General features: G+C 60.6%; 51 protein-coding genes (1 of these 51 only partly in view). 14 read left to right on the top strand and 37 right to left on the bottom strand.

The genetic code is table 11. The features are described 5' to 3' along the window. Together CWS72_RS19030 and CWS72_RS19025 are read right to left on the bottom strand one after the other, a co-directional pair. Nucleotides 1-281, bottom strand: partial view of a CopG family transcriptional regulator gene (locus tag CWS72_RS19030; protein ID WP_101252223.1) — the 5' portion only. 145 nt of this gene lie to the left of the window's left edge; the window shows 281 of its 426 coding nt (coding positions 1-281); the start codon lies at nt 279-281; its stop codon lies beyond the left edge, outside the window. 7 nt (nt 282-288) lie between these two features. Further along, nucleotides 289-2,277: a conjugal transfer protein TraG gene (locus CWS72_RS19025; protein ID WP_101252269.1), complete on the bottom strand. Its 1,989-nt coding sequence runs from the start codon at nt 2,275-2,277 to the stop codon at nt 289-291. A 198-nt stretch (nt 2,278-2,475) separates the two neighbouring features. Between CWS72_RS19025 and CWS72_RS19020 the strand changes: the two genes are divergently transcribed. Next, the gene (locus tag CWS72_RS19020; protein WP_101252222.1) at nt 2,476-2,727 is read left to right on the top strand and encodes a type II toxin-antitoxin system Phd/YefM family antitoxin; all 252 of its coding nucleotides are present in this window, start codon (nt 2,476-2,478) and stop codon (nt 2,725-2,727) included. A gap of 3 nt (nt 2,728-2,730) precedes the next feature. Then, entirely contained in the window at nt 2,731-3,162 is a 432-nt protein-coding gene (locus tag CWS72_RS19015; RefSeq protein WP_101252221.1) for a hypothetical protein, read from the top strand. Between the two features lie 112 nt (nt 3,163-3,274). Here CWS72_RS19015 and CWS72_RS19010 read toward each other — a convergent pair whose 3' ends face one another. The 17 genes from CWS72_RS19010 to CWS72_RS18925 all read right to left on the bottom strand — a co-directional run bounded on the left by CWS72_RS19010 (nt 3,275) and on the right by CWS72_RS18925 (nt 15,081). After that, on the bottom strand, nt 3,275-3,763 hold the full coding sequence (locus CWS72_RS19010) for a Ros/MucR family transcriptional regulator (RefSeq protein WP_101252220.1): 489 nt from the start codon (nt 3,761-3,763) through the stop codon (nt 3,275-3,277). After that, on the bottom strand, nt 3,756-4,031 hold the full coding sequence (locus CWS72_RS19005) for an HU family DNA-binding protein (RefSeq protein WP_101252219.1): 276 nt from the start codon (nt 4,029-4,031) through the stop codon (nt 3,756-3,758). The genes CWS72_RS19010 and CWS72_RS19005 overlap by 8 nt, the downstream gene beginning before the upstream one ends. 456 nt (nt 4,032-4,487) lie before the next feature. Further along, nucleotides 4,488-5,093: a hypothetical protein gene (locus CWS72_RS19000; RefSeq protein ID WP_101252218.1), complete on the bottom strand. Its 606-nt coding sequence runs from the start codon at nt 5,091-5,093 to the stop codon at nt 4,488-4,490. Continuing rightward, the gene (locus tag CWS72_RS18995; RefSeq protein WP_101252217.1) at nt 5,093-5,503 is read right to left on the bottom strand and encodes a hypothetical protein; all 411 of its coding nucleotides are present in this window, start codon (nt 5,501-5,503) and stop codon (nt 5,093-5,095) included. Before CWS72_RS18995 ends, CWS72_RS19000 begins: the two co-directional genes overlap by 1 nt. 342 nt (nt 5,504-5,845) lie before the next feature. Further along, nucleotides 5,846-6,940, bottom strand: coding sequence for a hypothetical protein (locus tag CWS72_RS18985; protein WP_146002810.1), 1,095 nt, complete (start codon nt 6,938-6,940; stop codon nt 5,846-5,848). A gap of 261 nt (nt 6,941-7,201) precedes the next feature. Further along, the gene (locus CWS72_RS18980; protein ID WP_101252214.1) at nt 7,202-8,941 is read right to left on the bottom strand and encodes a relaxase/mobilization nuclease domain-containing protein; all 1,740 of its coding nucleotides are present in this window, start codon (nt 8,939-8,941) and stop codon (nt 7,202-7,204) included. Between the two features lie 243 nt (nt 8,942-9,184). Then, entirely contained in the window at nt 9,185-10,051 is an 867-nt protein-coding gene (locus CWS72_RS18975; protein WP_101252213.1) for a lytic transglycosylase domain-containing protein, read from the bottom strand. Between the two features lie 4 nt (nt 10,052-10,055). Beyond that, a complete protein-coding gene (locus tag CWS72_RS18970) occupies nt 10,056-10,394 on the bottom strand; it encodes a DUF736 domain-containing protein (protein WP_101252212.1) in 339 nt (112 codons plus the stop codon). A gap of 34 nt (nt 10,395-10,428) precedes the next feature. Then, nucleotides 10,429-10,959 carry a S26 family signal peptidase gene (locus CWS72_RS18965; protein ID WP_101252211.1) on the bottom strand — a complete coding sequence of 177 codons (531 nt, stop codon included), beginning with the start codon at nt 10,957-10,959 and terminating at the stop codon, nt 10,429-10,431. After that, nucleotides 10,956-11,465, bottom strand: a complete 510-nt coding sequence (locus tag CWS72_RS18960) for a DUF2840 domain-containing protein (RefSeq protein WP_101252210.1) — start codon at nt 11,463-11,465, stop codon at nt 10,956-10,958. The genes CWS72_RS18965 and CWS72_RS18960 overlap by 4 nt, the downstream gene beginning before the upstream one ends. Next, nucleotides 11,462-11,707: a hypothetical protein gene (locus tag CWS72_RS18955; RefSeq protein WP_101252209.1), complete on the bottom strand. Its 246-nt coding sequence runs from the start codon at nt 11,705-11,707 to the stop codon at nt 11,462-11,464. The genes CWS72_RS18960 and CWS72_RS18955 overlap by 4 nt, the downstream gene beginning before the upstream one ends. Beyond that, on the bottom strand, nt 11,704-12,342 hold the full coding sequence (gene parA, locus CWS72_RS18950; protein ID WP_101252208.1) for a ParA family partition ATPase: 639 nt from the start codon (nt 12,340-12,342) through the stop codon (nt 11,704-11,706). Before parA ends, CWS72_RS18955 begins: the two co-directional genes overlap by 4 nt. Continuing rightward, nucleotides 12,339-13,409 carry a replication initiator protein A gene (locus CWS72_RS18945; protein WP_101252207.1) on the bottom strand — a complete coding sequence of 357 codons (1,071 nt, stop codon included), beginning with the start codon at nt 13,407-13,409 and terminating at the stop codon, nt 12,339-12,341. The genes parA and CWS72_RS18945 overlap by 4 nt, the downstream gene beginning before the upstream one ends. A 9-nt stretch (nt 13,410-13,418) precedes the next feature. Beyond that, a complete protein-coding gene (locus CWS72_RS18940; protein WP_101252206.1) occupies nt 13,419-13,658 on the bottom strand; it encodes a helix-turn-helix transcriptional regulator in 240 nt (79 codons plus the stop codon). 187 nt (nt 13,659-13,845) lie between these two features. After that, the gene (locus CWS72_RS18935) at nt 13,846-14,511 is read right to left on the bottom strand and encodes a DUF2285 domain-containing protein (RefSeq protein ID WP_101252205.1); all 666 of its coding nucleotides are present in this window, start codon (nt 14,509-14,511) and stop codon (nt 13,846-13,848) included. After that, nucleotides 14,453-14,590, bottom strand: coding sequence for a transcriptional regulator domain-containing protein (locus tag CWS72_RS28460; RefSeq protein ID WP_420824078.1), 138 nt, complete (start codon nt 14,588-14,590; stop codon nt 14,453-14,455). Before CWS72_RS28460 ends, CWS72_RS18935 begins: the two co-directional genes overlap by 59 nt. A 227-nt stretch (nt 14,591-14,817) precedes the next feature. Then, nucleotides 14,818-15,081 (bottom strand): DNA -binding domain-containing protein, encoded by a 264-nt coding sequence (locus CWS72_RS18925; protein ID WP_101252203.1) that lies wholly within the window; start codon nt 15,079-15,081, stop codon nt 14,818-14,820. A 222-nt stretch (nt 15,082-15,303) separates the two neighbouring features. Here CWS72_RS18925 and CWS72_RS18920 point away from each other — a divergent pair, with 222 nt between their 5' ends. Further along, a complete protein-coding gene (locus CWS72_RS18920; protein ID WP_241911808.1) occupies nt 15,304-15,543 on the top strand; it encodes a helix-turn-helix domain-containing protein in 240 nt (79 codons plus the stop codon). 475 nt (nt 15,544-16,018) lie between these two features. On the opposite strand, the gene CWS72_RS18915 is transcribed toward CWS72_RS18920, so the two are convergent. The 14 genes from CWS72_RS18915 to CWS72_RS18855 all read right to left on the bottom strand — a co-directional run bounded on the left by CWS72_RS18915 (nt 16,019) and on the right by CWS72_RS18855 (nt 31,286). Next, nucleotides 16,019-17,053: an HNH endonuclease gene (locus CWS72_RS18915; RefSeq protein ID WP_241911807.1), complete on the bottom strand. Its 1,035-nt coding sequence runs from the start codon at nt 17,051-17,053 to the stop codon at nt 16,019-16,021. A gap of 140 nt (nt 17,054-17,193) precedes the next feature. Next, nucleotides 17,194-18,603: a HEPN domain-containing protein gene (locus tag CWS72_RS18910; protein WP_101252201.1), complete on the bottom strand. Its 1,410-nt coding sequence runs from the start codon at nt 18,601-18,603 to the stop codon at nt 17,194-17,196. A gap of 178 nt (nt 18,604-18,781) precedes the next feature. Further along, nucleotides 18,782-21,505, bottom strand: coding sequence for an AAA domain-containing protein (locus CWS72_RS18905; protein ID WP_101252200.1), 2,724 nt, complete (start codon nt 21,503-21,505; stop codon nt 18,782-18,784). Nucleotides 21,506-21,633: 128 nt separating this feature from the next. Continuing rightward, complete coding sequence (locus CWS72_RS18900; protein WP_101252199.1) at nt 21,634-22,449, bottom strand: hypothetical protein; 816 nt, start codon at nt 22,447-22,449, stop codon at nt 21,634-21,636. Nucleotides 22,450-22,748: 299 nt separating this feature from the next. Continuing rightward, entirely contained in the window at nt 22,749-22,889 is a 141-nt protein-coding gene (locus CWS72_RS28130; RefSeq protein WP_199175795.1) for a hypothetical protein, read from the bottom strand. Nucleotides 22,890-23,671: 782 nt separating this feature from the next. Then, the gene (locus CWS72_RS18890) at nt 23,672-23,941 is read right to left on the bottom strand and encodes a hypothetical protein (protein ID WP_101252198.1); all 270 of its coding nucleotides are present in this window, start codon (nt 23,939-23,941) and stop codon (nt 23,672-23,674) included. 67 nt (nt 23,942-24,008) lie between these two features. Continuing rightward, nucleotides 24,009-24,338 carry a DUF736 domain-containing protein gene (locus tag CWS72_RS18885; protein WP_101252197.1) on the bottom strand — a complete coding sequence of 110 codons (330 nt, stop codon included), beginning with the start codon at nt 24,336-24,338 and terminating at the stop codon, nt 24,009-24,011. Nucleotides 24,339-24,988: 650 nt separating this feature from the next. Then, nucleotides 24,989-25,189: a hypothetical protein gene (locus CWS72_RS18880; RefSeq protein WP_101252196.1), complete on the bottom strand. Its 201-nt coding sequence runs from the start codon at nt 25,187-25,189 to the stop codon at nt 24,989-24,991. A 99-nt stretch (nt 25,190-25,288) separates the two neighbouring features. Further along, nucleotides 25,289-25,711 carry a hypothetical protein gene (locus tag CWS72_RS18875; protein WP_101252267.1) on the bottom strand — a complete coding sequence of 141 codons (423 nt, stop codon included), beginning with the start codon at nt 25,709-25,711 and terminating at the stop codon, nt 25,289-25,291. A gap of 147 nt (nt 25,712-25,858) precedes the next feature. After that, nucleotides 25,859-26,083 (bottom strand): hypothetical protein, encoded by a 225-nt coding sequence (locus CWS72_RS27505; protein ID WP_146002809.1) that lies wholly within the window; start codon nt 26,081-26,083, stop codon nt 25,859-25,861. Between the two features lie 123 nt (nt 26,084-26,206). Further along, complete coding sequence (locus CWS72_RS18870) at nt 26,207-27,130, bottom strand: DUF2493 domain-containing protein (RefSeq protein WP_101252195.1); 924 nt, start codon at nt 27,128-27,130, stop codon at nt 26,207-26,209. A 307-nt stretch (nt 27,131-27,437) separates the two neighbouring features. Then, entirely contained in the window at nt 27,438-28,475 is a 1,038-nt protein-coding gene (locus CWS72_RS18865; RefSeq protein WP_101252194.1) for a DUF7146 domain-containing protein, read from the bottom strand. Nucleotides 28,476-28,535: 60 nt separating this feature from the next. Next, entirely contained in the window at nt 28,536-30,632 is a 2,097-nt protein-coding gene (locus CWS72_RS18860) for a ParB/RepB/Spo0J family partition protein (RefSeq protein WP_101252266.1), read from the bottom strand. 219 nt (nt 30,633-30,851) lie between these two features. Continuing rightward, nucleotides 30,852-31,286: a nuclear transport factor 2 family protein gene (locus CWS72_RS18855; RefSeq protein WP_101252193.1), complete on the bottom strand. Its 435-nt coding sequence runs from the start codon at nt 31,284-31,286 to the stop codon at nt 30,852-30,854. A gap of 116 nt (nt 31,287-31,402) precedes the next feature. Here CWS72_RS18855 and CWS72_RS18850 point away from each other — a divergent pair, with 116 nt between their 5' ends. Continuing rightward, nucleotides 31,403-31,792: a winged helix-turn-helix transcriptional regulator gene (locus CWS72_RS18850; protein WP_101252192.1), complete on the top strand. Its 390-nt coding sequence runs from the start codon at nt 31,403-31,405 to the stop codon at nt 31,790-31,792. Between the two features lie 69 nt (nt 31,793-31,861). Here CWS72_RS18850 and CWS72_RS18845 read toward each other — a convergent pair whose 3' ends face one another. After that, nucleotides 31,862-33,058 carry a DUF932 domain-containing protein gene (locus CWS72_RS18845; protein WP_101252191.1) on the bottom strand — a complete coding sequence of 399 codons (1,197 nt, stop codon included), beginning with the start codon at nt 33,056-33,058 and terminating at the stop codon, nt 31,862-31,864. Nucleotides 33,059-33,801: 743 nt separating this feature from the next. On the opposite strand from CWS72_RS18845, the gene CWS72_RS18840 reads away from it, so the two are divergent. From CWS72_RS18840 to CWS72_RS18810, 7 genes are all read left to right on the top strand, one after another. Then, nucleotides 33,802-34,764, top strand: a complete 963-nt coding sequence (locus CWS72_RS18840) for a DUF4007 family protein (protein ID WP_101252190.1) — start codon at nt 33,802-33,804, stop codon at nt 34,762-34,764. After that, the gene (locus CWS72_RS18835) at nt 34,757-38,197 is read left to right on the top strand and encodes a hypothetical protein (RefSeq protein WP_101252189.1); all 3,441 of its coding nucleotides are present in this window, start codon (nt 34,757-34,759) and stop codon (nt 38,195-38,197) included. Before CWS72_RS18840 ends, CWS72_RS18835 begins: the two co-directional genes overlap by 8 nt. A gap of 50 nt (nt 38,198-38,247) precedes the next feature. Continuing rightward, a complete protein-coding gene (locus tag CWS72_RS18830; RefSeq protein ID WP_101252188.1) occupies nt 38,248-39,060 on the top strand; it encodes a phosphoadenosine phosphosulfate reductase family protein in 813 nt (270 codons plus the stop codon). 104 nt (nt 39,061-39,164) lie between these two features. Continuing rightward, nucleotides 39,165-40,949: a hypothetical protein gene (locus CWS72_RS18825; protein WP_146002808.1), complete on the top strand. Its 1,785-nt coding sequence runs from the start codon at nt 39,165-39,167 to the stop codon at nt 40,947-40,949. After that, entirely contained in the window at nt 40,946-42,508 is a 1,563-nt protein-coding gene (locus tag CWS72_RS18820) for a hypothetical protein (protein ID WP_101252186.1), read from the top strand. The genes CWS72_RS18825 and CWS72_RS18820 overlap by 4 nt, the downstream gene beginning before the upstream one ends. Beyond that, the gene (locus CWS72_RS18815; RefSeq protein WP_101252185.1) at nt 42,505-47,736 is read left to right on the top strand and encodes an FtsK/SpoIIIE domain-containing protein; all 5,232 of its coding nucleotides are present in this window, start codon (nt 42,505-42,507) and stop codon (nt 47,734-47,736) included. The genes CWS72_RS18820 and CWS72_RS18815 overlap by 4 nt, the downstream gene beginning before the upstream one ends. Further along, a complete protein-coding gene (locus CWS72_RS18810; RefSeq protein ID WP_101252184.1) occupies nt 47,733-48,878 on the top strand; it encodes a cysteine desulfurase family protein in 1,146 nt (381 codons plus the stop codon). Before CWS72_RS18815 ends, CWS72_RS18810 begins: the two co-directional genes overlap by 4 nt. A 457-nt stretch (nt 48,879-49,335) precedes the next feature. Here CWS72_RS18810 and CWS72_RS18805 read toward each other — a convergent pair whose 3' ends face one another. Then, nucleotides 49,336-50,544: a tyrosine-type recombinase/integrase gene (locus tag CWS72_RS18805; protein ID WP_420824076.1), complete on the bottom strand. Its 1,209-nt coding sequence runs from the start codon at nt 50,542-50,544 to the stop codon at nt 49,336-49,338. A 686-nt stretch (nt 50,545-51,230) separates the two neighbouring features. Here CWS72_RS18805 and CWS72_RS18800 point away from each other — a divergent pair. Then, nucleotides 51,231-53,684, top strand: a complete 2,454-nt coding sequence (locus CWS72_RS18800) for an autotransporter outer membrane beta-barrel domain-containing protein (RefSeq protein WP_146002807.1) — start codon at nt 51,231-51,233, stop codon at nt 53,682-53,684. 131 nt (nt 53,685-53,815) lie between these two features. On the opposite strand, the gene CWS72_RS18795 is transcribed toward CWS72_RS18800, so the two are convergent. Further along, nucleotides 53,816-54,634, bottom strand: coding sequence for a helix-turn-helix transcriptional regulator (locus tag CWS72_RS18795; protein ID WP_101252181.1), 819 nt, complete (start codon nt 54,632-54,634; stop codon nt 53,816-53,818). A gap of 104 nt (nt 54,635-54,738) precedes the next feature. Here CWS72_RS18795 and CWS72_RS18790 point away from each other — a divergent pair, with 104 nt between their 5' ends. Continuing rightward, nucleotides 54,739-55,569 (top strand): SDR family NAD(P)-dependent oxidoreductase, encoded by an 831-nt coding sequence (locus tag CWS72_RS18790; protein WP_101252180.1) that lies wholly within the window; start codon nt 54,739-54,741, stop codon nt 55,567-55,569. Between the two features lie 38 nt (nt 55,570-55,607). Beyond that, the gene (locus tag CWS72_RS18785; protein WP_101252179.1) at nt 55,608-56,324 is read left to right on the top strand and encodes an SDR family oxidoreductase; all 717 of its coding nucleotides are present in this window, start codon (nt 55,608-55,610) and stop codon (nt 56,322-56,324) included. Between the two features lie 28 nt (nt 56,325-56,352). Here CWS72_RS18785 and CWS72_RS18780 read toward each other — a convergent pair whose 3' ends face one another. Beyond that, entirely contained in the window at nt 56,353-57,324 is a 972-nt protein-coding gene (locus tag CWS72_RS18780) for a LysR family transcriptional regulator (protein WP_101252178.1), read from the bottom strand. Nucleotides 57,325-57,432: the final 108 nt, after the last annotated feature.

Genomic DNA, 57,432 nt, shown 5'->3' with positions numbered 1-57,432 from the left:
GGATTGGTGGTCAACCAAAAGCGGATGAACAGCGCCAATGTCTCGACGGCAATGCCGACGTCGCGTTCGAGACGCAGCAGTCGGCGGTCGGTTTGGTCGAGGCGCTTGGCGATGGCGGCTTCGCGCTGCTCGTCGGCGTCCGGCGACAGGAACGACGCGATGGCCGCTTCGGCGATCAGCGACTGCGGTTGTCCGCGCCGGGCGGCGTAGGCGGCCAGGGTCCGCATGATCTCGGGATCGAGATAGACCGATATCTTGGCTTTCTTCTTCGGTGCGGTCATCGGAACCTCACAAGCCCATATCGTCGGCGGGATCAAGGGAAACCTGGCGGGCGGTTCCCCGCATGATCTCGTTCGCCCGGCTGAGACGCGCCGCGTCATCCTGCCCGCTATCGTCAGCATCGGGCATGAACTCGTTGTCGAGCGGTTCCTTCTTCTCGACGGTTTTGGTTTGGTTCAGCTCCGGCTGCAGGCGGGGCTCGGACCCGGTCGGGTCCTCGTCGTCCTTCGCGCCTTCCGCCAGCGGTGGGTCGGCGATCCCCGGGCGTGGCGGCAGCGGTCGGGCGCTCCAATCATCGGCGCGTGGCCCATCCGACCGAGTGCGCGTGGGCGGCGGAAGTACGCGTTCCCGAAGACGGTCGTCCTCGTAGTAGCGCGCCTTCTTGGCCCGCACCGGGTGGATGCCCGACACCATGACGATCTCATCGGCGGGCGGAAGTTGCATCATTTCACCGGGGGTCAGCAACGGCCGGGCCGTTTCCTGGCGGCTGACCATCAGATGGCCGAGCCAGGGCGACAGGCGGCTGCCGGCATAGTTCTTCATCGCCCGCATTTCGGTGGCGGTACCGAGTGCGTCGGATACCCGCTTGGCGGTGCGCTCGTCATTCGTCGCAAACGAAACCCGGACGTGGCAGTTGTCGAGGATCGAATTGTTGGGACCGTAGGCTTTTTCGATCTGGTTCAGCGACTGAGCGATCAGGAAAGCCTTCAGACCGTAACCGGCCATGAAGGCCAGCGCCGATTCGAAGAAGTCGAGACGTCCAAGCGCCGGAAACTCATCCAGCATCAAAAGCATGCGGTGGCGATGCTTTTGCGCCTGCAGGTCCTCGGTCAGCCGGCGACCAATCTGATTGAGCACCAGGCGGATCAGCGGCTTGGTGCGGCTGATGTCGGAGGGCGGCACCACCAGGTAGAGGGTGACCGGTTCCCGACCTTCGACCAGATCGGCGATCCGCCAGTCGCAGCGACTGGTGACCTTTGCCACCACCGGATCGCGGTAGAGGCCGAGGAAAGACATGGCGGTGGACAGCACGCCTGAGCGTTCGTTGTCGGACTTGTTGAGCAGCTCGCGGGCGGCCGAGGCGACGACGGGGTGAACGCCGGCCTCACCGAGATGGCGCGTGGTCATCATCGCCTTCAGGGTGGACTCGATCGGCCGCTTGGGATCGGAGAGGAAGGCGGCTACACCGGCCAGCGTTTTATTCTCTTCGGCGTAGAGGACATGCAGGATGGCGCCGACCAACAGGGAATGACTGGTCTTCTCCCAATGATTCCGCCGTTCGAGCGAGCCTTCGGGATCGACCAGCACGTCGGCGACGTTCTGGACATCACGGACTTCCCATTCGCCACGGCGGACCTCCAGCAGCGGATTGTAGGTGGAGGAATTCGGATTGGTCGGATCGAACAGCAGCACCTGACCGAACCGCGCCCGGAAGCCGGCGGTGATCTGCCAGTTCTCGCCCTTGATGTCGTGGACGATGGCCGAACCCGGCCAGGTCAGCAGCGTCGGCACCACCAGGCCGACGCCCTTGCCGGAGCGGGTGGGCGCAAAGCACAGCACGTGCTCCGGTCCGTCATGGCGCAAATAATCCCGCCGAAGTCGTCCCAGCATCACACCGTCGGGACCGAGCAGGCCGGCGGCCCGGATCTCCTTCGGTGTCGCCCAGCGGGCCGAGCCATAGGTCTCGGCATTCCGCACCTCGCGCGCCCGCCACACCGACATGGCGATGGCGACCACTACGGACAGGATGCCGCCGGACGCGGCAATCATGCCCCCTTCGGCGAAGATGTCGGGCGCGTAGGCGTCGTAGGCGAACCACCACCAGAAGAAGATCGGTGGCGGATAGACAGGGAATCCGAACAGGATGAACCAGTGTGTCCCGAGTTGCGGCTGAAATCCCAACCGCCAGGCCGCCCACTCGGTCGCTCCCCACATGGTGATTAACACGATCAGCAGGACGACGATCACCTGCCCCCAGAGAATCTTGGTGGCGGACATGGAAACCTCCATCTTCGACAACAGATCATTCAAGGGGGTGTATGGAGAGAGTGATCAAGGCCCTTGGGGCCCTCGGGGAAGACGGGCGCATTGGTGCGTAAAAATACTTGCCGGATGTGGTGACGGCCTCGCCGGCAGGGGGCTTGAATCTATGTTGTATATTCCGTATTTTACGGAAGATGTGGAAGGGAGAGCCTGATGTCCAACACGGCTTCGTCATCTGAGGTACAGAAGAATTTCGGCGCCTATCATGATCAGGCGCTGAGCGAGCCGGTCCGGGTCACCAAATATGGCCGGGAAACCGTCTATATCGTTTCGGCCAAGACCTTTCACGAAATGAAGCAAGCCCAACGCGACGCCATTTCATCGGCAGATCTGACCGACGCCGAACTGGCGTTGATCGAGGCGTCCGAGATTCCGTCCGAGCATCGCTACAGCCTCGACAAGTAAAACATGGCCCTGCCGGAGCCTGCGCCGGGCCTCGTCATCTCCTATTCCTATCTCTGGCATGACCAGCACCGAGCCGGAGCGGAAGAAGGGCGCAAGGCTCGTCCCTGCGCCATCGTCGTCGCGACGACCGACGCGGACGGCGATACCAGGGTTTATGTCGCCCCGATTACCCATTCCCGGCCCGACGAGCCGAACGCCGCGGAACTGCCCGCTGCTGCCAAGCGTCGCCTGGGGTTGGACGATGCGCCATCCTGGATCGTCACCAGCGAGCTTAACCGCTTCGTCTGGCCGGGCTACGACCTGCGGCCGATCACGCGGGACAAGCCGGAGGTCTTCGCCTGGGGCTTCCTGCCGGTGGAGATCTTCGCCGCCCTCAAGAGGGGCGTTGCCGCCCATCAACGCGAGAAGCGCCTGCGCCTCACGCCGAGAGAATGATGAGCCTCGGTTGATTTCGACCGGAAGTCCTTGGGCTTGAGAGGCTGCGGCATCTTTCACCTCACTCGGAGATACGGACGCCAACAGCGGCTTTATCAACCCATCGGGAGTGTCAGTCGGACGGCTTCGACCACCGCGAGGATGGATATTTGTAGTCGCGCGAGGGAGCGGAGGTCTTTGCCTTCACCTCTTCGGACATGGCAGCCGTCTCGTCGGGTTTCTTCCGGCCAAGGCCGAAGGTAATCGCCAATTGCGACCGCCGCGCGGCATAGTCGTGAGCCACCATCGGGTAGTCGGCAGGTAACGACCATTTGCTCCGATAGTCTTCGACGGACAGATTGTGCGCCGTATGAAGATGGCGCTTCAGCATCTTCTGACGCTTGCCGCAGTCGAGACAGATGATGGCGTCCGGTGTTACCGATTTTTTCATCGGCACGGCGGGTGTTTGGTGCTCGGTCGGCAGTGGTTCCTGAACCGTCGTGTTGACAAGAGCGGTATAAGTCGACTCGATCAGGATGGGGACGTCGCTCACGGCGACGATATTTCCTCTAAGATAGGCGGCCACCAGCTCGGCGGTGAGCGCCGTCAGGTCTTCAGCCATTCACGGCGTCCTTTAAGGCCTTGCCGGCGACGAACCGTGGCGCTTTGCTGGCGGGGATGGAGATTTTTTCGCCGGTCCGCGGATTCTTGCCGTCCCGTGCGGCGCGGGCCGCCACCGAGAAGGCCCCGAAGCCGATGAGCCGGACGTCGCCTCCGTCTTTCAACGCGCCGGTAATGGCGGTGAATATTGCGTCGGTCACCTTGTCGGCATCCGCCTTGGACAGGCTGGCAAGCTCCGCCACCTTGGCAACGAGGTCGGTCTTGTTCATGGCAAGTTCTCCTGATGTAGATCGCCGTTACGGATGGCACGACCGGTCCGCCGGGTCAATGCCCGCGCCACAGAGATTCGCTCTATCGTTGAGATTGGAATGCCTGCCGGTCTGCAACCGTTTGTTCTGTATACTCGACAGGTCCAGGCCAGGAGCGGCAGTTCGGGCCCCCGCTCTGGTACGACAGAATCGGGCCGGAAACAGACAGTTCGCTTCCGGCATGAAACGTCGATAAACAGCCATTACTTTGGAGGATTTTTTCTCGCCGGATAAGGTGAGGCCACGGCAGAGGTCGCCGCCAGCGGCGAACAAGTACATAGGGCGATATTCGGGACGCAATCCGCTATTCCCAGTTTTGACTGCGGGGGGGCGGATCGTTCTCAGGGTAACATGGGTCTTAGAGCCGACCACAACTGGATTGGCTCGCATCTCCGGGCGCATCCAGTCGCGCTCGGGTCAGCTAGACCCCGCTCCGTCTTCGACGTCGATCTGACGTCGACTTTCGACCTGTCGCGAAGCCGGGTCCCACGCCAAGCGTATCTCGGTTTCGCCGGGTCCAAGGAGAGGATGATCTCGCTCCTTTGCCGCGAGCTTTCGGTCGATCAGACCATAATAGTCCATCAGCCGTTCAGGGGGGGCCAGCTCTAAAAACGTCCGCTTCTGCTCGAGGAGCGAGAGCCTGGGTGAGTTGGTTCGCCGCGCATCCTTGATCTGTCTGGCAAGGCCATCGACCTCCCAATCACGAAGCGTCCAGACCTGATCGACAAGATCAGCCGCGCGCTCGTTGGCGCGGTCGATGCTGTCGCGACCTGCGAGCACGCCGACAAGCAGTCCGCAGATCCCCACAACAGGCACGAGAAATGGCGCGTAGATGAGCGACGAGACCACCGCGAGACCAACGAACGTCGTTCCTGAGCCGATCAAGAAGCCAAGGCAGCCATAGATTGCTCCCGTAGAGAGTTTGGTTGCGTTGGTGGATGAGCGCGAGATCGTCTTGAGGGCCTTTTCGGCGCGGTTCGCCACGTTGACGAGATCGTCGATCTTCGACCTGATAGGCGGCATCAGACAATCTCTTCGAAGAGCCTGATGGCGCCGTGAACCACCGCGCGATTGGCTTCGGCAACCTCGGTCGCCTCAGCTGCGAGCCGGCGCAAGGAGACGAACTTAAAGAAACTAGATACGGCGGCGCAGATTATCAGCGAAAGAAGAGCCGTCACAATCGTCTGCCCCACTGTAGTCGTGGGCACTAGCCAGTCGAACGCACGACCTTGAGCGAATAGTAGGAAGCCGAGACCTATAGCAACGATCATGCTCAGGTTCGCCGCGAAGTACCAATACATTGCGATCGACCGAAGGTGATCGTGTACCAGCTCCAACTCATGAATGTACGCCTCGTTTCGGCCAATCTGGTCCTCCAGATCGCGTCGGCTCGGTTCGTATTCTTCTATCGAATGTTCGTCGTAGCCTTGCATGGCGGTATCTCGTGTAGGTCAACCCGATGGGAATGCCTCCGGCACGATATTGAGAACCATCAAGACTCAATTCTCCCGCATTGCACCGGCGAGCTTACTGAGCCAGGTCGCGATCATGTCGAGCAGTTACCAAACTATTACACATTATCGCCCGTTCATAAACGAACGACTGCTATTTAGAAGTTCCGAGTCCGTCAGGAACGGCGATGATGGGCGCGAAGCTGACCTGATTGGGCCGTTTTCGGATGTCTCCTGTCCGACGGGGAAACCGGACGCTGCCGACGAGCATGGCCTCGGCAATGCCTGAGCCGAAGCTGCCCTCAGATTGGTCGGCCCCAGTGGCTACAATCTGAAGGAGCTTCGCCTGTGCTTATTAAGAAAGTACCGAACGGCGTTTCCGTGCCTCACTTCATGGAGAAAGCGCGTCCATTGGAAATAAGTCGCCGATTTGATGTCTCCGCATGTCATGTTGTAAATTTCATTCATCCTGTTAATGCCTTTCGTTTCCAGATCCCACTCCAGGTTGGCAAGGATAATCAGCAGGATCTTGAGCGCGTTGATGGCTCGCGTCAGGGGGAATCTGACCATGACCTCGTCGTTGATGGGGCGGTCCTTTACGCCGTTCTTACCTGCATTTGCTCGTCGCAGCAGCTTAAGGTTCATCCCGGATCTCGGGCCGGTTTTCGGAACCGCGAAACCGCCGAAAAACGCAGCGGGAAACGAACCCTCGGGAATCTTGTCCTCAGCCAAGCTCCAGAGGCACAGGGCAGAGAATTCGATTAGCAGCGCAAAATCGGAGGGCATGTTGGCATGCATGCCGCGATCAAGGAAACTTGCTAGCCGTTCATACGTCCCTTCTGGCCTATGGAGGTTCAGTGGTTGCCAAGTCTCTTTCTGCTTGCAGTCTACAGAAGCAAAAAAGATCTTCCCTTTGATCGGAACGATGCTGAACGAGTCGATCCCGTTGTCCCCGCGGTACTTAATTGGAATGGCCAGAATTCGCAGGGCCGTGCAAAGCATGCGGAACATGGCCTCCGTGACGGCGCCCTTGGCTTGCTCGCTGGGAAAGGTCATTGGATCAATCCCGCCCCAGACAGCTTTCCCCTCCTTGCCCGGTTGCGGTAAGAACTTACAGAACTCGCTGGCGGAAATGTCGGGACCGATCAGCAGGGTCTTTAGCCGCTGGGGATGAAACGACATCAACGGCATGTTGCTGCCTAGCGAAAACTTCAAAGGCGGCTGGACCAACGGGTCGTGAAGCGCCAAGACCGTGCTCTGTGACACGTTGTTGGCGGAACCGAAGTGTTTCACCGCATCCAGCACTTCGACGAGTTCGCCCACCCTGCCCTTAAGCGTGGCTGCGTGAGGATTCTTCAATTCCACCGAATTCTGGACGAACGGATCGATCCACGACCAGGATGATGTGATAGCTGCCATTGTGCCGAGTCTTCCTTGTGCGGCGCCGCCCTCGAGGGGCGTTCTGAGAGCACTGAGGATAGCGCTCGCCAGTTCTATAGTCAGGCACGACTTTGCCGGCGCCAGGGAAGGGCGGGTTATGGCCCAACCACGACGACCCGGTGAAACCGGGGAAGGTCCGTTATCTGGAATCGGCCCCGATCCCCAGAATGCCCAACTTGGGCGCAATGCTGCCGTAGAGTCTAGGCGCGGCCAAGTTCATCTCTCTGGCGAAGGCGGCCCTCATAACCCCAGTCCTCGCTTCCGCCCGAAGCCCCAGTTGATGCCGCCATCGTCCCGCATGACGCCCGAGACATGGCGTCCGAGCTGCTTCTCCAGCGACGGCGACCAGGGCACGAGCTGGAAGCCAAGCCCATCATCGATCATGGCGAAGCGGCCGGAGGCGAGCAGGAAGCGCTGGCGATAGGTCCCGGCCACATAGTCGCCGGTGCCTGCGGACTGGAACGACAGCCCCGTCTCGTCGGCCAGTTTCTGTCCCATCGCCTCCACCTCCTGGTGGCGCAGGGTACCGATCAGGTTGCGGGCATAGACGATGCCGCGGGCCTGCCGCTCGGCGAGGCCCCGCTCGATCAGATGTTCGGCCCGCCGTTCCATGGCATCCTTGACCTCGGCGCCGAAGCCGGTCTCACCCAGTGTCATCGGCCCACGGGCGATGGCCTGACGGTCGAGCCAGGTGGCGCCGGTCGCCATCACCTGGGCCTCGATGGAAAGGTCGGAACGGACGGCCAGGGCCACCCGACGGCGGCCCCGCGCGTCATCGAACTTGCGCAACTCGACGATCGAGCCCGGCGTGCTGTCGCCGGCGGCGTCGAGATCGGGCAGTCGGATGTGATGGGTGCGGCCGTCGGTGCCATCGACCACGGCATAAGCGGTGCCCTTCAGTTCGTCGTCGAGACCGCGATCGACCAGCCGGCCGATGATCGGATCATCGAGGCTCTCACCAGCCAGCACATAGTTGGCGGGGCCGCGCTGGATGCCCCGCTCGGTCAAACCGCGATGGATGCGCTTGATAATGTCGCTCCGCTCGCCGAGTTCGCGCAGGGTGTTTTCGGCCGTCTCGTCCATCACCCATTGCCCGGCGCCGACCTGGTGAGCGAGGCCAAGGGTTTCGAGCCTACGCAGGCGCCCAACCTTCAGCGCGTGGAATTCATCGGGCTGTTGACCTGGGACCGACGCCAGATCGATGACGCCATGCCGATCGGCATCCCGGACAAGCTGGCGGTCGAGTTGGGTCCAATGGTCGCCATCGACCTGCCGCTCCAGCGCATGGCGGATATCGAGGTCGGTGCGTGGTCCGAGTTCCTGGGTAACCAGGTCCTGGGCGCGCGCCCTCAAACCGTCTTTGATGTAATCGCGGGCGATGACGAGATCGCGGCCATCGTCGGCGACGCCGCGCAGGATGATATGGACATGCGGATGCCGGGTGTTCCAGTGATCGACGGCGACCCAATCGAGCCGGGTACCAAGATCCTTTTCCATCTGCGCCACCAGGTCGCGGGCATAGCCCTTGAGGTCGGCGAGATCGCCCGCGTCCTCGGGCGAGACGATGAAGCGGAAATGATGGCGGTCGTCCCGGCAGCGCTCGGCAAACGCCTTGGGGTCGGCGTTCTCGGTCTCCGGGCCGAACAACCGGGCCTTCTCCCCGTCCCGGGTGACGCCCTCGCGGCGCAGATAACCGAGATGGGCGGTGAGCGGCGCGGACCGCGCCGTGTGTCGAAGCACCCGGGCCATGACGGTGACCAGACGCGAGCGGCTGGTCAGAAGGCGGTTGGCCCGGACACTGGCGACGCGACCACGTCCGAAATGCGAGGCGTGGCGGCGGCCGATCACGCCGTTGCGCGAGACGCTGCCGCCAGCCCGCTGGGTGGCGGCGAGAACCTGGGCGATGAAGGGCTTGGCCCGTTGGCTCTTGGACGAGCGGATGCGGCCGGGCCGAACTTGGAAGTCATCGTCCTCGGCCATTGCCCATCTCCGCAATGTGTGAAAATCGCAATCCGAACAATACGTTGACTATTACGCGCACGTCGCACTTGGGCGGCGCACATTGCTGAAACAGAGATAAAATCCAATAAAACCAATCCCCCGACCGAGGCGCACATTGCGCCCTTTTATCTTGCCCTCGTGCTGTCGTTGACTCCCGCCTTCCCCGAAATATCGCGTTCTCTTCGCCGGTCTTCGCTGGGATTCGCCGGACTGCGTCGCCGGTCATGGCCGTCGCCCCATGTCAGCAAAGCGGACGAACAGCCCCTCCGATCGGGGGGGCATAGCCGAAGCATCATTCATCGGCGGAGCCGGTTCTGCGCTTTCGGCCCGCATGATGAACAGCGGCGCGGTGGCCCAGGCGCGCGGCTTGAGGACTGTGTCGGCGGGACTGGTGACGCCAGCGACCTGCCTGTCACCGATCATCGGCGCCAACATCGCGACATAAGTTCGCGTCTCGGCGGGTAGCGGTCGGCCGGTCGCCAGATGCTCTTCGTAGCGGGCCGGACCGGCATTGTAGGCCGCCAGAAAACCCGACGACCCGTAGCGGTCGTGCATCTCGCGCAGATAAGCCGTGCCGGCCAGAATGTTGGCGTGCGGATTGAACGGATCATTGCCGAGCGCGAGCCGGTCGCGCCAGGTTGCCCAGGTGACCTGCATGATCTGCATCAGTCCCATGGCGCCTTTGGGCGACAGGGCGTGCGGATTGCTGGCGCTTTCGACTGTCATGACTGCGCGAATCCACGTTGCCGGAATGACGAAGCGCTGCGCAGCCTCGGCGACGAAATCCGCGAACGGATCGGCAGCCGACGCACGCTCGGGGACGATGATCACGGGCATCGATTGCGCCATGACTCTGCCGCTGGACAACAGGAAGGCCGACAGGATCGCAACAGCAAAAGAAGCCGTTCGCCCGATGTCCGCCAAGACTGCCATCGTGCTCGCGGCCGTCCAGGGTAAAGCGCTATCGCGCCGGCCTGGAGGCCGCCCTGGACCGCCGCTGCGCGCGACGGCCGAACAAATGTCGGTCGGGACGAAGGAATGGCGCGGCTTTCGATCGAACAAAGGAATGGAGGAGAAGATCGCGGCCATCGCGTCACCGCTTTTCTTCGCGCTTGGCCGGGCGGTTCCACAGCAGGGCGAAGGCCTTGCCCTTGGTGTCGGACTGGAACAGGTTGGCGCGCAAGGGCTGCGTCAAGGTGGGGTCGTCGATCAGCAGGGCGACGTAATCGCCGGCCCGCTCGCCGGTGCGTTTCCAGCCAGCGCCGACCTCCGGTCCATCGGCATCGGCGCCGAGATGGATGCGATAGTCGGGCGCGTTTTCCGCGTCGGCATGCTCGGCGGGAACCAGCGTCAGTTCGAGGTCGAGGGTAAGCGTCCGCAGATGGCCGCTGTAACCGTCGGTGGTGCGGGTGAAGGTGCCAATATGGGCCATGAGGTGCCTCCTTGGTTTGCAGTTGGAAGGGAAATCAGTCGGCCGGCGGCAGAGTGGCGGGAGAACGATCGAGCCACAGCGGCACCGCGCGACCGATGATCGCCGCGGCGGGCAGCGGGCCGAAATAGCGGCCGTCCAGGCTGTCGGGATGCCGGTTGAGCAGGAAGATTTCGCTGTTGGTGAGCGTGCGGCAGCCGCGCCAGATCGGCAGATCACGGCCCCGGCTGTCGCGCTCGTGCGCTTGACCGATCACCACACCCTCGACGGTCACGGTGCGACCAAAACGGCAGACGGTTTGCCCCGGCACCGCGGCGACCTGCTTCAGCAGCGGCACGTGCTGGGGCAGATAGCGGCCTTCGGCCAGGAAGCGGGCGACCGGCTCCGGCGGCAACACGGCCACCAGATCGCCGACATGCGGAATGCGCACCGGCTGCAGGACATAGAGCCCGGTCGGCGTGCTGGCGGTAGCATTCCACAACAGCCGGGGCGTTGGATGGACGAAGGCCAAACCACCAATGGTCAGGACCGCGAAATAGGTCGACATCACCCAGCCGAAGCGTGTCATGGCGCGACGCTCCGGCGCAGCAACCAAGCGTCGTGCCGTTCGCGCGTATAGGCGCGCGGCTGATGGCCGGCGGTCAGGCGGTTGTGGACATGCCGCCAGTGATCGGGCGCGGCGTCGGCTGGATCTAGCCCGAGACCTTCCACCGCGTCGATGGCTTGCAGCACTCGTTCGACCTTCGGCCAACCGTTGATATGCAGGAGGATGTCGCCACCGGGCCGCACGAAGGGCAGCGTCTGATAGCGCTCGCCCAGTGTGATGGCGCGAACGATGTCGATGCGCGAGCTGACGGTGCCGTAGTCGTTGGACGTCCAGCGGACAAAGGCGAAAAGGCTGTTCGGCGCGAAACCGACGACGCGTCGGCGGCGGTCGAGAACCTTATCCTCGACCACGCGGCCGAAGCGGATCCAGTTCTCGATTTGCTTTTCGACCCAGGTCAGTTCGACGCGGGTCAGGCTGGCCGCCACGTCACGCACAATCGGACGGGCGGGCGGTGCGATGCCGGTCATGGGGACTCTCCTTGGCTATCGGGAAACTCGCGGGCCAACAGATCGCGCAGCATGTCGGCGACGGTGATGCCGCGCCGGAAGGCGATGACCTTGATGCGGCCGCGCAATGACGGCGTGATGTCGATGGTCAGGCGAGCGGTGAATCCCGCAGCGGAGCGCGGCGGCTGGTCCGGCGCCTTTACCCAGCTTTCGGCGTCACCGGGACGGGTGACGAAAGTACGTTTCCGGCTCCCGGTCGTCATGGCGCGATCCTCGCCACTTCGGCAGCAAACGCGGCGACCTCATCGGATGCTAGGCTGTCTTCGTCGATCTCGAATACCAGCCGTCCGGACTGCGGCGCATCGGCGAAAACGACCCGCTGGCCGATGGTGGCCCGCAGCACTGGCGGGTCATGCTCGGCTAAAGCTTCGGCGGTTTCGCGGGCGATGACGGTGCGGGCGCCGCAGCGGTTGAGCACGAAGCGGGCGGCGAGCTGCGGACGGAAGATCCGCGCTTCGCCGAGCAGTTTCAGGATCTCGCCCGAAGCCCAGCCGTCGAACGGCGAGGGTTGCGCCGGGATCAGCACCAGGTCGGCGGCCAGCAACGCCGAGCGCATCAAACCGGCGACGCGTGGCGGTCCATCGATGACGATATGATCGACATCGCGGGCCAGTTCGGGGGCCTCACGGTGCAGGGTGTCGCGGGCCAGACCGATGACACCGAACAGCCGGGATACGCCCTGGCGCGCCCGCTGTTCGGACCAGTCGAGGGACGAACCTTGCGGGTCGGCGTCGATCAAGGTGACGCGCTTGCCGAGCCTTGCCCAGGCTCCGGCGAGATGCAGGGCCAGCGTTGTTTTGCCGACGCCGCCCTTCTGATTGAGCAGAGCGACGATCATGACGCCCTCCCCGGATTGGACGGAGCGGGCAGGTCGAACGCAGGTTGCGGACCGGCATCCGTCCCGGCGTTTTCCACCGCGCCAACAACAAGAAAGTTAGAATCACTGTTAGAGTCTAAGTTAGGAGCGCGATTTCTCTTTTTATTTCCGCGCGTTAAGGGCGGTTTCGGTTCCTGATAGCACGATAGTCGGGTTCCCGATGGCACGATAGTGCCGGTTCCCGATAGCACGAGCGCTTCCACCGGTTTTCCACAGGGTTCGAACGCCAGCAGCAGACGACCGCCCAGTTCGAATTCGAGGGTCAGGCTGTAGCCGGGAAGCGGTTGCCGGCGGACGATGTCGCGCAGTTCGAAGGCGAAGCGTTTGAACGGCGACAGGCTGCCGGATTTCAGATGCAGGTGACGAAAATCGAACCGCCAGCCGTACTCCTGGCGTCCACCATGCTTGCGCACCAGACGATAGAGCCAGCGGTCCAGACCGCCGCTCAGCCTGAAATAGGCCCGATCGATGGTCAGCACCAGCGCATCGTCGAGGATGGCGCGATAGAACCAGTCGGGGATGATCAGTTCGATACCGGCCGGGCGGCCATGGCCGTCGGTCCGTTCCGTCCATTCGTTGATCCAGGAAAAGCGATGCATCCGCCGCTCGGACGGTTGGCGGATCGATGTCGCCACCGTCGTCGATTGCAGGCGGTCGAGCGCCGCCTTGAGGCGCAGATAATCGCGCAACGACGTGCCGCGGCCGATGAAGGTCAGGATTTCGTAGGGCGTTGCCGCCATCAGGCGGGAGGTGCGCAAGCCGGTGTCCCGCGCCTCGACGATCTGGCTGGCGGCCCAGATGAGGATATCGGCATCCCAGATGGTCGCCATGCCGTGTTCGGGCACGGCCTCGACGCGGATGACGATATCGCCGGATCGATAATCGATCGGCGCGATCCGGTGGGATTTGGAAAGATTGAAGAAGGGATAGGCCATGAGATCCTGCGCGTCCCGTGGCGCGAGATCGCCGGGGAGCGCATGGAACAATTCGAGTTGCCGACGTGCGGCTGGATCGAGACGGGCGGACATGGCGGCGTCTCAGCGAGCCCGGCCGGCGAGGCGGGCCTGGTCGTAGCGTGGGTCCGAGGTCGAGCGGCAGGCGGATTGATCGGCCCAAGCGTCCAGGTCGTCGATAGCATAGACGACCCGTCCCCCTAGCTTGCGGAAGACCGGGCCGGTGCCGTGGCAGCGGTATTTTTCCAGGGTGCGGGCCGACAGGCCGAGCAAGCGCGCGGCCTCATGGGTTCTGACGAAACGCGCTGCGGTGTCCGCGTGCATGATATGCCTCCGTGTGGGTCCAGGAAGCCGCCGATCGATGGCGGCGTGACGGGATCACGGTGGCGAAGAAAGCGGGCGGGGGAGGAGGACGAAGATTCGTGGGGACTTTTGTGTCCCCCTTCGTCAGGCGTCGAGAAACAACCGCCGCCAAAACGTCAATGGCGTTCGAAGAGAGCGGTGAGTTTGCCTAACGGGTTTTGCCGTCTGCCGAGCCCGAGCGCCTGTTCCACAGCAGCTTGAGATAGCCGCCGTTCATTAGGGCCTGGGCGTCGTGGATCAGGTGGTTGGCCTTGCGCCGCGTTGCCGAGCTTTTCCATTCGATGGCCGGCAGAGCTGCCGCCTCTTTGTCGAGAAGGGCGGCAGCGATCTCACGCGGGCTGGCCCCGGCGAGACGGAAATCGAGAGTGTGCAGGAGCAAAATGAGCCGTGCCCGCCGCATGGTGGTCAATTGCAGAGCGCGGGGCAACGGCCCGGCGGGACGGCCACGCAAGCGCCGATAGAGGCGCTCCATCGCCTCGACACGCAGGTCGAACGCAGTGTCGAGCGGCAGGAGAATGGCGGGGCGGCGCAAGGTCTCAGTGCTGTGCAGCCATAAGCGATGAGCTCCCTCGGTATCGGCAAGGATCAGATGGCAATCTTCGCCATTCCGGTACTCGGCGATGCGCGCGGTGCCGAACGGCAGATCAAGCGGGGTCACGCCATCGAAGCCTTCCGGCGCAGGGATGAAAATCACCGTGCCGGGAGCGATCTCCGGGCACCAGATGACCGGCTGGCTGTCGGACGGAAGTTCGGGGTCATGGACAAAATCGTACCCCCCATCGGCGGGCGAAATCCGACCTTGCGGTGATCGCATCGGCCTTTCCTTGCCCGGCCCGGTTCAGGACACGGATGCAATCGTTCCGGTATTCGGGATTACGACGCAGGAATTCCATGGCGAAGCCGGGGCGGTCAAGGCCATTCAATCGGTCCAAGGTTTCCTTGGACGTCCAAAAAGGGGTCGGCATGAGGAGCCTCCGCTTTCGAAGCGTTCGGACAGTCGAACAGGAATAGCTTCATATTCCGGGAAATGTTTAGAAATGGAATACCTATAGGTTGCATCGCGTACGACGATAATCCGCGCAATGTCCGGCCTCCGGGCCAGCAAAATTGCGGTGGGCGGCTATTGCAGGCGCGGCTCCAGCAGGTAGCGATAGCCGACCGTGGTCATCCAGCGAGCCCGCGCCAGATGGCTGTCATGGACGGCTTTAGCGCGTTCGGGTTCTTGCGAGGGATCGAGGCCGAAGATGATGGAAACGGCTTCACGCCAATCGGCGCCATCGGCGTCGGCGTCCAATAACCTGACATAGGTCGCCAAGTGGCGTTCATCATAAGGCGTGACCCGCAGACCGTCCGGCGGGCGGTCTTCAAAGGCTGGCATCGTCATGCCCGGCTTCCCTCAAGATTTATTTTGCACGATTTTATCACGTATTTTTCCCGGAGATACGGCCTTTTGGCGATGCATTTTCTGCATCACGTTGGTCGCTGACGCGGATAACCGGAGGCATTTCCACTTTCGTTTCCGGAAGGCGGATCGCATTTTGTAGAAAATACTCCGTGGTGAAATACTCTACAATGCGGCGCTCTCCATGGTATGGAGATTCGAGAGGTGCTGGCCCGAAATTTGCGCATCTACCGACAGGCGCGCGGTCTGTCGCAAGAGGAGCTTGCGCATCGGGCGGCGATCGACCGCACCTATATCAGCGCCCTCGAGCGATGCGTCTATGGGGCCAGCATCGATGTCGTGGGTCGGCTGGCGGAGGCATTGAACGTCGAAGCGGCGGACTTGCTACGGCGAGCACTGCCGAAAGAGGGCGGCGACATGGCCGAGGCTGACCCTCGATCGTAACCGCGATCAAAAGGGATGTCGCCGGGGCAGGGCGAAACCGATCAACGCGGTGGCGGCACAGTTAGGATGCCGGGGTTGGGTGACGAACTGCCGGTTTGCTTCCACTCCGTCGGCAAGAGGAACAAACGTTCCGCCTATGGCAAGTGCGGGCCAACGGCGGAAGGGCGGCTTCGTAAACGAAACGATGAAAACGGGGACACTCAACCGCCGTTGCCTCGTTGGAGCGAAGAGATGGTTCTCTGGCGTAGTCACCCGTCAGGCTAACCAAGGCAGTCAGGCAAGCCAAGAGTTGCTCGAGGCCAGTGGGTGCTTTGTACCTTAGGAATGGGCCAAACTTCCGCGTGGCCACTCCGATCTCGGTCTTGATGTTCTCGATGGCCGATCATATTGCCGCCGGCATCAAGGCCGTTCAGCACGCCGGGGCTATGGTGGCCAGGGAGATGGACGTAATGATATTCACAGTGGCGGCTCTGACTTAGGACAAGGGATCTGGGAATGGAGGGTAGCGCTGGTATTCGTCCATCAGCTGAGCAATCCGGATGACCTCTTGTTCCCAGGATGTCTCATGCTTTTCTCCGGTTACGGCATCAATAACAAGAAAACGAAGAACGTCTCTTTGGTTTATGTGAGCATATCGAGATGCATCTTTCGAGACCCAGACGACAGCTGCATAGACGTCAAAAATGCGCACAGCAATTCCTATGCCGTCATGTGTAACTTGCGAGTAGGCAAGATGATGATCTGCATTCGGCAGCCACTGGGCGAAAACATTGCAATCCTCGGCTGGCCCAACATACCCCGGCAGGCCGTCCGTCGAGGCTGGATCGTCGGCTCGGATTGCCGCTCGCAATTCCGCAGCAGTTGGATCATCCAAATAATCATCACCAAGCCATAGACATGCAAGCTCATAGGCAATCTTGATTATTGCATGGCGTAGAAAGGCAAAACTATACACAAAAGTCTTGACAACCTGAGGTCTCTCCTCTGTTATTAAGGTTTCTTCAGTGTATTTTTTTTGCTCCACCTCCATCTGCTCATTACTCAATGGTGGCAGATCGTGCCTCTTTAGAACTCTCTGTATAATTTTTGGGATCTGACCTCTATCCCTTTCATCGATGATTACCTGACAAGCTTTGGTTCCATCAGGCAACACGATATCGGTTTCGTGGGGAATTGTTCTGATTTCCAACTGGCCAGAGGCTTCGTTGAATGTCGTGTGAACTTTTCGATCGGGATTTCCGGCCAACGAGGCAATACCGAGAAGGATATCGTGGGTAGCTGGAAGCTTCCCGCTGTTGCCAGCTAAACCAAGCTGAGCGCGACGGCTCCGTATGGGAAGATCATCGCAAAGAACAGAGTCCACGCGGCTGCCCAGTGTAGAGTTACAATCCACGCAAACGCGGTCTGTGGTTAGAGTGCCGCCGATCGCAAGCGGAAAAACATGCTCCTCGCTACCAGGACGCAGTTCCAAACAGAAGATACAGCGATGAATATCACTCATGTCGGCCATGGCACCATTATAATTAGACGGTAGCCCTGATCATTGAACCCCGAAATATGATCAAGACTCGAGCGCTTCGTATCGGCCGCCAGCCGGTTCTTTTTGCCTTGAACTCGAGGCTCGCCAAAGACATTCCGAAAGGCCACGCTTCAGCTTCCGGCAACATCACCCAGCAGAGTACCCATCGCATTGTTTGCGGTTGGTGTCCAGCTGGCGAGCCTTTCTGCGACCGCACAGAAGCAGCGCGTAAAGGCGACTTGCGCACGTTGAATATCGGTCGCGTGGTCTGGTTCTCCGGTATGCACGATCGAGCTGCGTGCATAGTAGACCGCCTGGACGCTGTCCTGGTATCCAGCTAGTCCCGGCACACCCTTCATGCAGATACCGACGCGGCGGCGTAGCCTTTGGGCGATCGCAGACGCATACTGATCGGTGAGCAGGGTTTCGAACGCAACCGCGAGCGCCACAATCGCCTCTGACTCATTGGCACGAGCGCTGAAAGACTGACGAAACCAATCCAAGGCGGTCACCAGACGCCGGTAGAGCCGGTTTTCGGGCTTCGATTTCGTCGCAATGTTGACGTGAAGGAAATAACCGCGCTCGACGGTGTTCAAAGCGCGCGTGACCTGTGGCAGGAGGCGTTTCATACGCGAAGTGGCGAGTGCCGCCGTCGAGAGCGTGGCCGAGACATCTGACAGTCGCGCGAGCTCAAGCGGGGACACGTTCATGGGCACACGACGGGTCGAGATTGGACGTCCGCGAATGGCTTCGCCGATCAGATAATGAGCGATGTCGAGTGTCTCGAAATTGTTGACGAAAGAAGACGTTCGATAGCGCTCAAGCTGGCCTACAGCCTCGAGCGACAGGGCGTGCATCATCAGGAGGTGCGCCGCCGCGACCCGGATCTTCAGTGCGTAGATGAACTGGTTTTCGTACATGTCCCCGGTGAATGAGGTGATGCGTACCAGCATGAGAGGGTTCTTTCCGAACCATCTCGCGCTGTAGGCGAAGTGGCGGAGATCCCATTTGTCAATCCGCTGGCGGATGCCGAGACCGTGAGCCATTCTCTGGACGCTCGCCGCAGCGGACTCGAAGGAGTTGCTTTGCGTGCTGACGGCGAAGCCGGCGGTGCGAAAGATAGCCTCGGAGCGAAGGTTGCTCTCCTTCGCGAAGATCGCCGGCATTTCCATGCCGAAACCCGTCAGGGGATAAAGGACAAAGCCTGGCCGATCGGCTCCCGCCGCGGCAAGGCCTGCGATGACACGTGCAGGCACGTTGCCACCACCGGTTTTGGCGGCATGTAGGATATAGTCATCAAGCAGCGACCGGCCGATGTAGAACTCTTGCGACCAGAGGGTGCGCGCTATAGCAGCGCGCAGCTGCAAGATGTGATGCTCGATCGCAGCGCGGTCTCCGTCGGAGACCTTGGTTTCGTCAGTGACCAGATCGTCGACGCTGTCGAACTGCGCAAGCAGGTTGTGCTTGCCCTTCAGGAAATCATCCGAGGCTTTGAGCTTCTTGCCGAGCGTGACCGAAAGATTGCCGAGTGCGCTCGTCATGCGTCTTCAAATCCCCCGTTGGGCTTTCGGCCCAAACAACAATGCGCGGAGTTGTTTCGTCACCTTTTCCGTCGGCACGCACGCCGAAGGGTTACGCGCGTAGCCTATCCCGAATCAATCGATCAAGTCGAGATCCTAGGCGTGGCGTGAGTGGTAGCTTGAAAGGAGTCCATTTCCCTCAAACGGTTCGAGCGTTGCTTGTCCACTGGGTCAAAAACTCCGCGACCTTTTTTTCGATGTGGCTCTCGACGGTTTGCAATCGAAGCAACGGGATCTCGCTCTTCTTCAGGATACTGTCTTTCAGTGCGTCTCGCTCAGTCTGCCGCACCGTGTCATGACACCCGCCATCGACCTCGATCACTCCCAGCGGTGTTTTACCCACCCTGAAATAAAGCACAAAATCGCAACTGGCGCGGTTTCTCATGAAGTCTCGTTCTCGCTCCGTCAATGCCGTGTTGGCCGATGAGGCCAACTGGATCAGGGCGATCTGGGAGTGGAACGTCATCGCCCGATAAGGCTCCTGAGACAACACGTCGCGCAGTATCTGTGCCACGATCTGCTCGGACTTGAATCGCGAGTCGCTGGGGCGCAATCTGGTGTTGAGCCTTTCCAGAGATTGATCGTATTCCTTGTAGAGCAGGTCGAAGGCCGAAACGACAAGGGCGCGATGGATCTGCGTTTCATCCGCGTAGTACTCGATGTAACGCACCAATGCGGCAATATGCCCATTATTCGTGGCAAAAACATCGTCGCCCGTCACTAGGGTAAATCGGTTCTTGGCTCTCGATACCGCCACATTGACCAAATGGGGATCATCCACGAAGCTCAGGCCTCTCTGGCTACTGCGCTTCTTGTCCAGTACGGTGGAGAAGACAATTTCGTCGCACTCCCTACCCTGGAACTTATGCACGGTGTCCTTGACGAAATCAGCCGGCAGGTGCGTGCGCGAGAGAGAGACTTGCGCGTTGTATGGGGCGATGAATCCTCTGCCGTTCTCGCTGTCCCATTCGTTCTCTCTGTCACATTTGAGCGTCTCGAGCAGTGAATCCAACTCTCTCCGATTCGAGTAGCTTCGCGTATGGTTTCCCTTGGCTGTGACAAGCAGCTTCAACGCCTTTTCGCCAGAGTCTTGCGTCATCGGGATGAGCTGGTTGTCGTAAAACTGCTGATTGCAGAACTGGATGATTTTGGGGTGACACCGATAATGCTCTTTCAGCAGCGTCGTCGGGATCGAATCATTGAAAATTCCGACGCACGAATCGAGTAGGCTGTATTTGTCGCAATCGTAGAATTCGGCTGGAGGGACAATACCCAGATTCGCCGGAATGTGCGGAAGCTGCTTTCTGTCACCAACGATGATCAGGTTTCTAGAGCAACCCAGCGCCAGTATCCCCGGGACGATGTCCTGCTGCGAGGCCTCGTCGATGATGACATAATCGAGAATCGCACCGCGGCCGATCGAGTTGACGACAGAATGCGTACTGCTGCCAATAATCGGATAACGCTTCAAAAAGGCATCGAAATTCTTACGGTAATTTTCTGAATCGAATGTTTCCTGGTTCGGGATATGCTGATGGAGGTAGCATTTCAGATGCGTCATCGAGCAGGTGGTCAAATCATCCAGCAATGCATCGAAGTTGCCACGCTTCAATTTTTCCCGATACGCCGTTAACGCTGAATCTTTCTCCTGCAGTGCCGTATCGTAATAGTGAAGTTGCAAGGCATAAATCACGGACTTGCGCTTTTCCCAATCACCAAAGGGTTTCGTGCGCAAGATCCAGAAATCGAGCAGCAGTTCGATTCTATCCTTGAGCCGGATGCGACGTTCGGCAAGATGAGCCAAATAAGCCAACAGGTCCGCGGTTTTCCGTGGAGACAGCTTGTATTTGTCCAGAGGAGCCGGCGCTTCCACTCCGTTTTCCTCCTGCCATTGACGCAGATAACCTCGCTCTATCGTCAATTCGTCGATCTCGGCCTGGAGCCGCGCTACCGCGTTCCGGGTATGCAGAGACTGCTTCAACTGCTGTAGGACAGCTTGGATACGATGCATGGCAGGTGCTGGCGCGGGGTCTCCCGATGGTATGGCGGGTGCGCCAGCGAAAAAGTCCTTGCGGTTCTCCGCATTACCCAGCTTGGCGACCAGGTAATCCAGCCCGGCCTTGCCTAGCTTTTCATAAACGTTTTCCACCGCAGCATTGTTATTGGACAGGATAGCAACGTTTTTTCCACGCAACACGATATTGGCGATGATATTCAATATCGTCTGAGTTTTCCCCGTGCCAGGGGGGCCTTCGATCAGACTGATTTGCGAGGTAAAGGCCTGCTCCACCGCCCTGAGCTGGCTTTCGTTGATACCGAAAGGGTAGATAAAGTTTTCCGCCCGTTCCTGCGGTCGATTCCGTCCCGTGCAGTAGGCATGCAGCGCGGTGTCCGCGTGAGGAAGCACCCTTTCCAGTTGGTGCAGCACATTTTCGGCAATCTGCTTCTTGTCCTGGGGTTTTGCCTGCTCTTCCCGGGCTTTTGCCACAGAAACGAAATAGCGGAATATCGCCTCATCCTTGATTGTCGTCGTCGGGAAGAACTCGATACCGTCCACGTTCATTATGTAAACTTTTTGATTCCCGGGATACTGAACAACGGCATACTTCTCACCGTAGACTACCGCTTTGTCGACGGCGCTTAGCACCACACTCCCCTTTTTTGTAATAAACGTTCCTTGAAATTCCCTGATGGGGGTGATTTTGCACTCGTTGAGTGGGCGAAAATAAGACTTACCGGAGGGAAAATGGCAAGTCAGCATCAACTCATTCTTTTTATCACCCCACCATATCTCCCAGTCGCTGATTTGCCTGGTTTTGTCTTCACCGTTCACGCAGATGGAAACTATATGACCCGTGTCCATGAACTACTCAAAGCATAAGAACATCAACCATGGTGTCAGAATACGAATCCAATGATTCGAAACTCTCACATGACACCATCTCGGCATAATGGTCTGTATTGGCAACATCATCAACGTCGGATCGGCAGTCAAGCGCGACCTGGACACTGCGCGAGGACGAGGTATCCCGCCAGAATTCTCTGCCACTCGAACGTTGTTTCTGTCTCTACGATGGCCGCCAGAAATTCAAAGAACTCGTCAGGCCATCCGGGAATCTTACCATAGATCTGGTCGGGCGGAACTTCACCCGGTAGGCCGAACCCAGCGCCGTGACCTTGCAAAACCCACTTTAGCCAAGCCGGCTTGACGAACACTGTCCATGGCGTCGCCCGTTCGGCCATTTCCGTGCCGTTCATTGGTGAACCGGCCATCAAGATTCCGACCTCGCTGTCGTCTCCAAGATTTCGATCCTGAAGCATCGGGGCGAGGATCGCCTTGTAAGCAGGAGTCAGCGCTCGAATGACGGCAAAGGCATATTCCTGGGCGATTGACTGGGTTTCCGGCTGAGACGAAGCAGCCTTTCGCGGGATGCCGATCAAAAGCCGCACAGATTGTTCATGATCCCGTTTAATGTAATGAAGCCTTGCGGATGTCCATTCGACGCAGTCGTCATCAATTAACTTGGCATGGGTCTGGCAGAGCCAGATGGCGTTCTCGATGCCCGACCGCTGTGTTGGAGTCATTGATGGGTCGTAGCGGGGGCCCCTTGGCGAAGCGGCGGCAATGTGTGCGGCTACGCCGACGTTTATGACGGCGTTTGGCGCTTCGGCGCTCGCCCCCACAGTGACCGCTGAACAGATCGTGCATTGAAACGCCGAGCGTTTGGCCACCGCGGCGATGGTGCTCTTGTCGAAATCATCCCGGTGCCTGTCGGAGTAGGGATTTTGAGGCGTCTGGTGTCCCATGCGATCCTGCTCTTATTGAATCTTGACCATCCGGAAGATTTCTTAGCAGAAGCATCGACGGCCGAGAACCGGTAGATCCGGCTCGGCTGGGGCGACGATCCTGACTCGCGACCTCCAGCATTTCGAGCCGTTGGGGGTGCCGAGGATCGATCCGTTCGTGGCTCTGCCGTCGCCAGCTTGAAAGCCTCCGGCAGGACAAAGCCCCTTCCGGGGGGGAGGGGTTTGGGGCGGGGCGAATAAAATCGCGAAGCGATGAGCGATCCGCCCCAGATGAGCTGGAGCGGATCGCGTCGGAGCCGTTATCGCGGCTCCCTGGAAAGGAGGCGGGCGAGTTCGTCGCGGGCTTCCTGGAGTTCGCGTTCGATCTGGCGCCGTTCCTTGGAATCGCACCAGCGGAGTTCGGCGCGCAGTTCCTCGATATGCTGTTCGAGCGTGATCATCGTCATCTCCTCAACGGAAGTGAAAGATGACGTCCGCGGCCATGCGGAAACGGGATGGGTCGAGGTTCGCGCCAGCGACCGGCTTCAAGCCGGCGCGCGGAGGTGACGATTTTGTTGGAGGCCGTCGAAGACAAAACTTCTCCAACAAAATGGGGGGGGGCCGCACGGCCTCGAGGCGTCTTGCTTTCGCATGCCAGGATGGGAAGGTCTGAGCAGACAGGGTGTTGGGGGAGGTTCGGTTGTTTGAGATGGGGCCCGCCCGCCAGGACGCTGTTCCGGCGCGACCGGCCTTTCGCCGGTGGACCCCTCCGAGAAATTCGCCCGATCGGGACGCTGGGGAGCGTTGAGATCCGATCGGCCTAGGCGCGACACCCTGGAGCGGGCGGGATGCGCCTCGAAAGCGCCGTCGGCAAGAGGCCGCGGACAAACGAAAAGCCGAGGCTCCGCTCGCGGAAACGGCTTTGGCAGTTTGACGGCGGACGCCGATGGCGCCCGCTTGCGCATCAATCCCGGTCCCGCCCCAGCGTGTCGCTCTCGGCGCGATATCCCGCTTCCGGAGTCAAGGGAGGCGGTTTCGTCGCGAGTGAGGAAAAGGCTGTATTGCGGCTGCGGCGGAGATCGTGCGGGCAGTCGGAGTCAGCGATGCCGTGGCCGTTATCGCGGCGACGTGATCTGCGGTGATGCGGAGGTTGGAGACATATAAGCGAAGATGGCTGATGGCCGTCGGGCTGATGTTTCAGGAGGCCTGGCGCATCCAAAAGGATGCGCCAGGCCTCCGACGGTCACGCCGTCCGGATGCGATCGAGGATCAGGAGGACCCGCAAGTCGGTGGGGATCTCGGCCCAAGGCGCGACCAGGGCGATGGCGTCGTCGACTGAGAGGATCTCGCCGAACGCGGTGCCTTTCCAAAGGATTTCGAAGCCGGGCTCTTCCTCGTCACGGGTCGGATCGAGGACCTGGACGAAATAGGTGTTGAGCGGGCGGTCCCAGCCGATGGCAATGCCGAGGCGACGGTTGGCGTCGTCGCGAGGGGGCAGTTCGTGGCGGCTCATGGTGTGTTCCTTTGCGTTCGAGGGGCGATGCCCCGCCCGGGGTGGGGCGGGGCGTTGCCGGGGTGCCTCAATTCCCGTTGCGGCGGCCCTGCGGCCGGGACCAGATGAGGCTGAAGCCGTCGCCTTCCTCGTCGCTGACCAGGTTGGCGTAGATGGGGGCGTTGAAGCTCGGATCGTCCAGCTTCAGGCCGAGGTAGTCGTGGCCCTCGGTGGAGCGCTTGGACCAGCCTGCCCCGACCTCCACCCGGCCAATGTAGATGCGGTGGCTCGGGGCGTTCTCGCTGGTGGCGCGGGCATCGGGGACGATGCGGACGTTCTTGGTCTGGACGCTGAGGGTGACGATTTCGCCGGTGTATTCGCTGGTGCCGGTTTTCTTGAAGGTGCCGATGGTCGCCATGATGATGTCTCCGTGATCTTTGTCTTCGAGCCCGCACCATTGCGGCCTCGATGGTGATCGCCCGGCCCAAGGCGATCGACGGCGCACCCTGGAGGGGCCGAAGCAGAGCGGAGGACGGCGGTGGGGGAACTTTCTTGCCTCGCGAGGAATGGGCGACAGCCCAGGGGAGGAAAGTTTCAACGGCGCGGTTGCGCCTTAGGCGATCGAGGCTTTAGCTGCCCTTGGGCCAGATCCACCCATCGGAGAGGCCGTATGGAGCGCTCGACAGGACAGAGGCGGTCATGGAGACGATGGCGGTTTGTCGCCACCGTGGGGGAACCGGCGGCAAGATCCGGCGATCTCTGTTGCCCTGTCCTGACCACGATATTCCGGTGGGCCCGGTTGACGGTCCCCGGAGAGAATGCCCCGTCCCACGCGTCCTTGCTGTTGGTCATGGCCTTGGTGGGGCAGGTGCAAGCGCTTCGGTGAGGGCTATATCCGTGCCCGGAGCAAGCCAGGCGCGATCCAACCGCTCCGATTCATGCCGATCACGACCACGAGAAGAGAGCGGCCGGATCACCGGCGGTCCCGCGACCTGGGGTTGCGGCGAAGAGTGGCGTGGATGCTTCGGCAATGCTTTGCCCGGCTGTCCGGGCGGTGCCGTCTCGCCTTTATGCGACAGGTGGGGCGAGCAGCCGTTCCACCACGGTCAGGACTCGCATGGCAAGGGCATGCTCGGGCCAGTTCCCTTGCCGCTCAAGGTCGGCTACCCGCGCCATCGCCTCGTCCCTGGCGGCGGGACCGCGTCGGGCGATCAACTCCCGCGCCGCCGTTAGAACGGCTTCCTCGCTCAAATTCGTGGTGGTCGTCATCTGAAAACATTCGCTCCCTTTCGGCCCTCCTTACCACGATAGCGCCGAAGATGTCTAAAGCGTGGTAACCGGTAAGATGTCACTCTGTTTGGATGGGCTTCACCGTTGTTCGGCGAAGGCCGCCATACCACTGATCCGCAGCAGGGCGGTGATGCCGACCGCGATGGCACCGATGACGGAGAACACCGTCTGCCAGACCGGCGACGACATTGCCATTAGGGTGATGCCGTGCGTGGCGCTGTAGCCCGCCACCACCGCCGGGGCGGTATAGACGGCGATGATCAGCAGTTTCGCCCAGACCCAGGGCACGAAGATTAGCAGCAATTGCCCGAGGCCGAAGGTCGCGCCGGCGGCGACGAACCCGACGACGATGGCGCCTAGGGCACCAGCGCCTGTGTGATAGGCCCAGATGCCGGCATAGACGCCCGCGACGGAAGGCAGGGCGAAAACGGCCAGGGTGAACAGCAACCAGCAGAAAAAACCGATGGCGCCGAGAACGAGAAGAGGAGCGAAAAGGAACATGGCGGTGGTCTCCGTGAGATGAAATCCGACGGTCGCGCCTTCCACCATCACCACCACGGCGCGAGACGAAGTATAACGGAAAGGTGTGGGTGGCTGCAATTGTGGACGGGATGCGGGTGATTTGCCGGTGCTCGATGCTTTCGGCCGTCACGGCGGTGTTTCGTTGGCCGGGGTGTGGGCGAGCTGGTTTTTGGCCTCGACGAGGGCGGCGCGGACCAGGTGAAGCGCATCGGTCAGACCGTCGGCGGCTTGTGGGGACAAGCATAGATCGGTGCCCGGACGACGGTGCATCAGCAGCTCGCTCACCAAGCAGACCACCGCTACCGACGTGGCTAGGGTATCGCGGAAGTCGTCGTGATCCGTGGTTAGCATGGTCGTTCTCCTGGTTCGGAGACGGTGCGGTAAGGGGGATCCGTCATGAGATGATCCGCCGCAGGAAGTGGTGAAGGGCATGGCGGCCCTCCGTCAGGGAGAGCCGCCATGCCGGTGCTGGCTTCATGCGGCATCGAACCGCATGACCGGAATACCCAGCGTCTTGGCCTTGTCGGCGAGGTTGTCCTGGATGCCGTTGCCGGGGAACACGATGACGCCGACGGGAAGGACCGCCAGCAGGGCGTCGTTGCGCTTGAACGGGGCCGCCTTGGCGTGTTTGGCCCAGTCGGGGCGGAAGGCGATCTGCGGGACCTTGCGGGCGTCGGCCCAGGCGGCGGCGATGCGCTCGGCGCCTTTCGGCGAACCGCCGTGTAGCAGCACCATGTCGGGATGCTTGGCGTGGACCTTATCCAGCTTGGCCCAGATGAGCTGGTGGTCGTTGAAGTCGAGCCCGCCAGTGACGGCGATCTTGGGGCCGGGCGGCAGCAAGATCTCGCTGTCGGCCCACTTACGGGCGGCGAGGAAGTCTTTGGAGTCGATCATCGTAGCGGTCAGGGTCTTGTGGTTGACCATCGAGCCGGCATGTGGCCGCCAGGATGAGCCGGTGTGGTGTGCGAACTGTTCGGCGGCGACGTCGCGGAAGATCTCCATGGCATCGCGGCGCTCGATCAGGGTCTGGCCCTCGGCGGTCAGGCGCTCCAGTTCCACCGATTTGACCTCGCTGCCGTCCTGTTCCTTCTGGCTGCGCTGCTGCGCCTGCTCATTGTCGTCGAGGGCACGTTCGACCCGGCCGGTGGCGCGCTGGAAGAGATTGACGGTCGACCACAGCAGGTCTTCGAGGTCGGGTTCGAGTCGGGTGTCGGTGAGTGTTGAAACCAGGGCGTCGAGGATGTTGGCGACGGCGCCGGCGATCATGTCGCCTTCAGGCAGCGGTCGGGGATCGGGTTCATCCTGAAAGGGACGGTAGCCATAGAGCTGGAGTTCGGCGAGAACGTGGGCGGTCTGGGAGGTGGCGTGCCGGGGCTCGCTGTCGTCGGACGGGATCATGGGAAAACTCCTTCTGCCGGTTGACCGCGTTCCTCGCGGCCTTCATGGCGACGGACAGCCGCGGGCAGGCCCGGACCTGCACCCCGCCATCGGCGGGGCCGGAGCAAAGCGGAGGAGGACGGAGGCCGGCGATTTTGCCTGGCGATGCAAAGACCCGAAGGGGCGGCGGAAAATCGCCGGTCGCAGTCCTTGCTTGGCCGGGTGCCCGTGGCCCGATCGCCCTCTTGAAGGCCGGGGCGCGGTCCCCTCCGGCAGGCGGGTTCCGAGATCACGCGTGAGACCGGAGCCTTGCTCCACTTCCGACCGTTCACAGGCTTGCCGGTTCCAGGAAGCGGGCGACGTCCTCCGGAGCGATCTGCACCCGCAAGGACGCGCGAAGGACATCGAGCCCGAGCCGGTGCAGATCGTCGTTGAAGTCCTCCAGCGTCGGCGACAGGGTGATCGCCTCGACCCCGGCCTCGTCCGCCCGTTCGACCAGGATGTCTCGCGCCACATCGCCGGCCGGATCGGCATCGCGGGCGATGTAGAGCCGGCGCAAGTTCGGCCCGAATAGGATGGCCGCGAGATGGGCGGAGGAGAGGGCTGCCGCTATCGGCAAATGGGGAAGGGCCATGCGCAGCGACAGCATGGTCTCGATCCCTTCGCCCGCTGCCAGGACGTCACGGCCCACCCCGAAGCGGACGGCGTGGCCGAGCAGGTCGCCCATGGCCCGTCGCGGCGTGGCGAGCGGCGCCTTGCCGGAACCGTCGGGGGCGAGCCAGGTGCGATGCGCCCCGGTCAGCTTGCCATTGAGATCGGTGACGGCGGCGATCGTCGCCGGCCAAGTCTCGGTCGGCGCATACTCGTCCGGCCGGTAGTAGCAGTGGGGATGAAAGCGCAGGCTGTCGGTTCCGTGCAAAGCCGTAATGCCACGGTTCCGTAAATACGCTTCCACGACGGTGCCGGCGATGGGGTTAGACATGGCGAACAGGCGCCGCGCTGCCTCGCGCGAGCCTGACGGTGCCGTTGGAGCTTTGGGTCTTGTTCGCGTTTCCGGCTCTTCGTCCGGCAAACTGAGAAAGCGGCGGGCTTCATCGGCGACATCCTTGAAATCGACCAAACCGCAAGAGCGGCGGATGACGTCCAGAAGGTCGCCGTGTTCGGACGTGCTGGCATCTGTCCACTTCCCGGCAGGTCCCTTCGGGGAGTCGTAGAGCCGCACGAACAACGATCGCCCCGGCGTGTTTAGGACGTCGCCGACCAACCAGTAGCGGCCTTCGCGATGGCCGGCGGAGAGATAATGGCGGCATACCGCCTCGGCGTGGCGGCTCAGACGTCGCGCCAGATCATGCGGTTTCCCCGACATGATGCGTCTCCAGAAAAATGGCCCGCCGTTGCCGGCGGGCCCATTGACAAGGACTGGTAGCTATTCGGTAGCGACGGAGCTGGATGCTTCATCCGTGTCGGAGAGGCCGACTTCTTCGACCAGGGCCGTTTCGCCGTCGGTTTCCGCCGTTTCTTCGATGACGGATTCCGATGTCGGCGCGTCCTCGGTTTGCATCGGTTCCGTCGTATGCTGTGACCAATCGGTCCGTAGCGGCTCGGGCAGCCAGCCGGTGCCAGCGAGCAGGGTCTCAGCCTCGCTGGCCATGTCGCCCTTTTTCAGGTGCTCGATGCGGTCGGCGGACCGCTGGCCCTTCGCCTCGGCCACGGCCTGAAGAATGCGAGCTTTGGTGACGCGGCCGAGGAAATTGTCCACGGTCGGCGCCCAGCCCATCGCCGCCATGTCGAGATTGACCGCCCGCGCCAGACGATCGGCGTGAGCCAGCGCGCGGGGCCGGCGGTTCCACGATTCATGCACGGCGTTGACCGACAGGCTGACGACATGGGCGAACAGTTCCGAACGGCTGTCGATGTCCCAGCCCCGGAGTGTGTCCCAGAGATCTGCCGATTCCTTCGGCAACCGCTTCACCCAGCCGTTGTGACGGACGCGGATCGCTTCGGCGGCGGCGCTTTCGTTGAGGTCCTGTGCCTGGTTACTGAAGGCGACGCTTTTCAGTTCCAGTTCCAGGCAACTATCGGAACCGTAGTGGTAGAACACCTTCAGAGCGAGCGCGTGCAATGCCGCCAGGAAAGCGACGTCTGGATGTTCGCCGAGCACTTGGCGCAGGCCGAGCGTGCGGTGGGCGGTCAATTCGCTCATCAACCGGTCGGAGATCGGCGTCAAACCCTCGTCCTCCTCGGGCTCCTGGTCCGGTTCATCGGCCTCGGCGGTGACGGCGTCCTGACCTTCGACATCCGCCGCCATCGCGCGTTCCACCTCGGAGGGATCGGACTCCGGCTCTTCGACCGGCAGTTCGTCTTCGGGACGGACATAACCGCGCTCGATGCGCAAGGTGCCGCCCTGGGCGATGCTGACGAAGGCTCCGGCCCGGACGATTTCGGGTGGATCGAACGCCAGTGGTCGCTCCTCGAATGTCGCCAGCGCCGTCTCCAGTTCGCTGAAGCGTTCGTCGACCTCCTCGGGTAGTTCCTCGACGCTGTCGTATTCCTCCGACAGGCGGTCGAATTCGGCCTGGAGCGCATCGCGCGCCGCTTCTTCCTCGGCGGTCAGCGCCACCGGCTCGCCGCGAAGCTGACGCAAGCCGAAGGTGTGGCCGTAAGGGAAGTCGGGCGCCACCTCGATCCACTTCCAACCCTCTGCGGCGACAGTTTCGGACTCAGTCTTCAGTTTTTCGGCAACCAGGCGATCGACAAGAGCCACGTCCTGCAGCCAGCCGCCGTCGTCACCCTGGAACAGGTCGCGCATCACAGTGCCACCAGCGGCGACGTAGGCATCGATGCCGATGAACTGCACTCGCTTGTCGGCGGCGCGCACGGAACCCTCGGTCAGCATGCGGCGGATGACGTAGGGCGCCTTGTCGTAGGACTGGCAAAGCCGTTCGAACACTGCCTCCTGGCGTTCGTGATCGCCGGAGACGGTGAATCCCATCAGCTGGTCCAGCGTCATGCCGTCCTCGGCATAGACGTCGAGCAGCCGGGGCGAGACGGACGCCAGCTTGAGGCGCTGTTTGACGACGTTGACCGAGACGAAGAATGCGGCGGCGATCTCCTCCTCGGACTGGCCCTTCTCTTTCAGCGCCAGGAAGGCTCGGAACTGATCGAGGGGGTGCAGCGGCGCTCGCTGGACGTTCTCGGCCAGGGAATCCTCCTCGGGGATGCCACCTTTGCGGACGACGCAGGGCACCGGTGCGGTCTTGGCCAGGCGCTTCTGCTTGACCAGCAGTTCCAGCGCCCGGTAGCGCCGGCCGCCGGCGGGGATCTCGTACATGCTGGTTTCCGCGCCGCTTTCATCGATGACGGCCCGGACGCTGAGGCCCTGCAGCAGACCGCGTCTAGCAATGTCCTCGGCCAGTTCTTCGACCGAGACGCCGGCCTTGACCCGCCGGACGTTGGACTGGCTGAGCACCAGCATGTTGAAGGGAATGTCGCGTGAGGGCGCGAGCGTGATCTTCTGTACCATGTCGTTCACTCCAGACGAGCGCCGAGAGACTTTCTCTCGATCCCAAATTCGTCACGAAGCGAAGCGCCACCCTCGACCTCTGAGGATGGCGCCGCAAAACCTGAAAACCGTGGGATGCGTAAAGCCGGGACTGCACGGACCCGGAAAAGCACGGAATCGGATCGGTACATAAAAGTAGATACGTAAAGTCTGCTTTACGCGGAGTCGGAAAGTCGACGATCAGCGGGCGGACGCTGTCAGAGCGTTCCAGGCGGCCAGCGAGTCCATGTAGTCGCGCCAGTGAGCGATCTTCCGGTTCTCGATCCTGATGATCGAGCAGAACCGATTGTCGTATTTGACACTCGTCGCGAGGATGGTGCCATGGACCTCGTATTCGATGACGACCACGTGGCCGCCATCGGTCTGGTGGACGATCAACTGGTCGGCGGAACGCAGCGCGATGGCGTCGACATACCCCCGGAACCCCGCCATCAGATCGTCCCGTCCCCGGATGACGCGGGGCCAGCCACCGATGTCGTAAAGGACCTCGTAAACGACTTCGTTGCTGACGGCGTCGAAGAAATGTTCGCCATCGACGAGGTCGCCGAGCGCTCCGCGCACCAGATCGAAGTAGGGGGCGGCGGGCGCATAGGCCGTGTATTTTGGGTCGGACATCCTGGACTCTCCATGGCCACACGAGATCGCTTACGGAATGAGAGCAACTTATAAATCGGAAGCTTGTTGCGAAGAAGAAGGCACTTTGACGTCAGGTGCTAACGCCGAGGTAAGTCATGAAAAGAGCCAGCAATTCCCTGGATCCTGCCCTGGTGTGTCGGACTTCGGAACCGATGGCTGTTCGGGAACTGCTGGCAAAGATCGGCGGCAAATGGACGATCTTCCTGGTCCTATCGCTCGACCTCCTCGGCGGACGGGCTCGATTCTCCGAACTCGAACGGGCGATTCCGGGGATTTCACAGTGGATGCTGTCGTCGACCCTGAAGGCCCTCGAACGAGACGGGCTGGTGATCCGCGAAGTCATTCCTGAAGTGTCGCCCCGCGTCGAGTACGAGATGACCGATCTTGGGGAAAGCCTGCTGAGCCCGACGCAAGGACTGGTCGACTGGGCCAAGGCAAACTGGGAACAGGTCCGGGAGGCACAATCCCATTACGATGCGCGATAGTTCCCTGGCACCACAAACGGAGGAACAAAGCCGGAGATACGGAGATCTGTATCTCCGGCTCTGCGGAACTCAGTCGGCTCGGTCGAGCAGCTTCTTGGCTCGGGCTTCCAGGTCGAGACGGGCATCCTGGTGCGGCTTGTCGCGGGCAACGGCGGTGATGCCCTGGACGAAATCGAAGACGCTGGCCGGGGCGTGACCTTCCTCCGTCAGGACCGTCTCGATGATCTTTGCCGTTTCGGTCTTGGAAAAACCGCGCTTGCGCAGGAATTCGTTCCTGTCATCGTCGTCACGGGCGACGATCTTTTCCCGCGCCGCTCTGATGCCGTTGACGAACGGCATGGGCGAAGAATCGGCGAACCTGGTCAACGCCGGCGCGGCCTCGTAAGCGAAGCGCGAGGCCGCGTATTTGGAGTGGCGGATGGTGATCTCTTCGAAATTTTCGAGGCCCCAGATACAGCGATTTTGGCACACTGCCCGCAGATAGAAGCTTGCAATTCCCAGCGTTTTGGCGCCGACCTCGCTGTTCCAGCAATAAAAGCCGCGGAAGAACAGATCAGGGCTGCCGTCCGGCAGATGGCCGGCCTCAATGGGATTGAGGTCGTCGACGAGGAACAAGAAAACGTCGCGATCCGAAGCGTAAAGCGTGGTCGAATCCCGGGTAATGTCGACGCGGGGATTATAGACACCGGTCGACCAGTCGAGCACGCCCGGCACCTTCCAGCGGGTGTCGCCGGTGCCGTTGCCGGCGATGCGCTGCACAGCTTCGACGAGTTCGTGGTCGAAGATCCGACCGTAGTCGGGACCGGTCACGGCCCGCAACTCGACGCGGCCGTCTTCGATCTCCAGCGTCTTGACCTGCTCGGTCCGGTGCGAGGTCAGGCCGTATTGCAGGTTGATGCCGGCCAATGGGGCTGGGAGCTGACGCAGGTAGGCCGCCGGTGCGCCGACCAGACCGGCGAGCTGGCCAAAGGACCAATGCGTCGGCGCCACTGGTGCGCTTGTCCCCGGCAACGCCAGCGTCAGACGCTCGTCGTCATCGCGGCTGGCCTCCACCCGGATCGCGGCGCTCTCCACGGTTCGGGTCCGGCTGCGCTCGGTGCGGGCACGCACGGCTGCGTGCAATTCCGAAAGCGACAGGTAGCGCTCGTCTGCCGGGCGCGAGAACCACTCCGAGGACACGCGACCGTTCCGGCCACCGCGGCTCGCATCCACCTTGTAGCCGCCGGAAAAATCGCGGGCGGCGTCCAGCATCTCAACCTGGGTCATGGGTCTTCTCCATGACGGGCGCCGGGAGCCTCTCTCCCAGCCCTTATTCCGTCACGGAAATCCTGTCTGCACTCTTTCTCTGGGCCGCTGTAACGTATCATCGCATGGAGGGCGGCCGCGACACTGGCTCGGCCGCGGGGAACTTCTCCCCATTGCCGAGTTGGAGTAGATGGCAAAGGTGATCTCTTTCCCGTTGGGACATACGCATTTAGGTGTTGATCCAGAGCAAGGCCCATTTTCGCTGGAAAGGTGCACAGCACGCGCATGGTGCGCGTGCCGGCCAGTTCGGGTGCATGAATCCGCAACCCGATCGGTGCATCGAATGGTTTGAGATCCTGCCTGCCCAGTCCAAGCAGAAAGTCGGGTGCCGCAATGACCTCGTATGACCTGGCGCCATCGGCCGGTGCCAAAGGTCAGAGCTCGATCTGCGCTCGGATCATCAGTGTTCGAAAGAGGTCTGGAAGACGCCATCAGGATACCGTTCGAGAGTTGCAATTATGAATGTCATGTTCGCCTCGATCGGGGATCCGGTGTCCGCGGCACCCAAAAACGCCCATCCGTTCGGCCTATCACACCGCTCGGTGAAGCGGACAGTCGACGGGCTGAATAGGTGGACACAGGGCACATAGCACGGACGACGCCGGTGCCGCGATCGGTGCGACACAACGCATTTATGATCTTTCGGACATCGGGGTGGCATTCGCCTTTGGGGTTCCGTATTATCGACGCGGAGTGAATCACATATGACTTTTATGGCTTTGCAAATTGACCCTGTGGAGACTTTCCGTTTTGGGGGACACCAGACTTTTCCTTTGCGCATTGCTTGGCTTCCTAAGGCGGTCCGGGGTCTGAGCGGCGGGCAGGACGTGCTGGGGAATATCGTCGATGGCGTCATCGGCTTGGGCCTTGGCAAGAATATGGTCGAGGCGCTGCGCTGTTGGGTCGATGCTTACGGGGTGGCGCGCCGCGCGCCTGAGGGCTGGCGGCTGACCGAGGAAGGTGAGGCCATATTCGGTCCAGATGGCTTCGATCCGTTTCTTGAAGATGTGCAGACTCAGTGGTGGTTGCACTGGAAGATATCGACTCAGAGCCCGGGTCGCTTTTTTGCTTGGGAACTGCTCTTCAATCGTTGGAACGAGCCGAGTTTCACACCGTCAGCGGTGTTAGTGGCTTTCGCCAAGGAGGCCGAGCGGAGCGGTCGCAGCCTTTCAGAAATTAGCTTGAGGCAGCATTTCGATGTGTGGCTGAGGACATATTGTGCTCCGCGCGGCAGCAGACTTGGGGAAGACGGTCTCGATAGCCCACTTGTGAGCCTTGGTCTCGTTCGTCCGTCTGGTGAGCGGGAAGAGCTGGGTCGGCGTGAACCGATCTACACCTTCGACCTGTCGCCAAAACGCACAATCGCCCAAGCCATGTTCCGCTACTGCCTGATGTCTTGGTGGGAAGCTCGGGGCGGCAAGGAAGAGACTGTGCCGTTTCACGAAATGGCAACGGGAGTTGGCAGTCCCGGCCGAATTTTGCGCATGCCCGAAAGCGAAGTTCGCAATCGCTTGAACCTTCTGGCCAGGACCGGTGGGGAATTCGAATTGGTGGAAAGTCTTAATCAACAGGTGGTGAGACGTATCGAGAAACTGCCACCTCTTAAGCAGCGACTAGCGGCGATCTATGCCTCAGATATACATGCAAAAGGGGCGAGGCATGGTTGATGCGATGGTTGCCAATCCAACAATGCAGGACCTGCTTCGCATTCGTTCCCAATACTTGCGGTCGGTGCAAATCGAACGCGATTATGAGGATCCTAACGCGTCTCGCCATTATGTCGTTACGCCTTTTGTTGCGGCCACTTTTGAGCGGCTGGCGCAGAGCTTGAGCTTTGCTACTACCGCACGCGCGTGGCGCCTTACTGGCGATTATGGCTCAGGAAAGTCGAGTTTTGTTCTTGCGTTTGCGCGTTACGCAACTGGCGCGCTCAACGCCCTGCCGGCCGATCTCGGACGGACGACCGCCTCTGTTCGGCTTGAGCCAGTTCTGGTCGTGGGTGAACGCGAACCGGTCGGCCGCAGTCTTTTGCGCGCACTCCGCAAAACATTATCCCGAATGGACCTGGCGCCATCGCGATCGCTCCTCAAACGGCTCAGCGAGGCAGAGGATCTTACGGTTCCGGCTCTACTGGAAGCCGTCTCCAGCGTGGGTGATTGGGTGCGCACCTGTGGAGTGGCATCCGGCCTGCTCATCGTGTTCGACGAGCTAGGCAAGAACCTGGAATATGCGGCTGCGACACCGGATCACGGCGATCTGCAGTTGCTGCAGGATCTGGCAGAGGCATCTGTGCGGAGCGGTGTTGCACCGCTTGTCACCATTGCGATTCTACACCAAGCGGTGACCGCTTACGCGCAGGATCTTTCAAGCGCCGAAAGACGCGAATGGGAGAAAGTGAGCGGGCGCTTCGAAGAAATCGTCTTTGTTCCGCCATTAGAACAAGGAGCCGCATTGACGGCAGCTGCGCTGGGCGTAGACGCGCAAGCGCTTCCTCGCTCACTCGTCAAGCAAACGCGAGAACAGATGCGCATAGCGGGGCGCGCCGGATGGTACGGGCCTGGTGCAATGGAGGCAGAGCTTGAGCCCCTCGCAGCGGGTCTTGCGCCGCTTGATGCGTTTGTCCTGCCGGTGCTCGCGCGTGCGCTTCGCCGGTTCGGGCAAAATGAGCGTTCGCTGTTCAGCTTTCTGTCTTCTTCTGAACCGGGCGGTCTGCTTGCCCATACGCGGCAACCTTTGGCGGGTTACGTGCCGTTTCGATTGAATAATCTTTACGACTACTTGGCGCAGAACCTCGCAGGATCTCTCGAGAGTGGCTCCAGAGGTGTTCGCTGGGGCTTGGTAGAAGGCGTGGTGCGTTCTGCGGTGGCACGGGACGAGTTCGAGCGCAACGCGTTGAAGGCTGTGGGCTTAGTTAACCTGCTGGACGATCCAAGCCTCTGCCTAACCGAAGATCTGCTAATCAGTGCGCTCGCGTCGAGTGCAGATGACCGGCGTCGCGTCAGTGCTGCCGTTCATCGGCTCAGGAATGAAGCGCGTGTCCTTTACGATCGTGGGGCGGGCGGCGGCCTCTGTTTGTGGCCGCACACCAGCGTCGATCTTCAGAAGGCGTTCGAAGAGGGGCTTGCCGCTGTGACGCAAGGCTCCGACGTCCTTGCTGTATTGCGGCCGATTCTGCCCTCCGAGCCGCTCGTGGCAAGACGCCACTATGTCATGACAGGTGCTATGCGCCATTTCGAGGTGGTCTACGTACCGTCTGCTGCATTGTCTGGGCGCCTCGAGGCGGCAATGCCCAACAGAGCTGATGGGCAGGTTTTGGTGGCGCTGAGCCGTACGGAGCGGGAACGCGACGAGGCGCTTGCAATCATTCACGCTCATGCTGATTGGCCTGATACTCGGATTGTGGGGGTGGCGCCGCCGATAGGGACTCTCGCGCCGCTGCTGCGGGATCTTAATGCTTGGCAGTGGGTTGCTGAGCAGACCCCAGCCCTGTCCGGTGATCGTCTGGCACGTGAGGAGGTCAGCCGGCAAATCGCGGGTGCTGAAGATCGCCTTCGCCGTGCGCTCAGTGCTCTTTTTGATTTCAAAGGTGGCGGTGCTGTTAGCACACAGTGGCTGCATCGCGGCAAAACCTTAGCGGTCCATTCTGGCCGCGAGCTGACAGAAGCGCTGTCGAATGTCTGTGATGAGGCGTTCAGCAAATCACCGATTATTACAAACGAGTTACTAAATCGCCGACAGCTCAGCTCTGCAGCTGCGCGCGCGCGGTCACTCTTGATGGAAGGGTTAGCGCAAGCGCCAGACAAAGCTTCGCTGGGGTTGGATGACCAACACATGCCGCCGGAGATGGCCGCTTATATGTCAATTCTGGGGGCCGGCAATGTGCATGTGCGACGGAGTGGGCGCTGGCAGGTGGTCCGTCCTGACCCGGATCCGTTGAACATCGCGCCATCGCTCGATCGGATTGCGGAGGTTCTACAAAGGAAAGAGGATCGCCGAGTTCCCTATGAGGAGGTGGCAGAAGCACTGCGCGCGTCTCCTTATGGTGTTCGGGATGGGCTGATCCCGTTGCTCATTGCCGTATATCTTGCAGCCTACTGGCACCACACAGCGGTGTATGAGGACGAGACATACCTCGAACAGGTTGGTGGCCCGGAGTTTGCGCGGATTCTCAAGGAACCCGAGCATTTCGCGCTCCAGCATTGTGCGATCGAAGGCGTTCGAACTGCTGTTTTCTCGCGGCTCGCTGCCGTGGTGGGCGTGCCGGGCGAAGCCACCGAACTGGATTTGCTGGACGTCGTTCGGCCGCTACTTCAGTTTGTAGCCCGTCTTCCAGATCATGCCCGACGTACCCGCAATCTTTCCGTGATGACCGCCGCGGTCCGCAACGTCCTGCTGCGTGTGCGGGATCCATCCGCGATGCTCTTCCATGATCTGCCGCGGGCCTGCGGTTTGGACCCGTTCAGTGCGGACGACGCGGTGGATGAGCAGCGGCTCGATAGCTTTGTCACGGCCATTGCAGCTTCGGTCCACGAGCTTCACGGCGCCTATCCGGCCCTTCTCGACAGGATATCCGTCGCATTAGCGCGTGCGACCGAGGCTGCGGGCGGCGCGGAAACGCTGCATGCGGCGCTCGCCCGGCGTGCTGAACGCCTTATTAATACGGTGGCAGAACCGGAGCTCAAGAGCTTCGCTCTCCGCTTGGCTGATTTGAAACTAACCTCCAAGGCATGGCTTGAATCTGTGGCGAGCTTTCTAGCCCGCAAGCCACCGGAGCGATGGGCCGAGGTGGACGAACGCGAATTTTACTATCGTTTAAAGCTTCTCGCGCGGCGCTTCATTCGTGTGGAGGCTGCGCTCGTAACGGACGCTGGGCAGCTAGAGGGGGCGCCCGGCCTGGGGGTCTATCGACTAGTGATCACGAGCGCTGATGGTCGTGAACTTGAAGATCTTGTCCGGGGAGATGTACTAGACGACACTGTTGCGAAGCTGGAGAGGCAATTTTCGGAGATGCTTTCAGCGTATGGCCGGACTGCTTTGCTTGCGGTTGCTCGGGCTCTTGTGGCCTCGAAGGCAGAAGATATAGAGACACACGATAATTAAGCCGCAGGACAGGTGGTAGTAAAATATTGGATGATATCCCAGGGGTGCTCATGACTACTGAAAAGTCGGTTCGTCACATTCTTAGCCTCTCGGGTGGTAAGGACAGCACGGCGCTCGCTATTTATATGCGAGACCGTGTCCCCAATATGGAATATATCTTTCATGATACGGGCAAGGAGTTGCCCGATACCCTCGATTATATCGAACGCCTGGAATCCTATCTTGGCACGCGAGTGGTTCGAACGACTACGCGGGAAACGTTCGATGATGTTCTGCGTACTAAGGGAGGCATGCTGCCTTCCAACAAGCGGCGTTGGTGCACTGAGCTGCTTAAGCTGAAGCCATTTGAGGTCTATGTGGGTGATGAATCCTGCATCAACTACGTCGGCATACGCGCCGACGAGGATCGTGTCGGCTATGTCAGCCATAAGCCCAACATAAAGGCGGTGTTTCCATTTCGCGAAGATGGCATTGACTATGAGGGGGTGGTCCGGATCCTCGATGATGCCGGCCTCGGCCTTCCTCCTTACACCGATTGGGGCCGGACACGGTCCGGCTGTTTTTTTTGCTTCTATCAGCAGAAAATCGAATGGGTTCGTTTGAAGCAGCACTATCCAGACCTGTTCGAGGAGGCCAAAGCGTATGAGAAGCCCAATCGTGTTAATGGCCAGCTTTTCTACTGGGGTGATGAGCCACTGGAAGACCTCGAACGGCCCGAGCGTATGGCAGAGATTGAGGAGAATTGGCGCAAGGTTCAGGAGCGCAAGCGTGCGCGTCGTCCGAATCGGCCGCTGGTTTCAGTGCTTGCCGGCCTTGATCTCGATGATGGCCCCCGCAACGGCTGCCTGATCTGTCAACTATGACCGGGAGCTTGACATACGCTGGCGAGGAAGCGCGGCCGCCCAGTCCTGGCGAGCGGTGGGTTACGTTTCTGCGCGGGTACGGCCCCATTAACCGTATAGAGGGAATGTACGCTGAGACATTGCCATCTCATGCGCGGAAGTTCGGAATTGCGCCGCTGCAGTTCGAGCATCCCTATCGCGCAAAGCTTTTCGAAGTTCTGGATCCAGGGGCGGGCCGGCTAACCAATGTGATCCTCACTGGCACTGCGGGGGACGGCAAAACGACGCTCTGCCATGAGCTTTGGTCTAAATTTGGCGGCGGCGATCATCGTGTAACAGGCAAAAACCGCGATAACTATCTGCCCCTCGAGGTTGTAACTCCGTCTGGGCCAAAGCAACTACACTTCATTTTTGAATTTAGCGGTTGGTGCCCAGAAAAAGGGCGGCCATGGCCAGAAGATCGGCTCGAACTGATGAATCGGTTTGTGCGATCTGTCTTGGAGCCGGATCCCGACGAATTCTTTATCATCGCTGCCAATGATGGTCGTCTTGTCCACGCCTGGGACAGTCTCCCGACTGCGGCCCCAGCGAAATCTTTGGCGCCAAGCATCGAAGAGCTGCTCGCCAATGACCGTTCGCAGCTCGATGATCATGAGCTCTTGTTCTTGAACCTCAGTCGCATGTCGACGGCCGTTATCCTTGAGCGGGCACTGGACTGCTTGCTCGGTCGGCCTGAATGGTCCTGTTTCGATGACGAAGCCGATGATCTTGCCTTCTCTGCTGCATCTCCGCTTACACGTAACTATCGACTGCTGCAAGATCCTGCTGTTCGTGACCGATTGCTGGCCTTGGCGGACCTCTTGGACGCCAATGGTCTACATGTCCCCATTCGTGAAGTGCTGCTCCTTCTAGTGAACGCGCTATTGGGCTGGTCCGGCGCAAGCGATACGGCGTATGTCGCGACCGTGGATGGCCTTCGTAACCTTGTGGAAAAGGGCCTTGTGCATGAAGCTGCCCTCTACAGCAATTTCTTCGGTGCGAACTTGCCGGAGCGTCGACGGGAAGGCCTTATGGTCTTTCGTCACCTGGGTGGATTGAGGATCGGCCATGAGACCACTAACCTCTTGGATAGTCTGCTGATCTTTGGCGCCGACGATCCAAACCTGCAAGCGGATTACGCGGCCTATGTGGCGAGCGACCCTTATTATTCCGACAACCCGGAATTCGAGCGATTGCGCCGCCTCTATCTTGAGGCTGAAGACGAGCGAGTAGATGGTGCTCAAGAATTCCTCACTGTTCTAGTGAATGAACGGCGGCGCCTATTTTTCCGCCTACCGGAAAATGATGAGCGCCTCGATCCATGGAAACTCAGTGTCTTTCCATCGGCAGGCAGCTATCGGCGTAAGGTATTGGAGCCTCTTCGCGCGCAACGTCCTGTAGACGCGATCATTCTCCAACGCTTGGTCTGTGGTCTCAACCGGATCTGGTCTGGAATGTTGGCAGGTGAGTTGGATCGCCTTTTCCTCAGCACGGGCCTGGACTTCAGTTCCGCCAAGGTGAGCGATATTTACCTATATGAAGTCCCATTGCGGCGGAGCCCGCACGGCGATGAAGTAGCGATTGTAGAAACGGAAGACAGTTCACCAGCGCTGCGGGTCAACCTCGGCAAAGACGGTCACCAAGTCGACTTCAAACTGCGCTTGGTGCGCTACGAATTTCTAAGTCGAGTGGCCCAAGGGGCTTTGCCTTCGAGCTTCTCCAAAGAGTGCAACGAGGATGTGCTCGCGTTCAAAAGCCAGGTGCTAACAGAATACTATAGGCTCGTAGGCAATAACTCCGGCCCCTTATCGATTCTTACTCAGGGCCCACATGGCGCACTCGGCTCGCGACAACTGAGTATCAACCTATGAACTTTCTTGATCCAACCAATATCGGTCACGTTCCCCGCTCCTCCAGGGTGTTTGAGGATGTGAAGCTATGGGTTGAAGAAGCAATCTTCGGACACCGCCTCTGGGCACGCCAGAATCCTTGGCTGCTGTTTCTGGAGTTCCTTAATGTTGCCGAGGCGCATTACCGGGAAGGTCGCCTCTTTGCGCCAACTGAGCCGCAAAATCCCACCCCATATTCACTGCGGTGGAGAATGGGCTTGCGATCCGTGCTGTTCGATAACAGCCAGTTGGCTCGTCTGGCCGAAGAACGGCTTGATGACGAAAGCTTGTGGCGAGAATGGCTCGGAATCATGGATCGCAGTGCCGCGCCGCCTGCCGAAGGGTACGCCTATCTTAGGCAACGTTTTCCGCGCTTTCAGGATTTCGTCGAGTTGGTCAACCTCGTCCGGCAGACTACTTTGGAGACAACCAACAATCTGCGTTGGTCGTCACGCTTCATATTTCCCTTCGGTGTAAACGCCATCTACAGCGATGCCATCGTTAGCCAGAGAACAGCTCGGCGTGATTATAATAATTTTGGTCGAACAGGTGAGCTTCTCTATCTTATGATCAGCCGTGCCGAGGGCGCAGAGACACTCAAACCGCATTTTCGGCAGCTATTCGATCCAGACCTTCCAAAGAACCGCCTAATCGGCCTGCTGTGCGCGGACAGCGATCACCGCGCTCCACTCGATATGCCAGGAAACAGCTTCCTGCCCTACCGCCGCCACCCCACCTTCGATCGACTGGTGGAGGATTGGACGGCCGTGTTCCAACTTGGTTTGCCAGGCCAAGACGCCTACGCTCATCTCGCGCCTCTTGGAACCTTGCATATGCTCCTGTTCGCGCTGGAAACCGCTGCGGCGGTTCTGGGCCGTGGCCGGCCGAGCTTGATTTGCGAAATTATCGCGCCGCGGCGAGAGTTGGTCCGGCAGCGTTCGATTGCGTCCTATTACGAAAACGATGCCCTCAGTCGCCAAGCGGCGGAGGTTTATGCCGAGCAAGTGCTCAAGGAAGGAGACTGGATTAAGGTTGAGGATGACACTCTTCCTGAGAATGAGCGCCTTGAGACTGCCGGAGGGCTGCTGAAGCGTGATTTCAGCTTCGCACCACGGGAACTGCATGTCAGCACAGTGGACGAACTAATGCAGCAATTCTACCAAGCGCTTGAGGCTAAGCATGACGACAATTGGAGTGCGGTGCACTCCGCCTATGGCCGGACCATTGGACTTGTCTCTCGCCGAGGCACCAACCGAAACCGCTATGCCCCGACTGACGATCTGCTAAAGACGCTTGTCATGGCGCGCGTGCCGAAGCGGACGGAATTCGGCAAATTCCTCGCCGATCTCTATGTCCATTATGGACTGGTCTTCGGACCAACAGAGGCGGAGGATGCTCTTGCTGATAGCAGCTTCGACGCGTCAAGCTTTGAGCGTAATAGGGAAAGGCTAGAGGCTCGTCTGAGTAGCATGGGCCTGCTGAAACGCCTTTCTGACGGCTGTGCTTATGTCCTCAATCCATTCGCGGGTAAAACAGCATGAGCGCAGAACTGACGCTCATCGGCCAAGTTGCGGCCGGCCTGATCCAGACCACGCTCGAGGGCGATGCCGCGGAGTTTGGTTGCGCGCGCTTTCTGGTTCACGCTATGGCCACGGACGAAGTGGTGGCGGTAGTCGCTGCTATCGAAGCCGATCCGTATCTGCATAATCGGCTCGAAATCTGCCTGCCACGCTATCGGTTCGAAGGTCTTGATGGCGTCGGCGAGCATCTGCTCACTGACGCTGCTACCACCGAGCTGCGTCATGCCGAATGCAGTTGCGAAGGGCGGCTGATGGTACTCAGTGATGATAGCCAGATGCAGTCGCTGGCGCAGGTGGAGAAACTCGACGCCGAAGCGCTGCTCGACGAGGGACGCGCCGGCCGTTGGATCGATGCAGCAGCCACGGGCCTGGCGCTCGAAGACGATACCAAAATGGAATGGCAGGCGGCTTTGACTGCGCTGCTACGGATGCGTCGTGCCGGCCTGCGGCAGGTGGCGCATTTTGTCTCGGCCACCGCCGCCGAGCTTGTCGGCGGAGCTACGTTGTCCCGTGCGCTTGGGCGTTCTCTTACCTCGCTGCGCATGCCACGCTTCGATGCCTTGTTCGATGATATCCCGCTACCTCGAAGAAGACAGCCTTCGCAGTGGCGCGGCCGGTTCGAAAGTCATTGGCGGCGCGACTGCTATATTGCCAAGCGTGATTCTAGCCAGCTGCCGCTCCCAGGGCGAGCAAAACTTCGGGAAAAGCTTGATGAGCTCCGGGCTACACTCCGCGAAGAGGTTCAGGGGGCGATTGAGGCCTATATTGATGCGCCCGATGGTGTGAGCGAGGCGTCCGTTGCTCTCTTTCGCATCGACTGGTCCGAGCTGCAGCAGTTCTTCGAAGAAGCGCAGAAAAGCGAAGGACGCTCCATAGGACAGGAGACATTTGACTTTTACAAGATCCGCGCAGACGAGTTGCTGACGGATGCTGAGCGAAACTATTTGAAGGAATTTTCCGAGCAACGGCGGCAAAACCCGACAAAACTACCCGAAGATGAGGCTTTCTATACCGCTCATGCGCACGAGCTACGTGAAGACCGGCGACTTTCTGTGCTTTGGGAACGGTTCATCTTTGGCCAGCGGGTGGAGTGCCGTGACCTGCTTGAGGGCTTGGTCCAATGTGTCCGTCGCATCTATCAGCCGGGCGCAGATGCGCTTCAGGTGCTGGTGGTGGAGGGGCAGGAGCGCAGCAAGGTCAATTTTTTGCCCTTGAACAATGAAGTCTGCACCTTCTTTGCGACGCGGTATCGCGGCTTACCCAGAGTACTCGACGGTTTAGTCGAGTTCCGAAACGTGGAGGCATTTAACTACCTCGATTTTAAAGATGAGATTAAAGACTACGCTAAGCGAACAGCCGATGCCTCTGGCCGCCGCGCGAGGCAACTCAACTTCAAAGTCTGGCTGGAGACGCGGGTGGGTGGAACGCCGATCAAAACGTCCGAGCTTCGGTTGGTGTGGGAATGTAACCAGCAGGCTGTTGGTATGGGTCTCAATTCGGATCTTGACCGACTGCTAACCAACACGTCGGGAACGCCGCTGGTGCTTTGTCGCGCGAGCCGACAAAGCAGAAGCCGCGGGCAGACAGGCGGTGTCGATCTGCATGATCGAGCCACGTTCGACCCTGAAGGAGCTCGCGAGCGTGGTTGCTTCTCACCGCCTCGATCCCGCGCCGAATCCATCACCAAGGAGTGGAAGCAGGCACTGGCGAGCATCGTCGCAGATGAACTTAGTTCCCAATTGGTGGCGGACGGGCTGATGGCGGCCTATGTTGCGTTTGAGACCGCATATCGCATTGCACTTGATGACGTAAGGAACGTTGGGTTTTCGGCATCAAGCTTGGAAGTCCAAGCCCAGAAATACGGGGTGTTATTGGGCACGATCGTGGATCAGCTGGACGCGCCCGTGGCTCTTGAGCGTCTGCTCAAGCCGCTTCTCGAAATCGGGGTGGCTCAACTCGATGGGGGGAGCGCTAGCCGTCCTGTGGCGGTGGTCACTCCATGGCATCCCCTTAGGTTGGCAGCGCAGGCGGCGCGCTGGAACATGCTGCGGCAGCACTTTGAGTCTCTGTTCGCGCCTGCGGGAGCGAGCTTCACGGATACGGGCGGTCTCTATTTTTCGGAACTACGCCGTGTATTGAGTGAGCCCACCCGCCCGGACGTGGTAGTTGGCTGGATTTCATCGAAGCCGATCGTCCTGGCGCTCACCGACGCGCTTAACGATTATAGCTTGCATGAGCCGCCGGTGGCAATTTTTGGTGAGTCGGCGGCAACCAATGATAATGTGGGGCCGATCGCTCGCCAAATAACCGAGCTCGTCCAGAGTTATTTGCGGCTTCAGCCCCATGAGAAAGACAATCTATCCGTCGTACTTTACAACTGCGATGCAGCGGCACTACCGCAAGCAGTGGTGGACAGCTTGCGGGTGCAGGCTGAGCGCGAGGGCGGCGACGCGATGTGCCAGGTGATTCTGCGGCATTGCGATGAGGATCGTTTGGGTCAGCTTTATCAACAGCTTGTATCGCGCGAGATCGGTGACGACAGCTTGCATAGCAGCGAAGTCACCAGAGACTTCATGTCTCGCCTACGTATCTCGATCATGGTTAATACGGCCATTCCTGCGATGACGTCCGACGGACCGCCACTCGATATCGTTTTCTGTCATGATGTAATTTCGAGGGCGGCGACGCTAGGCTGGGTGGAGCTATCACACATCACCTTGCCGGGGATCGAGATCGATCCAGGGCATTGGTCTCGCCGACGGCCGATCCGTCGCGGAGAGCGAGATGCGATGGTGTACCTTGCGTGTCCAGCGCAACCGCAGGAGGGATGGGATTATTTGGACGCGATCGCAGCCATGCACCAACCTGGCTCGGCCCGTAAAGCACGTATGGCCGGCGAAACACTCACGCCGGCACGACAAACGACGGTGCAGGATCCCGCTACGAGCCAGATCCTTGATGAGACACACCGGTTGGCGAATTGGGTCGTTAACTTCGACGACCTGCTCGATCGTCGACAGCTCATGGACAATCATATTCGAATCATTCGGTACAAACATGCTGGACCGGAAGGCCGGAGCCTGATCATCTCCTCCCAGGCACCGGACGCTCTGTTGCGGGCAACTTTGCGCAGCCGCATCAGAGCGCTCGATCCAGATTATAGTGACGCCGAACTCGAGACATTGAGTGCGCGCCTGATCGATGACGCCAACGCGGTTTCCGGCGATATCGTGCTTCGCGCAGCCAAACGCGGAAGCAACGCCAATGAATTGATCGGCGTCGTACTTTCCAAGTACCTCGTGGATGCCGAGATCGGTGCCAATGCATCACGGGCCTGGATTTTCCTTGATGACTACGCCGCTTGGCTGGGGCAGGACGAAAAGCGGATCGCCGACCTCCTCTGTCTGGCGCCGACAGTAGATGGGGCCGGCAAGCCGATTCTGCAGGTGGTGGTGACCGAGGCGAAATATGTGGCGGCGGTAAGTGCCACGGCCAAAGCGGGAGATTCGGCACGCCAACTACGCGATACGCTGGTGCGGCTTGAGGGGGCGCTCATGCCTGAGAAAGCGCCTATAGACAGCGGTATCTGGCGGGCCCGGCTATCCGATATGTTGCTGGATGGTCTGCGCGATCCGAGCGGGAGCGCACCCGCTTTGGCAGTGGATTGGCGTGTCGCGTTGCGTGAGGGGAGTTGCGACATTGTGCTTCGCGGCTATTCTCATATATTTGCCCATGCTGGACCTGGTGTGGGAGACCATGTAACGGACCAGTACGTGGGTGTGCCCGGTACTTCCACGGGTCATCAGGAGCGATATTCACCGGAGACCCTGCGGCGCTTACTGCGCTGCTACATGAACCGCGACGATCCGAGTGCTATCCGTGCCGACGTGATTGGTGGCGGTTTGGCCTCCGAGTCCTCATCACTTGCATCTCCACATGCCCCTGTGGGCAGCCCGCCTCTCTCGATTGTTGACGAAAAGGCTGTACATACTGAGCCGGCTGGGGGTGCCGCCAGTGAGCGTTCAACAACGCAAGGGGAGCCCAAAAGCCATTTCCGCACGCTGATCGAACGTCTTTCCGCAACGCTTAGTCATCCCCAAAATGACGAAGCTTGGCTTGAGGATGTAGGGCGCCGGTGCCGCAATGCGCTGCTGCGCTACGGCATGTCGGCACGGCTCGAGCAAAAAGTGCTCACCCCCAACGCCGCCTTGCTCAAGTTCAAGGGTAGCGATGACTTGACAGTGGCGGCGGTAGAGCGGCGCCTCACCGAGCTGGAGACGACACATGCTCTTGAGGTCATCAGTGTTCGAGCAGAGCCTGGTTTGGTCGCGATCTCTATCCGTCGCCCGGTTCGGGAGGTACTCTCGCTTGCGGAGGTGTGGCTCAATTGGCCGGTCCCGTCTGGCGAGGCAAATCACAAGCTTCTGATAGCAGTTAAAGAAGAGAATGGTCTTCCCCTCTTTTTGGAGCCGGAGCCTGCACCACATACTTTGGTTGCCGGCAGCACTGGCAGCGGCAAATCTGTGTTGGTCCAGAACATCCTACTAGGGATTGCTGCTACAAATCGGCCCGATCAAGCTCAAATCATCCTGATCGATCCGAAAGCCGGGGTGGACTATTTTGCCTTTGAGGAGCTACCGCACCTCACTGACGGCATCATCGACGATCAGGAAGCGGCACTCAGCCGTCTCGATGCACTGGTGGCAGAGATGGAACGCCGCTATGCTCTCTTCAAAGGCGCGCGGGTCTCTAACCTCCGCAGCTACAATCAAAAATCAGGCACGACACTCCCGGCCATCTGGCTTGTCCATGACGAGTTCGCTGACTGGATGCAGGTCGACTCCTATCGCGCAGGCGTGGAATCAGCGGTGAATCGGCTGGGTGTGAAGGCGCGAGCAGCCGGCATCTATCTCGTGTTTGCCGCTCAGCGACCGGACGCCACTGTTTTTCCAATGCAGTTGCGCAGCAATCTCGGCAATAGGCTCGTCCTTCGAGTAGATAGCTCCGGGACTTCAGATCTCTCGTTGGGGGTTAAGGGAGGGGGGGCTGAGCGTCTGCTAGGGAAGGGGCATTTGGCGGCTATCCTGGGGGGCGGAACTGATCCGATCTACGCGCAGGTGCCGTTCGTTAGCGAAGACCAACTGTCTGATCTCGTCCGTGCCATCATACAAGATCTCTCGGGTACATGATGATTCGCGCCTATTTGGACAACAACGCAACCACACGGCTTGATCCTGAAGCGTTGGCGGCCATGATGCCCTACCTCACCAATCTGTATGTCAATCCGTCGTCCGCAGCTGGCGAGCTTTTCGGTACTGCACAGCCGTTGACGGAGGCGAAGCGTTGTCTTGCTCGGCTATTGGGAGCGCCAGAGCTTGCCGATAACTTGGTGCTCACTTCCGGCGCCTCCGAGTCCAATAGTTGGGCTGTGCATGCGGCCACGGCAGGGCGCGGTCGAGGTCACATTGTGGCCACTGCGATTGAGCACCCCTCACTTATGGCAGCCTTTGAATCCTGCCGCGACGCTGGTTGGGACGTGGAGTTTGCCTCCCCTGACGAGCACGGCTGCGTCGCTCCGGAAGCCGTAACGGCACTGCTGCGGCCGGAGACGGCGTTAGTTTCCGTCATGCTTGCAAATAATGAGACCGGCGTGATCCAGCCTGTGGCGGACATCGGGCATCTGGTGCGGGATTTAAGTCCTTCCGCACTCTTTCATGTGGACGTTACTCAGGCAGTCGGGCGTATCTCAATCAGTCTCAACGAGGACCTAATCGCAGCTGACCTCGTTTCGTTGTCGGGGCATAAGTTCCATGGTCCCAACGGCGTTGGTGCACTATTCGCGGCCGATGGCGTTCGTCTGCCACCTCTCATTTATGGAAGCCAGGAAAGCGGGCGGCGTGGCGGCACTCCAGACGCGGCAGCCGCCGCCGGCTTAGCGACCGCAGCTAAGCTCGCTCTAGAACGGCTTCCCGAGATGGCGCATGTTGCCACACTGCGAGACAACTTCGAACATGCCCTGATCGATTGCCTGCCGGAATTGCGCATACTCGGAAGAATGGCTCATCGGTTACCAAACACCTCTGCGTTTGTTATCCCCGGCATGAACGCTCAACACGCCGTAGAAGCGCTCGCGCATCAAGGTGTGGTCGTTGCCGCTGGATCGGCATGTACGAGCGGATCTCCCGCGCCGTCACATGTGATGCTCGCCATGGGGCTGAGCTATGAGGAAGCTAAGTCCACTCTTCGGGTCAGCCTTTCCCGCGAGACTACAGCGGATGAAATCGCGTTGGCTATCGACTGCCTCTCGACGCTCGTTCGTTCGGCCTTGTAGTGGCTGATGCTACGACTCTGTGCATGGGTGTGATCTCTGTGATTGAGGAGAAAGTGACCCAGCCGCTATGTTGAGAGAAGCTTCGTCATTATATTGCTGCAAGATGTCGCGGACGGTTTTCAAAGCCGCTGGTGATGGAAGTGGAGATGTCCTCGGGGAAGTCCTTTTGGGCAGAGCATTCTTGATCTGCTCGATAGCGGACGACGAGAACGTCCGTCCAAGCCGTCCGACGACCGGAGCCCCGACACTCGCGGTACCCTCCTGGCGTGGACTGGTTGATCGAGCAGCGCATCCCGGTGGTGCGAGGTCCCTCAATCATTGTGCCGGAGAGCTGCAATCTTCTGCTCAGTTCGCTTCATCCACAGGCCGTTGTCGCCCCAAATTATGCGGAAGCGGGAATTCGCCTTCGATCGCAGACTCTGGCTTTCCGTGTAGCGGGGCTCGGAAAGCTAAACCGCTACGCCGCGGCACCTTCCTCTTTGGTTGGCCGGGTGAGGGCGGTGGCGATGGCATCGGAGACCTTATCTGCTGCGGCCCGGATCGGATCCGTCTTGAGGTGGGCATAGCGGGCGGTGGTCTGCACCTGCGTATGTCCCAGCAGCTTGCCGATCATCGGAAGATCCTCGCCGAGCTGAAGCGCATCGGAAGCGAATGAATGGCGTAGATCATGGATACGCAGGTCATCCAGCCCGGCGCGCTTGCGCAACCGGCGCCAGGGCTTCTGCATGTCGGTCAGATGCTGTCCCTCGACCTGGCCGGTGATGACGTAGGGATTGTCTTTGGTCTTGGGGATGGTTTTGAACACGTCGATCACGGCTCGGCCGATCGCAACCAGTTTGGCTCCAGTCTTGGAATCCGGCAGTCGCAGCACGCCGGCATCGAGATCGATGTACTCCCATTTCAGCGTCTGGATTTCGCTGAGGCGGCAGCCGGTCAGGAGAAGCAGGCGGATGCAGTTTACGGCCTCCCGCTCCGAATTGGATTCGCGCAGCACTTTGCCCAGGCGGGCGAGTTCGTCCGGGATCAGATAGCGCTCCCGCTTTATCTCTTTGTAGCGTTTCACTTTCCAGCAGGGGTTCACACCGTCGGTACGGACGCCCCAGGTATGGGCGACGGTGAACATGATGGAAAGGACGCCGAGGGTGCGATTGGCCTGGTAGGGCGTCGCCTTCATCGATTGGTGCAGTTCGACGACATCGGCGCGCGTCACGTCGATGATGCGGTGGGTTCCGATCTTCGGATCGATGAACAGCTCGACCGAGCGTTTGTACTCGGCCTGGGTGGTTGGCTTGCAGTGGGATGCGACATGCTCATCGAGAAAGCGTTGGCCGAATTCCTTCATGGTCGGCGACGCCTTGCGTCGATCGCGCTCCCCAGCCGGATCACCGCCGAGCCGAACCTCGGAGAGGTGCTTCATCGCCTCGGTGCGCGCGGCATCGGGGGTGATGGCGCCATGCAGGCCGATATTGACCCGACGAACCCGGCCTCCAGCCCGGAACTGAGCAAGATACATCTTCCGGCCGGACGGGTAGACGCGCAGGCCGAAGCCTTTCAGCTCTTCGTCCCAGATGAAGAATTCCTTGTCGCCGGGAACTGCGGCATCGACAGAACGTTTCGTGATCTTCGCCAAAGAACACCTCGTGAACGCCGGAATCTCCGGAATCAAATCGGAATCACTTGGGAGAAAATTGAAGCGACTCCAGTCATGCTGTATCGTAGCAAGAGGCCTAGAAAATATCAATTATAACAATGATCTATCGCAGTGCAGCGTGGCGTAGCGAGGTGCGTGGAAGATGGGCGAAGGCTCAAAAAACGAACTCATAACCTGAAGGCCGCAGGTTCAAATCCTGCCCCCGCAACCAACGATCAAAACGAAAAGAGCCCGCAGGTCTTCAATGACCGGCGGGCTCTTTTTGTGAAGCAAAAAAGAACATAACGGAAACAGTAAGCTGCGGTTATACCAAGTTTCGATGAGGATAACTCATCGAAACTTGGTCTGGCGCGATTAGCGCGCCCGCGCCATCGTTGGCGCGAAGCCAAGGGTTTCGGAGAAACCCGCCCGGCGATTGAGGGCTCGGTGATCGGTTCCGATCACCGAAAGTTGGTATTAGTCAACTCTCGGCACCCTTTTCGCGCTCAACGGGCGACAGCACCCGGAAATAAACAATTATTAAATATCAATATATCAAACAATCACTCCGATAACGCTAGGCAACCTTGAGGTGTTGTATCGCATCCGGCTTTTCCACCCCTTCTCCAACCAGCGATTTTAACTTGGAGAATAAAATCTCCTGAGTACTATAGTTGTTTTAAGGCCGCGGCTGGCGGCGAATGTTTCATGACGTGGGGATCATGCCTTTCAAACTTTTTCTCCTGGCAGGCGCGTCCGGAATCGTACTCGGCTTGCCGATGAGCGCGCACGCAGTGTCCTCTTGCGATACCACCGGCACCATCTCCGGGTCGGGAGCCTCGTGGTCCTGGACCTCGGGCAACTGCCAGATCGGGGCCACGGCGCAGCCCAGCGTGATCAGCGCCTCGGGCACGTCGCTGGGCACGCTGACCAATCTGGCCACCATCTCCATATCGGGCCTCATCCTGGCAAACTCCGGCACGATGGCGGCGCTGATCAACGGGGACACGCCCGGGTCCGGGGCTGCCCTCTCGAGCAGCGGAACCTCGGCCATCATCAACACCGGCACGATCGGCGCGCTGACCAACCACGGCACCATCAACGGGGCGGCGTCCGGCGCGATCATGAACTACGGCCTGATCGGGACCCTGAGCAACGACGGCACCATCAGCGGTATCCACGCCATTCACAATCACGGCCCCATCACCCTGCTGATCAACCAGGCGAACGGCGTCATCCAGGCGACCTCCAGCGCCATTCGCAACGACGTGGGCACCATCGGCACCCTGGTCAACGAGGGGATCATCAGCGGATCGCCGGCCGTGGAGAATGCCGTCAGCATCGGCTCGATCAACAATTCCGGCACGATCACCAGCACCGGCACGGCCATCCTGAACACCGGGACCATCGGGACGATCGACAATTCGGGCACGATTTCCGGCGCGGTCTATGCCATCAGCAACAGCTCCGCCGGATTCGGGATACTGACCAACAGCGGGGTCATCGCCGGCGACATTCTGAACAGCTCGACCACGGCCTTGACCATCAACGGCGGCTCCGCCGCCTACGGAACCCTGACCGGTTACGCCGCCGGTATGGCCGGAACGATCACCAGCACCCAGTCGAACCTCGTCTTCAACTCGGGCTATCTGCTGTTGAACGACGACATCAACGTCGGCGCGTCGCACCTGGTGATCAACAACGGCGCCACGCTGAAGCTCGCCAGCGCCCGCACCATTACCGGAAGTTATAAGCAGAGCGGCGGCGGGTTGGTGATCGTCACCAGCAATGCCGGAACCTCCTATGGCTATCTCACTGTCAGCGGCTCGGCCAGTGTCACCAGCACCTCCGTCACCATCTCCGGCGCCGGGCTGACCTCGGGCGAGACCTTCACCATCGTGCGCTCCGGGACCGGCGGCACTTATGCCAACGATACCGCCACGATCAGCGGCAGTTCGGGCCTGACGGCATCGGTCTCGACGTCCGGCGGGGATCTGCTCGTCACCCTGGTCACCTGCGCCAGTTGCGCCGGAACATCCTCTGCCGGAACATCCTATCAGGCGCTGGGCCGGCCTGCCGGCCATAACGCCGCCACCATGGGCGCGGCGCTGGACGCCTTGTCGTCCTCGGCCACTCTTTCGGCGGACATGACCGGGATCCTGTCGACCATCAGCGGCCTGTCGACGACCCAGGCGGCCCAGGCCATCCGGCAGTTGGGGCCGTCGCAGACGACGGCGCCGGCGCTGATGGGCTTTTCGGCGGACGGCCTGGCCTCGGGCGCGCTGACGCAACATCAGCAGGCGGCCATGGTCTACGATCCGGCGACCGGCAAGGCGGCCGGATCGGAGGGCCACGGCAATAGCTTGTGGGGGCAGGTCCTGGGCGGTGGCGCGATCCGGAGCGGGACCGACAGCACGGCAGGATTCCGCGTGAAGGAGTTCGGTCTGGCCTCCGGCGTCGATCATATGTTCGCCGACGATCTGATGGGTGGCGCCGCCCTGTCCTGGGTGCGGGCCTATGCGGCCGGCAGCGACAGCGCCGCGACCAATTCGACCCTGGACAGCTACATGCTGACCGGCTATGGCAGCTGGCGGCAGGGCCCTTGGTTCGTCGACGGGCAGGCTGGGGCGGGATACAACCGGTTCCATCAGAAGCGCGGCGTGGACTTCCTGGGGCGCACGGCCAACGTCGACTTCGACGGCGAACACTATCTGCTGCGCGGCCAGACCGGCTATGACTGGCCGGTGGGCGGCGCCGTCACCCTGGCTCCCCTGGCCGGGCTGACCTATCTCTATTCGGTCAATAACGGCTACACCGAAAGCGGGGCGGCCGGCGCCGACTTGACCATCGATCGCAAAGGTGCGGGCAGCTTGTCCCATGACCTCGGTGGCCGGGTGCGCTGGTCCGCTGAAACGCCATGGGGCCGCGTGAAGCCGGAGCTGCGCGCCGAATGGGTGCATGACTACCGCCAGTCGGGGCTCGCCACCACCGGAACGCTGGCCGGCGCCGCCTTCACCACCTCGACACCGCGCACCAGCCCGGACGGCGCCCAGATCGGCGTCGCCGCCACCCTCGAAGGGACGGACGCGCTGTCTTTCCGAGCCGAATATTCAGGCGATCTGCGCGCCGACTACCAAAGCCACACCGGGGTGATCAAGGTCCTTTGGGGATTCTGACGGAACGGGGCGTCCCGGCCTGGCCGAGGCGCCCCGACGCAACCAAATCTAAAAAGCCCGCAGATCCTGAAAACCAGCGGGCTCTTTTTGTCGCACAAAAAAGAACATAACGGGAATAATCACAATAAAATTTAGGCTTTGGCCCCGTCGCTTGGCGTGCAAACGACGAAACGCATACCGGGATGATTCGCCACATCAAGGCTCATGTACTCGAATATCAATCGCCCAGCGGTAGGGTGTTGGATGCGTTTGACGGTTGATGGCTGGTGGATCACGTCATGGTGCGGCCACCAACTCCGGAACTCGGGACTTCTTTCCATAAGCAGAGCGATCAGTCGCTCGAAATCCGGATCGCCGGCATAGTGGGCACTATCGGCCCGGAACATCGCAAGCGATAGGGGCGCCAGATCGTCCCAATCGGCCAGAAGGCGCCGGTGGGACTCGTTGGCGAACATCATGTGTATGAGGTTTCGCGCGTCGCCCTCCAGCCGCCCGAAGTCACCGAAGACGGCGGTCGCCGCCTCGTTCCAGGCAAGCACATCCCAGCGCCTGCCCAACACATAGGCCGGCTGATCGACCATGCTTCGCAACATGCGGATCAGAGACTCCGGGACATGCTCCGGCCCAGTCCCATGAGGCCGCGGTGACGGGCGATCGGCGAGAACAAACAGATATTGCCGTCCCGCCGGATCGAGCCGCAGGGCGTTGGCAAGTGCGTTCAGCACCTCAGCCGACGGCCGCACGTCACGTCCCTGTTCGAGCCATGTGTACCAAGTGGTCCCGACCCCGGCGAGGAGAGCCACTTCCTCGCGCCGGAGACCCGGCGTGCGTCGGCGAAACCCGTCCGGCAGACCGACCGAAGATGGCATCAGTCGCTCTCGCCGGGACCGCAGAAAATCCCCGAACTCCCGTCGGCGCGCTTCGGACTGGTTCGAGTGATCGTTCGACATGCCTCATCATAGCAGTATTGATACCATGATAACACCGAAACTGTTTGTCGATTCCGGATTGGCCAGAATCGCCCCCGAACAATGATTTGCGAAGGTGCGATGCGATGACCGGACAGACAAAGACAATCCTGATCACAGGCTCGACCGACGGCGTGGGGCGGCGGGTCGCCGGGCGCTTGGCAAAGCCCGGCATCACGGTTCTGGTCCACGGACGCAATCAAGAGCGGGGAAAAAGTCTGGTCCGGACCATCCGCGACCTAGGAGGCGATGCGGCTTTCTATTCCGCCGATTTTGCTTCTCTAGATGATGTCCGACGGCTGGCCGAAGACGTGCAACGCGATCACTCCCGGTTGGATGTGTTGATCAACAACGCCGGCATCGGTGTTGCCGGGGCCTATCCGCGGCGCTCGGAAAGCCGCGACGGTTTCGAGTTGCGCTTTGCCGTCAATTATCTCGCCGGCTTCCTGCTGACGCGGCTTCTTCTGCCGCTCCTCAAGGCCAGCCCGGCCGCCCGCATCGTCAATGTCGCTTCAATCGGCCAACAGGCGATCGACTTCGCCGATGTCATGCTGACGCGCGGCTACAGCGGCAGGCGCGCCTATTGCCAGAGTAAGCTCGCCCAAATTATTTTCACTTTCAACCTTGCCGAGGAACTTCAGGGTTCCGGCGTTACCGCCACCGCGCTTCACCCGGCCACCTACATGGACACGGCCATGGTGCACGGCGATGGTGTGGCTCCGGCGAGCGGCGTCGATGAAGGCGCCGATGCCATCCTTAACCTCGCCGTTTCGCCTGAGATGGCGGACCGGACGGGTCTCTATTTCGACGGGCTCCGGCCCGCGCGCGCCCAACCCCAAGCCTATGACGCCGCCGCCCGCGCGCGATTGCGCGTGCTCAGCCTCGAACTGACCGGCTTGGCGGCGACCATCGCGTGATTTTCGAGTTCTTCTTTCCGAGACGAAAGGAACCTCTCATGTCTTCACAACATAGCGTTATCGTCGGCGGATCGTCCGGCATCGGCCTTGCCACCGCCCGCCTGCTTCTCGACAAGGGGCAGAAGGTTACGGTCACCGGCCGCAATCTCTCCCGGCTGGAAACGGCAAGAAAGGCGTTGAACGGAGATCTTCATACGCTCGTCATGGATGCGGCCGACCCGGCGTGCCTGCCGGACGCCTTCGCCAGCATTGGTCATTTTGACCATCTCGTGCTCGCGCTCGGCAGCGGCAAGGGGGCCGGACCGTTCGCCTCCGTTCTGCTTGCCGACGTGCGCGCCGGCTTCGAGGAAAAGGTCTATGCCCATTTCGCCACGGCCCAAGCCGCGCTTCCCCATCTCAGCAAGGATGGCAGTCTGACCTTCATTTCGGCGGTGACGGCCTTCGCCGCTATGCCCGGCACGGCTGGAATCGGTGCGGCCAATGCAGCCGTGGCGGCCCTCGTCCCGATCCTCGCCGCCGAGCTTCGCCCGCTGCGCGTCAACGCCGTCTCCCCCGGCGTTATCGACACGCCCTGGTGGGACTTCCTCAGCGATGACCAGAAGGCCCCGATATTCTCCGACTATGCGGCGAAAACGCCGGTCGGGCGCGTCGGGCGGCCTGAGGATGTCGCCGAGGCCATCGCTTTCCTGATCGCCGATACCTTCATGTCGGGTCAGACGATCGTTTGCGATGGCGGATTGCGGCTGACGGCATAATGACGAGCCATGGCGGTATCCACGCTCACTACGCGGCGGGGCTTTCCCCGCTGCGTATGATCCCCTGGTCCCAAGGCGGGATCGGCATGAACGCCGCCACAAGCGCATCGACCACCACGCGCACTTTGGGCGACAAATCGCGCGAACGCGGCCAGATAGCGGAGATGGGAACATCATCTGGCGGCGTGAGGATCGGAACCACTTCGAGACGCCCGAGCCGGATGTCGTCGGCGGCCAGCCAGGTCGAGAGATAGGCCAGTCCGAGCCCGTTTATGGCCGCGTCCCGCAGAGCCTCACCATGGCTGATCGTGTGGCGTGGCCGAATGACAAACGGTTTCGACCCGCCGTTTTGATCGGCAACGGCCCAGGGAAGCGGTCGCCCGTCTCGCGCGAAAGCAAGGCAATCGTGATGGTCGAGATCATCACCGGTTGCAGGGCGGCCGCGACGTTCCAGGTAGGCCCGAGAAGCACAGATGACCGAATGCTGCGTGCCGATGCGCCGCCCGACCAGAGTCATCTGGTCGCCGGGATCGCCCAACCGCACGACGAGGTCGATGCCTTCCTCGACCAGATCGACACGGCGATCGGTAAAGGAAATGTCGAGGTCCAGGTCAGGATTGCGCTCCGCGACCGCCATCAGAACGGGCATAGCGCAAAGTCGGCCGAAAGAGACTGGAAGATTGACGCGCAAGATTCCGGAAACGGTCCGCTTACGCGAGGCAAGCAGCGACTCCGCCGCGTTCAGTTCTTCCAGTACCTTGAGACAGCTTGGGTAATAGACTTGCCCCTCGGCCGTCAGGCTCAGGCTTCTGGTCGTGCGATTGAGAAGACGGACGCCCAGACGTTCCTCCAGCCGGGCCACGCTCTTGCCCGTCGCGGACTTCGAAACGCCCATGCGCGCGGCGGCGGCTGTAAAGCTGCCTGTCTCCACCGAATGAACGAAGGCCGAAATGCCTAGTGCATTGACGCAAACGGAGGATTCACAGGCAGCCTGAATCATGCGATTCTCTCGGCATGGCTCAGACCGTCTGCATCCTGCTTTCCGTCGAAGACCGCGAGCGTTTGTCCGCCGTCATCGTCGACCGTAACCGCCCGCACAAGCACATCC

Source organism: Telmatospirillum siberiense, assembly GCF_002845745.1.
Classification (GTDB): domain Bacteria; phylum Pseudomonadota; class Alphaproteobacteria; order Rhodospirillales; family Magnetospirillaceae; genus Telmatospirillum; species Telmatospirillum siberiense.
Note: the sequence above shows the minus strand (reverse complement) of the source record. Positions and strands in the feature narration are given on the sequence as shown.

Excerpts from the sequence above, each read along its gene's own strand:
- CWS72_RS18960 (WP_101252210.1), bottom strand. The coding sequence starts at position 11,465 with ATGACCGGCATCGCACCGCCCGCCCGTCCGATTGTGCGTGACGTGGCG.
- CWS72_RS18790 (WP_101252180.1), top strand. The coding sequence starts at position 54,739 with ATGACCGGACAGACAAAGACAATCCTGATCACAGGCTCGACCGACGGC.
- CWS72_RS18945 (WP_101252207.1), bottom strand. The coding sequence starts at position 13,409 with ATGTCCGCCCGTCTCGATCCAGCCGCACGTCGGCAACTCGAATTGTTC.
- CWS72_RS18995 (WP_101252217.1), bottom strand. The coding sequence starts at position 5,503 with ATGCAAGGCTACGACGAACATTCGATAGAAGAATACGAACCGAGCCGA.
- CWS72_RS18915 (WP_241911807.1), bottom strand. The coding sequence starts at position 17,053 with ATGGCCGACATGAGTGATATTCATCGCTGTATCTTCTGTTTGGAACTG.
- CWS72_RS19015 (WP_101252221.1), top strand. The coding sequence starts at position 2,731 with ATGGCCCTGCCGGAGCCTGCGCCGGGCCTCGTCATCTCCTATTCCTAT.
- CWS72_RS18845 (WP_101252191.1), bottom strand. The coding sequence starts at position 33,058 with ATGACCCAGGTTGAGATGCTGGACGCCGCCCGCGATTTTTCCGGCGGC.
- CWS72_RS18870 (WP_101252195.1), bottom strand. The coding sequence starts at position 27,130 with ATGATCCCGTCCGACGACAGCGAGCCCCGGCACGCCACCTCCCAGACC.
- CWS72_RS28460 (WP_420824078.1), bottom strand. The coding sequence starts at position 14,590 with ATGGAATTCCTGCGTCGTAATCCCGAATACCGGAACGATTGCATCCGT.
- CWS72_RS18980 (WP_101252214.1), bottom strand. The coding sequence starts at position 8,941 with ATGGCCGAGGACGATGACTTCCAAGTTCGGCCCGGCCGCATCCGCTCG.
- CWS72_RS18955 (WP_101252209.1), bottom strand. The coding sequence starts at position 11,707 with ATGACGACCGGGAGCCGGAAACGTACTTTCGTCACCCGTCCCGGTGAC.
- CWS72_RS18785 (WP_101252179.1), top strand. The coding sequence starts at position 55,608 with ATGTCTTCACAACATAGCGTTATCGTCGGCGGATCGTCCGGCATCGGC.
- CWS72_RS18885 (WP_101252197.1), bottom strand. The coding sequence starts at position 24,338 with ATGGCGACCATCGGCACCTTCAAGAAAACCGGCACCAGCGAATACACC.
- CWS72_RS18935 (WP_101252205.1), bottom strand. The coding sequence starts at position 14,511 with ATGCGATCACCGCAAGGTCGGATTTCGCCCGCCGATGGGGGGTACGAT.
- CWS72_RS18985 (WP_146002810.1), bottom strand. The coding sequence starts at position 6,940 with ATGGCAGCTATCACATCATCCTGGTCGTGGATCGATCCGTTCGTCCAG.
- CWS72_RS18875 (WP_101252267.1), bottom strand. The coding sequence starts at position 25,711 with ATGTTCCTTTTCGCTCCTCTTCTCGTTCTCGGCGCCATCGGTTTTTTC.
- CWS72_RS19010 (WP_101252220.1), bottom strand. The coding sequence starts at position 3,763 with ATGGCTGAAGACCTGACGGCGCTCACCGCCGAGCTGGTGGCCGCCTAT.
- CWS72_RS18820 (WP_101252186.1), top strand. The coding sequence starts at position 40,946 with ATGAACTTTCTTGATCCAACCAATATCGGTCACGTTCCCCGCTCCTCC.
- CWS72_RS19025 (WP_101252269.1), bottom strand. The coding sequence starts at position 2,277 with ATGTCCGCCACCAAGATTCTCTGGGGGCAGGTGATCGTCGTCCTGCTG.
- CWS72_RS19000 (WP_101252218.1), bottom strand. The coding sequence starts at position 5,093 with ATGCCGCCTATCAGGTCGAAGATCGACGATCTCGTCAACGTGGCGAAC.
- CWS72_RS27505 (WP_146002809.1), bottom strand. The coding sequence starts at position 26,083 with ATGCTAACCACGGATCACGACGACTTCCGCGATACCCTAGCCACGTCG.
- CWS72_RS18905 (WP_101252200.1), bottom strand. The coding sequence starts at position 21,505 with ATGGACACGGGTCATATAGTTTCCATCTGCGTGAACGGTGAAGACAAA.
- CWS72_RS18795 (WP_101252181.1), bottom strand. The coding sequence starts at position 54,634 with ATGTCGAACGATCACTCGAACCAGTCCGAAGCGCGCCGACGGGAGTTC.
- CWS72_RS18865 (WP_101252194.1), bottom strand. The coding sequence starts at position 28,475 with ATGTCGGGGAAACCGCATGATCTGGCGCGACGTCTGAGCCGCCACGCC.
- CWS72_RS18860 (WP_101252266.1), bottom strand. The coding sequence starts at position 30,632 with ATGGTACAGAAGATCACGCTCGCGCCCTCACGCGACATTCCCTTCAAC.
- CWS72_RS19020 (WP_101252222.1), top strand. The coding sequence starts at position 2,476 with ATGTCCAACACGGCTTCGTCATCTGAGGTACAGAAGAATTTCGGCGCC.
- CWS72_RS18910 (WP_101252201.1), bottom strand. The coding sequence starts at position 18,603 with ATGACGAGCGCACTCGGCAATCTTTCGGTCACGCTCGGCAAGAAGCTC.
- CWS72_RS18840 (WP_101252190.1), top strand. The coding sequence starts at position 33,802 with ATGACTTTTATGGCTTTGCAAATTGACCCTGTGGAGACTTTCCGTTTT.
- CWS72_RS18825 (WP_146002808.1), top strand. The coding sequence starts at position 39,165 with ATGTACGCTGAGACATTGCCATCTCATGCGCGGAAGTTCGGAATTGCG.
- CWS72_RS18970 (WP_101252212.1), bottom strand. The coding sequence starts at position 10,394 with ATGGCCCATATTGGCACCTTCACCCGCACCACCGACGGTTACAGCGGC.
- CWS72_RS18850 (WP_101252192.1), top strand. The coding sequence starts at position 31,403 with ATGAAAAGAGCCAGCAATTCCCTGGATCCTGCCCTGGTGTGTCGGACT.
- CWS72_RS18830 (WP_101252188.1), top strand. The coding sequence starts at position 38,248 with ATGACTACTGAAAAGTCGGTTCGTCACATTCTTAGCCTCTCGGGTGGT.
- CWS72_RS28130 (WP_199175795.1), bottom strand. The coding sequence starts at position 22,889 with ATGATCACGCTCGAACAGCATATCGAGGAACTGCGCGCCGAACTCCGC.
- CWS72_RS18890 (WP_101252198.1), bottom strand. The coding sequence starts at position 23,941 with ATGAGCCGCCACGAACTGCCCCCTCGCGACGACGCCAACCGTCGCCTC.
- CWS72_RS18800 (WP_146002807.1), top strand. The coding sequence starts at position 51,231 with ATGCCTTTCAAACTTTTTCTCCTGGCAGGCGCGTCCGGAATCGTACTC.
- CWS72_RS18835 (WP_101252189.1), top strand. The coding sequence starts at position 34,757 with ATGGTTGATGCGATGGTTGCCAATCCAACAATGCAGGACCTGCTTCGC.
- CWS72_RS18940 (WP_101252206.1), bottom strand. The coding sequence starts at position 13,658 with ATGCACGCGGACACCGCAGCGCGTTTCGTCAGAACCCATGAGGCCGCG.
- CWS72_RS18925 (WP_101252203.1), bottom strand. The coding sequence starts at position 15,081 with ATGACGATGCCAGCCTTTGAAGACCGCCCGCCGGACGGTCTGCGGGTC.
- CWS72_RS19005 (WP_101252219.1), bottom strand. The coding sequence starts at position 4,031 with ATGAACAAGACCGACCTCGTTGCCAAGGTGGCGGAGCTTGCCAGCCTG.
- CWS72_RS18780 (WP_101252178.1), bottom strand. The coding sequence starts at position 57,324 with ATGATTCAGGCTGCCTGTGAATCCTCCGTTTGCGTCAATGCACTAGGC.
- CWS72_RS18855 (WP_101252193.1), bottom strand. The coding sequence starts at position 31,286 with ATGTCCGACCCAAAATACACGGCCTATGCGCCCGCCGCCCCCTACTTC.
- CWS72_RS18815 (WP_101252185.1), top strand. The coding sequence starts at position 42,505 with ATGAGCGCAGAACTGACGCTCATCGGCCAAGTTGCGGCCGGCCTGATC.
- CWS72_RS18810 (WP_101252184.1), top strand. The coding sequence starts at position 47,733 with ATGATGATTCGCGCCTATTTGGACAACAACGCAACCACACGGCTTGAT.
- parA (WP_101252208.1), bottom strand. The coding sequence starts at position 12,342 with ATGATCGTCGCTCTGCTCAATCAGAAGGGCGGCGTCGGCAAAACAACG.
- CWS72_RS18900 (WP_101252199.1), bottom strand. The coding sequence starts at position 22,449 with ATGGGACACCAGACGCCTCAAAATCCCTACTCCGACAGGCACCGGGAT.
- CWS72_RS18975 (WP_101252213.1), bottom strand. The coding sequence starts at position 10,051 with ATGGCCGCGATCTTCTCCTCCATTCCTTTGTTCGATCGAAAGCCGCGC.
- CWS72_RS18965 (WP_101252211.1), bottom strand. The coding sequence starts at position 10,959 with ATGACACGCTTCGGCTGGGTGATGTCGACCTATTTCGCGGTCCTGACC.
- CWS72_RS18880 (WP_101252196.1), bottom strand. The coding sequence starts at position 25,189 with ATGACGACCACCACGAATTTGAGCGAGGAAGCCGTTCTAACGGCGGCG.